55 protein-coding genes and 1 other annotated feature (2 of these 56 running past the window's edge) are annotated in these 57,671 nt (G+C 37.7%); of the genes, 19 read left to right on the forward strand and 36 right to left on the reverse strand.

Annotation, left to right across the window (positions count from 1 at the left end; genetic code table 11):
* The 3 genes in view from ACFSY7_RS01630 to ACFSY7_RS01640 are tightly spaced (at most 21 nt apart) and all read right to left on the reverse strand, a layout consistent with a single transcriptional unit that may run on beyond the window.
* Positions 1–399, reverse strand: partial view of a sensor histidine kinase gene (locus ACFSY7_RS01630; protein ID WP_380146576.1) — the start only. 591 nt of this gene lie to the left of the window's left edge; only the first 399 of its 990 coding nucleotides appear in the window; the start codon lies at positions 397–399; its stop codon lies off the left edge, out of view.
* 2 nt (positions 400–401) lie between these two features.
* On the reverse strand, positions 402–1,106 hold the full coding sequence (locus ACFSY7_RS01635; RefSeq protein WP_380146577.1) for a response regulator transcription factor: 705 nt from the start codon (positions 1,104–1,106) through the stop codon (positions 402–404).
* A gap of 21 nt (positions 1,107–1,127) precedes the next feature.
* Positions 1,128–2,120, reverse strand: coding sequence for a lipoate--protein ligase (locus tag ACFSY7_RS01640; RefSeq protein WP_126991237.1), 993 nt, complete (start codon positions 2,118–2,120; stop codon positions 1,128–1,130).
* Positions 2,121–2,257: 137 nt separating this feature from the next.
* On the opposite strand from ACFSY7_RS01640, the gene yhfH reads away from it, so the two are divergent.
* Positions 2,258–2,383, forward strand: coding sequence for a protein YhfH (gene yhfH, locus ACFSY7_RS01645; protein ID WP_081715080.1), 126 nt, complete (start codon positions 2,258–2,260; stop codon positions 2,381–2,383).
* A gap of 246 nt (positions 2,384–2,629) precedes the next feature.
* Here the strand turns inward: yhfH and ACFSY7_RS01650 are convergent, their stop codons facing one another.
* The 6 genes from ACFSY7_RS01650 to hemE all read right to left on the reverse strand — a co-directional run bounded on the left by ACFSY7_RS01650 (position 2,630) and on the right by hemE (position 9,183).
* A complete protein-coding gene (locus ACFSY7_RS01650) occupies positions 2,630–4,024 on the reverse strand; it encodes a sensor histidine kinase (protein WP_380146578.1) in 1,395 nt (464 codons plus the stop codon).
* Positions 4,024–4,701 carry a response regulator transcription factor gene (locus tag ACFSY7_RS01655; protein ID WP_380146579.1) on the reverse strand — a complete coding sequence of 226 codons (678 nt, stop codon included), beginning with the start codon at positions 4,699–4,701 and terminating at the stop codon, positions 4,024–4,026. Before ACFSY7_RS01655 ends, ACFSY7_RS01650 begins: the two co-directional genes overlap by 1 nt.
* Positions 4,702–5,646, reverse strand: a complete 945-nt coding sequence (locus ACFSY7_RS01660; RefSeq protein WP_380146580.1) for a YncE family protein — start codon at positions 5,644–5,646, stop codon at positions 4,702–4,704.
* A gap of 104 nt (positions 5,647–5,750) precedes the next feature.
* Positions 5,751–7,172, reverse strand: coding sequence for a protoporphyrinogen oxidase (gene hemG / locus ACFSY7_RS01665; protein WP_380146581.1), 1,422 nt, complete (start codon positions 7,170–7,172; stop codon positions 5,751–5,753).
* A gap of 11 nt (positions 7,173–7,183) precedes the next feature.
* Entirely contained in the window at positions 7,184–8,116 is a 933-nt protein-coding gene (gene hemH / locus ACFSY7_RS01670) for a ferrochelatase (RefSeq protein WP_139995471.1), read from the reverse strand.
* Positions 8,117–8,136: 20 nt separating this feature from the next.
* On the reverse strand, positions 8,137–9,183 hold the full coding sequence (hemE, locus tag ACFSY7_RS01675; RefSeq protein ID WP_380146582.1) for a uroporphyrinogen decarboxylase: 1,047 nt from the start codon (positions 9,181–9,183) through the stop codon (positions 8,137–8,139).
* Between the two features lie 217 nt (positions 9,184–9,400).
* On the opposite strand from hemE, the gene ACFSY7_RS01680 reads away from it, so the two are divergent.
* Together ACFSY7_RS01680 and ACFSY7_RS01685 are read left to right on the forward strand one after the other, a co-directional pair.
* The gene (locus tag ACFSY7_RS01680; protein WP_126991231.1) at positions 9,401–9,946 is read left to right on the forward strand and encodes an antibiotic biosynthesis monooxygenase family protein; all 546 of its coding nucleotides are present in this window, start codon (positions 9,401–9,403) and stop codon (positions 9,944–9,946) included.
* A 59-nt stretch (positions 9,947–10,005) separates the two neighbouring features.
* Positions 10,006–11,175: a M20 metallopeptidase family protein gene (locus ACFSY7_RS01685; RefSeq protein ID WP_126991230.1), complete on the forward strand. Its 1,170-nt coding sequence runs from the start codon at positions 10,006–10,008 to the stop codon at positions 11,173–11,175.
* A 122-nt stretch (positions 11,176–11,297) separates the two neighbouring features.
* Here the strand turns inward: ACFSY7_RS01685 and ACFSY7_RS01690 are convergent, their stop codons facing one another.
* A complete protein-coding gene (locus ACFSY7_RS01690; protein WP_380146583.1) occupies positions 11,298–12,485 on the reverse strand; it encodes an ABC transporter permease in 1,188 nt (395 codons plus the stop codon).
* Positions 12,478–13,218 carry an ABC transporter ATP-binding protein gene (locus ACFSY7_RS01695; RefSeq protein WP_126991228.1) on the reverse strand — a complete coding sequence of 247 codons (741 nt, stop codon included), beginning with the start codon at positions 13,216–13,218 and terminating at the stop codon, positions 12,478–12,480. Before ACFSY7_RS01695 ends, ACFSY7_RS01690 begins: the two co-directional genes overlap by 8 nt.
* A 125-nt stretch (positions 13,219–13,343) precedes the next feature.
* Between ACFSY7_RS01695 and ACFSY7_RS01700 the strand changes: the two genes are divergently transcribed.
* The 7 genes from ACFSY7_RS01700 (at position 13,344) to ACFSY7_RS01730 (ending at position 17,814) form a co-directional block, all read left to right on the forward strand.
* Positions 13,344–13,763, forward strand: coding sequence for an HIT family protein (locus tag ACFSY7_RS01700; RefSeq protein ID WP_126991227.1), 420 nt, complete (start codon positions 13,344–13,346; stop codon positions 13,761–13,763).
* A gap of 186 nt (positions 13,764–13,949) precedes the next feature.
* Complete coding sequence (locus ACFSY7_RS01705) at positions 13,950–14,477, forward strand: tryptophan transporter (RefSeq protein WP_380146584.1); 528 nt, start codon at positions 13,950–13,952, stop codon at positions 14,475–14,477.
* 201 nt (positions 14,478–14,678) lie between these two features.
* Positions 14,679–15,083 (forward strand): YtxH domain-containing protein, encoded by a 405-nt coding sequence (locus tag ACFSY7_RS01710; protein WP_380146585.1) that lies wholly within the window; start codon positions 14,679–14,681, stop codon positions 15,081–15,083.
* A 157-nt stretch (positions 15,084–15,240) separates the two neighbouring features.
* Entirely contained in the window at positions 15,241–15,759 is a 519-nt protein-coding gene (locus ACFSY7_RS01715; RefSeq protein ID WP_186439678.1) for an HTH-type transcriptional regulator Hpr, read from the forward strand.
* 162 nt (positions 15,760–15,921) lie between these two features.
* On the forward strand, positions 15,922–16,461 hold the full coding sequence (locus tag ACFSY7_RS01720) for a DUF3267 domain-containing protein (protein ID WP_380146586.1): 540 nt from the start codon (positions 15,922–15,924) through the stop codon (positions 16,459–16,461).
* Positions 16,462–16,524: 63 nt separating this feature from the next.
* Positions 16,525–16,710, forward strand: a complete 186-nt coding sequence (locus tag ACFSY7_RS01725) for a hypothetical protein (protein WP_029500876.1) — start codon at positions 16,525–16,527, stop codon at positions 16,708–16,710.
* A 189-nt stretch (positions 16,711–16,899) separates the two neighbouring features.
* Positions 16,900–17,814 (forward strand): peptidylprolyl isomerase, encoded by a 915-nt coding sequence (locus tag ACFSY7_RS01730; protein ID WP_380146587.1) that lies wholly within the window; start codon positions 16,900–16,902, stop codon positions 17,812–17,814.
* An 87-nt stretch (positions 17,815–17,901) separates the two neighbouring features.
* On the opposite strand, the gene yhaM is transcribed toward ACFSY7_RS01730, so the two are convergent.
* Positions 17,902–18,837 (reverse strand): 3'-5' exoribonuclease YhaM, encoded by a 936-nt coding sequence (gene yhaM / locus ACFSY7_RS01735; protein ID WP_380146588.1) that lies wholly within the window; start codon positions 18,835–18,837, stop codon positions 17,902–17,904.
* Positions 18,838–19,038: 201 nt separating this feature from the next.
* Between yhaM and ACFSY7_RS01740 the strand changes: the two genes are divergently transcribed.
* The gene (locus ACFSY7_RS01740; RefSeq protein WP_380146589.1) at positions 19,039–19,224 is read left to right on the forward strand and encodes a YhzD family protein; all 186 of its coding nucleotides are present in this window, start codon (positions 19,039–19,041) and stop codon (positions 19,222–19,224) included.
* 51 nt (positions 19,225–19,275) lie between these two features.
* Here the strand turns inward: ACFSY7_RS01740 and ACFSY7_RS01745 are convergent, their stop codons facing one another.
* A complete protein-coding gene (locus tag ACFSY7_RS01745; RefSeq protein WP_139995455.1) occupies positions 19,276–20,058 on the reverse strand; it encodes an enoyl-CoA hydratase in 783 nt (260 codons plus the stop codon).
* Positions 20,059–20,427: 369 nt separating this feature from the next.
* Positions 20,428–20,668 (forward strand) — a binding site (T-box leader).
* A gap of 72 nt (positions 20,669–20,740) precedes the next feature.
* On the opposite strand from ACFSY7_RS01745, the gene ACFSY7_RS01750 reads away from it, so the two are divergent.
* Complete coding sequence (locus tag ACFSY7_RS01750; RefSeq protein WP_380146590.1) at positions 20,741–21,913, forward strand: pyridoxal-phosphate-dependent aminotransferase family protein; 1,173 nt, start codon at positions 20,741–20,743, stop codon at positions 21,911–21,913.
* Positions 21,914–21,927: 14 nt separating this feature from the next.
* Positions 21,928–23,514 (forward strand): phosphoglycerate dehydrogenase, encoded by a 1,587-nt coding sequence (gene serA, locus ACFSY7_RS01755; RefSeq protein WP_126991218.1) that lies wholly within the window; start codon positions 21,928–21,930, stop codon positions 23,512–23,514.
* A 243-nt stretch (positions 23,515–23,757) separates the two neighbouring features.
* Here serA and ACFSY7_RS01760 read toward each other — a convergent pair whose 3' ends face one another.
* From ACFSY7_RS01760 to ACFSY7_RS01825, 14 genes are all read right to left on the reverse strand, one after another.
* Positions 23,758–24,549 (reverse strand): HAD family hydrolase, encoded by a 792-nt coding sequence (locus ACFSY7_RS01760; RefSeq protein WP_380146591.1) that lies wholly within the window; start codon positions 24,547–24,549, stop codon positions 23,758–23,760.
* A gap of 170 nt (positions 24,550–24,719) precedes the next feature.
* Positions 24,720–26,351 (reverse strand): peptide ABC transporter substrate-binding protein, encoded by a 1,632-nt coding sequence (locus ACFSY7_RS01765; protein WP_126991216.1) that lies wholly within the window; start codon positions 26,349–26,351, stop codon positions 24,720–24,722.
* A 200-nt stretch (positions 26,352–26,551) separates the two neighbouring features.
* Positions 26,552–27,469 (reverse strand): ABC transporter ATP-binding protein, encoded by a 918-nt coding sequence (locus ACFSY7_RS01770; protein ID WP_380146593.1) that lies wholly within the window; start codon positions 27,467–27,469, stop codon positions 26,552–26,554.
* A gap of 1 nt (position 27,470) precedes the next feature.
* The gene (locus ACFSY7_RS01775; protein ID WP_380146594.1) at positions 27,471–28,550 is read right to left on the reverse strand and encodes an ABC transporter ATP-binding protein; all 1,080 of its coding nucleotides are present in this window, start codon (positions 28,548–28,550) and stop codon (positions 27,471–27,473) included.
* 11 nt (positions 28,551–28,561) lie between these two features.
* Positions 28,562–29,479, reverse strand: coding sequence for an ABC transporter permease (locus ACFSY7_RS01780; protein ID WP_380146595.1), 918 nt, complete (start codon positions 29,477–29,479; stop codon positions 28,562–28,564).
* Positions 29,476–30,408, reverse strand: coding sequence for an ABC transporter permease (locus ACFSY7_RS01785; protein ID WP_126991212.1), 933 nt, complete (start codon positions 30,406–30,408; stop codon positions 29,476–29,478). The genes ACFSY7_RS01780 and ACFSY7_RS01785 overlap by 4 nt, the downstream gene beginning before the upstream one ends.
* A gap of 192 nt (positions 30,409–30,600) precedes the next feature.
* Positions 30,601–32,244 (reverse strand): peptide ABC transporter substrate-binding protein, encoded by a 1,644-nt coding sequence (locus ACFSY7_RS01790; protein ID WP_380146596.1) that lies wholly within the window; start codon positions 32,242–32,244, stop codon positions 30,601–30,603.
* Positions 32,245–32,528: 284 nt separating this feature from the next.
* Positions 32,529–33,428 (reverse strand): ABC transporter ATP-binding protein, encoded by a 900-nt coding sequence (locus ACFSY7_RS01795; protein WP_380146597.1) that lies wholly within the window; start codon positions 33,426–33,428, stop codon positions 32,529–32,531.
* Between the two features lies 1 nt (position 33,429).
* Entirely contained in the window at positions 33,430–34,509 is a 1,080-nt protein-coding gene (locus ACFSY7_RS01800; protein WP_139995447.1) for an ABC transporter ATP-binding protein, read from the reverse strand.
* Between the two features lie 20 nt (positions 34,510–34,529).
* Positions 34,530–35,465 carry an ABC transporter permease gene (locus ACFSY7_RS01805; protein ID WP_126991208.1) on the reverse strand — a complete coding sequence of 312 codons (936 nt, stop codon included), beginning with the start codon at positions 35,463–35,465 and terminating at the stop codon, positions 34,530–34,532.
* A complete protein-coding gene (locus ACFSY7_RS01810) occupies positions 35,465–36,394 on the reverse strand; it encodes an ABC transporter permease (RefSeq protein WP_126991207.1) in 930 nt (309 codons plus the stop codon). Before ACFSY7_RS01810 ends, ACFSY7_RS01805 begins: the two co-directional genes overlap by 1 nt.
* 86 nt (positions 36,395–36,480) lie before the next feature.
* Positions 36,481–38,109, reverse strand: coding sequence for a peptide ABC transporter substrate-binding protein (locus ACFSY7_RS01815; protein WP_380146598.1), 1,629 nt, complete (start codon positions 38,107–38,109; stop codon positions 36,481–36,483).
* Positions 38,110–38,663: 554 nt separating this feature from the next.
* Complete coding sequence (locus tag ACFSY7_RS01820) at positions 38,664–39,494, reverse strand: DUF2785 domain-containing protein (RefSeq protein WP_380146599.1); 831 nt, start codon at positions 39,492–39,494, stop codon at positions 38,664–38,666.
* Positions 39,495–39,637: 143 nt separating this feature from the next.
* The gene (locus ACFSY7_RS01825) at positions 39,638–41,161 is read right to left on the reverse strand and encodes a coproporphyrinogen III oxidase (RefSeq protein ID WP_139995439.1); all 1,524 of its coding nucleotides are present in this window, start codon (positions 41,159–41,161) and stop codon (positions 39,638–39,640) included.
* A 90-nt stretch (positions 41,162–41,251) separates the two neighbouring features.
* Between ACFSY7_RS01825 and ACFSY7_RS01830 the strand changes: the two genes are divergently transcribed.
* Positions 41,252–42,553 carry a protoglobin domain-containing protein gene (locus ACFSY7_RS01830; protein ID WP_380146600.1) on the forward strand — a complete coding sequence of 434 codons (1,302 nt, stop codon included), beginning with the start codon at positions 41,252–41,254 and terminating at the stop codon, positions 42,551–42,553.
* A 54-nt stretch (positions 42,554–42,607) separates the two neighbouring features.
* On the opposite strand, the gene ACFSY7_RS01835 is transcribed toward ACFSY7_RS01830, so the two are convergent.
* Complete coding sequence (locus ACFSY7_RS01835; RefSeq protein ID WP_380146601.1) at positions 42,608–42,955, reverse strand: YlbF family regulator; 348 nt, start codon at positions 42,953–42,955, stop codon at positions 42,608–42,610.
* 12 nt (positions 42,956–42,967) lie between these two features.
* Entirely contained in the window at positions 42,968–44,110 is a 1,143-nt protein-coding gene (locus ACFSY7_RS01840) for a DUF445 domain-containing protein (RefSeq protein ID WP_380146602.1), read from the reverse strand.
* A gap of 142 nt (positions 44,111–44,252) precedes the next feature.
* Here ACFSY7_RS01840 and ACFSY7_RS01845 point away from each other — a divergent pair, with 142 nt between their 5' ends.
* Positions 44,253–44,456, forward strand: coding sequence for a DUF5342 family protein (locus ACFSY7_RS01845; protein ID WP_126991201.1), 204 nt, complete (start codon positions 44,253–44,255; stop codon positions 44,454–44,456).
* Here the strand turns inward: ACFSY7_RS01845 and ACFSY7_RS01850 are convergent.
* From ACFSY7_RS01850 to ACFSY7_RS01860, 3 genes are all read right to left on the reverse strand, one after another.
* Complete coding sequence (locus ACFSY7_RS01850; protein WP_380146617.1) at positions 44,447–45,715, reverse strand: MFS transporter; 1,269 nt, start codon at positions 45,713–45,715, stop codon at positions 44,447–44,449. The two genes, ACFSY7_RS01845 and ACFSY7_RS01850, sit on opposite strands and share 10 nt — an antisense overlap.
* A gap of 62 nt (positions 45,716–45,777) precedes the next feature.
* Positions 45,778–47,505 (reverse strand): ABC transporter ATP-binding protein, encoded by a 1,728-nt coding sequence (locus ACFSY7_RS01855; protein WP_380146603.1) that lies wholly within the window; start codon positions 47,503–47,505, stop codon positions 45,778–45,780.
* On the reverse strand, positions 47,498–49,243 hold the full coding sequence (locus ACFSY7_RS01860) for an ABC transporter ATP-binding protein (protein ID WP_380146604.1): 1,746 nt from the start codon (positions 49,241–49,243) through the stop codon (positions 47,498–47,500). Before ACFSY7_RS01860 ends, ACFSY7_RS01855 begins: the two co-directional genes overlap by 8 nt.
* 456 nt (positions 49,244–49,699) lie before the next feature.
* On the opposite strand from ACFSY7_RS01860, the gene ACFSY7_RS01865 reads away from it, so the two are divergent.
* Positions 49,700–51,025: a hemolysin family protein gene (locus ACFSY7_RS01865; RefSeq protein WP_139995620.1), complete on the forward strand. Its 1,326-nt coding sequence runs from the start codon at positions 49,700–49,702 to the stop codon at positions 51,023–51,025.
* 36 nt (positions 51,026–51,061) lie between these two features.
* On the opposite strand, the gene ACFSY7_RS01870 is transcribed toward ACFSY7_RS01865, so the two are convergent.
* The 3 genes from ACFSY7_RS01870 to ACFSY7_RS01880 all read right to left on the reverse strand — a co-directional run bounded on the left by ACFSY7_RS01870 (position 51,062) and on the right by ACFSY7_RS01880 (position 54,517).
* Positions 51,062–51,712 (reverse strand): response regulator transcription factor, encoded by a 651-nt coding sequence (locus ACFSY7_RS01870; RefSeq protein WP_126991197.1) that lies wholly within the window; start codon positions 51,710–51,712, stop codon positions 51,062–51,064.
* A gap of 14 nt (positions 51,713–51,726) precedes the next feature.
* On the reverse strand, positions 51,727–52,842 hold the full coding sequence (locus ACFSY7_RS01875) for a GAF domain-containing sensor histidine kinase (RefSeq protein WP_126991196.1): 1,116 nt from the start codon (positions 52,840–52,842) through the stop codon (positions 51,727–51,729).
* Positions 52,843–52,969: 127 nt separating this feature from the next.
* Entirely contained in the window at positions 52,970–54,517 is a 1,548-nt protein-coding gene (locus tag ACFSY7_RS01880) for a GNAT family N-acetyltransferase (RefSeq protein ID WP_380146606.1), read from the reverse strand.
* 132 nt (positions 54,518–54,649) lie between these two features.
* Between ACFSY7_RS01880 and ACFSY7_RS01885 the strand changes: the two genes are divergently transcribed.
* The 3 genes from ACFSY7_RS01885 (at position 54,650) to ACFSY7_RS01895 (ending at position 56,992) form a co-directional block, all read left to right on the forward strand.
* Positions 54,650–55,078, forward strand: coding sequence for a disulfide oxidoreductase (locus tag ACFSY7_RS01885; protein WP_139995424.1), 429 nt, complete (start codon positions 54,650–54,652; stop codon positions 55,076–55,078).
* Positions 55,079–55,081: 3 nt separating this feature from the next.
* Positions 55,082–55,654, forward strand: coding sequence for a thioredoxin family protein (locus ACFSY7_RS01890; RefSeq protein WP_380146607.1), 573 nt, complete (start codon positions 55,082–55,084; stop codon positions 55,652–55,654).
* A gap of 660 nt (positions 55,655–56,314) precedes the next feature.
* Positions 56,315–56,992, forward strand: coding sequence for a DUF554 domain-containing protein (locus ACFSY7_RS01895; protein ID WP_380146608.1), 678 nt, complete (start codon positions 56,315–56,317; stop codon positions 56,990–56,992).
* 46 nt (positions 56,993–57,038) lie between these two features.
* Here ACFSY7_RS01895 and ACFSY7_RS01900 read toward each other — a convergent pair whose 3' ends face one another.
* Positions 57,039–57,671, reverse strand: partial view of an aldo/keto reductase gene (locus ACFSY7_RS01900; protein WP_139995418.1) — the 3' portion only. The gene runs 216 nt beyond the window's last position; 633 of the gene's 849 nt are visible here — the last part of the coding sequence; its start codon lies beyond the right edge, outside the window; the stop codon is at positions 57,039–57,041.

Genomic DNA, 57,671 nt, shown 5'->3' on the forward strand with positions numbered 1-57,671 from the left:
GGCAAGCGGTGTCTTCATTTGATGCACCCATTGATTCATAAACTGAAGATGACGATTTTGCGCTGCATACAATTCCTGCGCTTCAAGCTGATAAATACGATACAATTCATGCACATATTCTTCACTCTGAATTTGCTCAGCCGTTTTCCCAGTTGATTGGAGTGCATCCTCCATCGTTTTTGGTACTTGTAAAATTTTTTCATAATAGCGTTTACGAATAATATAACGAGTCACCAAAAATGTTCCTGTTAGCATCAATGTAATTAAAATCGAATAAATTGCTGTATTCATATCACGGAAACCATCTAGCCAATATAAAACTAAAATAAAACCTACTAGAAAGATTTCAAATATAATAATCGATACATGTTCGCGTAAGAACAGCCACACTAATTGCATCGCTACACTTCCTGACTATTCAGTACGAAACGATAGCCTGCACCTCGTACCGTTTCAATGGTTGATAGTACATTGTAATCTGCTAGCTTTTTACGCACGCGTGTCATGTTCACATTTAATGTGTTTTCATCTACAAAAGCTTGGTCATCCCAGAGTTCTTCAAGTAAGCGTTCACGTGAGACTACCTTTGGCGATTCCCCCATCAATAGCTCCAAAATAACACTTTCTTTCTTTTGTAATGCTAGTTGATCTGTTTTTGTATGCAGTTCCATGCGTTCTAAATAAAGTGTTAACTGTCCTAACTTAATCGTACGTTCTTCTTGCTTTGCCGCATACTCGCCATATGTACGGCGTAATTGGCTTTTAATTTTTGCTAGAACAATTTCGTAATGGAATGGTTTTGTAATGAAATCATCGCCACCATTTTCGAGCGCAAAAATTTGATCCATCTCGCCTGAACGAGCTGAAATATAAATAATTGGTACCGTCGTAAACTGACGTAGTTGACGACACCAATAAAACCCATCATAAGATGGCAAGTTTATATCAAGCAGTACGAGATGAGGGTCGAACGCTTTAAATTCTTCAATAATCTGATCGAACATTTCCACTGTTTTCACTTCGTAGTGGTACTTGCGAAGTGTGTCCGCAAGCATATTTGCGATTTTCGTATCGTCTTCTACGATTAAAATCCGGTGGGTATTCATCGATTCTCCCCTCCATTTCTGTTAATACATTAATTCAACAAAATCTTCTAATGATGTACCACCAAAATAGCGCGGTACATCGATTTCTTTTAACGCCTCAATAATCGATTCTTTTTCATAGCGTTTTCCTACTAAGGCCTCTTCAATGTCCTTCATATCGCCAATCCCGAAAAAGTCCCCAAAGATATGGACGTCTTGCATGATACCTTTGTTCACAGTTAAGCGTAAATCGATAAAGCCCGATGCAAATTTTTTCGAACGTTGAATGTTGAATTTTGGTGATTTACCGTAATTCCATTCCCATTTTTGATAACGTTCTTCCGAAATTTTATGGATTGCAGCCCAGTCTTCATCTGTTAAATCATAGTATTTTACATTATCTAAGCCACCGAAAATTGATTTTAAAATTTCTAATCGGAAATCTTCAACTGTCATCGATTTATCTTCTAACATTTCTATCACATTCGTTACACGTGAACGTACAGATTTAATCCCTTTTGACTCGATCTTTTCTTTTTTCGGACGTAGCGCATTTACGACTTCGTCAATATTTGCATCAAACATTAATGTGCCATGGCTAAACATACGACCGTTTTTTGAAAACATTGCATTACCTGAAATTTTACGACCATTTGCTAAAATATCATTACGACCAGAAAGCTCTGAATCAATGCCCATATTTTTAAGTGCATCTACTACAGGTTGCGTGAATTTTTTAAAGTTTTGGAAGTTGTCACCGTCGTCAACTGTTAAAAAGCTAAAGTTTAAATTTCCTAAATCGTGATAAACTGCACCGCCGCCTGATAAGCGACGCACAACAATAATTTCTTTTTCATCTACATAGTCTGTATTGATTTCCTCAACTGTATTTTGATTACGACCAATGATGATTGATGGCTGGTTAATATAGAAAAGTAATAATCCCTCATCAACATTTAAATTATTTAATGCATACTCCTCAATTGCTAAGTTAATACGTGGGTCATGAATGCCCTTATTATCAATGAATAACATGGAATAAATCCTCCCTTTTTCGTTCTATAAATATTTTAACTTAAATTTGATTTTTTGTATTGACTTTTAATCTTCTGTTATAATACAATAAGTAACAACAAATCAGTAATATAACAGATTGAAGGAGGAGAATGAATATGTTAGAAAACGTAGTAGAATTTTTCAAAAACTTACCAGCTAAGAATTGTGCAGAATGTGGTGAAAAAATTGAGGAACAAAGTGAGTGCTACTCTAACACTTGCGAAAAATGCAATTCTCTATAAACCTTAATCACTGACTATTACTGTATTAATCGCTACCCCAATGGCTATTAATACTCTCATTCATAATTTGTCGTTTAAATACTTTATGAATCTATAATTAAATCGCTTAACGAAAAGAGGACACGCCCCCAACGTGTCCTCTTTTTTTTCGTAGTAATACAGTTTTATGCTTTTTTCACTGCTAACTCTACTGTTCTTTACTATTAATTAAGACGTATAAAAAAAGAACTGTAGTAGCACAGTTCTTTACATGTCTTCAAACGCATATAGTGGCAAATATAATGTCACTGTTGTCCCTTTGCCAACTATACTGTCGATTTTCCATGATCCATGATGCACTTTTATTAATTGATCAACAATCGAAAGGCCAAGACCACTGCCGCCATCACTACGACTTCGCGCCTTATTCACACGATAAAATCGCTCTGAAACATATGGTAAATCTTTTGCTGGTATCCCTATTCCATAATCTTTTACTTGTAACTTCGCCGTCTTTCCTTCTCTACAAGCAGAAACAAATACAGTTGTTCCAGCATCTGAGTAGCGAATCGCATTTTCAATCAAATTAACAACGATTTGTTTCAACTTTTCTTCATCCGCTTCAACAATTAGTTCTTCATCAGCCTCTACAACGATCCTCATTTGCTTAACCTGCGCTCGCTGCTCTGCTAACGCTGTCGCCTCGCGTAACGACTCGGCCAATACAAGTGGCATCAGTTCGATTTTTTCGATTTGCTCTGCACGAGACAATTGTAATAATTCTGTTGTTAGTTTTTCCATACGTTCCGCTTCTCTCGCTATTAACCCCAGTTTTTCATCACAATCTTCTTTCGGAATAAGTCCGTTCGCTAGTGCTTCACTATAGCCTTTAATATAGCTAATTGGTGTCCTAAGCTCATGTGAGACATTTGCCAAAAATTCTTTTTGTTGCTCATCACTTTTTTGAATAGAGGTAGCCATTTCATTAAACGTCTGTGATAACTGACCAATCTCATCCTTCGATGTCACTTTTACACGTGTTGTGTAATCACCATGAGCCATATCATGTGACGCCTTTTGCAAGCGTTTAAGCGGCTTCATAATAACTCCAATACCTTTTATTGTAATAAAGGTCATAAAGGCTAAGAAAAGCAATGCTGCAATTATAATGAGTGTAATATCTTTCGAGGCTAGTTCTGTAATCTTTTCGAGCGGAAAATATAAATATAAAATTCCTTCTAGTCGTTCATTATCAACAAGTGGCACAACAACTGAAATTAATTGTCGATCAAAGCGTTTCTCATAACCTTGCTTCGTCACTGTATTCCCTTGCAATAATTGCTGCCTTTCTTCCGGTCCAATGAGTGTATCGTATTCTATATCAAACGGCACACAAGCACTTAGCTCACGTGGATTTCGTACTGCAAAAACATTTATATTTGAATACATATTATAACGGTCAACTGCTTCTACAAAATCATCTGCTACTTTACCGCCGTCATACATCCCAGTGAGTTTGGTTCCAACTTCAATCATAGATTGCTTTGTATCTTGCACGTATAAACGCTCATATAAAAAATTAGTTAAGGCGTACATAAAAAATACTGTAAATACTAAAAAAGAAACGACTAACAGCCAAATTTTTGTCGATAGCTTTTTCATTATTGGTCACATCCAAAGCGATAGCCTATTCCCCAAACAGTTTGAATATATCTACTTGCAATCTTTCCTAATTTTAAGCGTAATGTTTTGATATGTGTATCAACTGTACGTGTACCACCTTCATAATCATGCGACCATATTTGTGTTAATAATTGTTCACGTGTATAAACGATATTCGGATGTTTCATAAATAAATGTAGCAAATCAAACTCTTTCATCGTAAGCGACACGCGCTTCCCATCATAGGTTACTTTACGCGCAATTTCATCAAGTATAAGTTTTTCATAATGTATATTCGATGAGGTCTGGTGTATAGCGCCTGCACGACGTAATACCGCTTCGATACGTGCTACTAATTCTTCTCCGCTAAACGGTTTGACAATATAGTCATCTCCACCAAGACGCAAGCCATGAACTTTATCCTCATTTGCATCTTTTGCTGTTAAAAAAATAATGGGTACATTCGATATCTCCCGAATCTCTGCACACACCTCAAAACCATCTTTTCCAGGCATCATCACATCAAGTAGCACAAGATCGATATCTAATTGTGCCAATAAATCAAGCGCTTCTTGACCATTTGATGCCTCGTATGTTTTTAGGCGATCTTTCTGTAGCATAATGCGTACAAGCTCTCGCATTGGTTGTTCATCGTCTACAATTAAAATCGTCGTCATCTACTTTTCCCTCACTAACAATTGAAATGGTCCAGTACCAACTGTTTGGCTACGCTCTACTTCTGTCCCGTTTGTCCAATAAATTTTATGATCATCATACCCTGCCACAATAATATGTCCTGAAAAGCTTGCAAGTGTAAATGGATTTGCGCCAACTTCCTTACTTGAAATCTCTTTACCGTCTGTATCTAGCTTATGCAGCACATTCTCGCCATGACTCAATACATAAATCGCATTATTATCCTTTAAGAAAGCAATCGGCATCATTGGTAGTTTCACTTTTTTTAGCATATCACCTGTTTTAATATTAAGTCTTACTACATTGTCATTTGGTGTACTGCCTGAACCATGTCCACCAATCCATAATTCATTATTAACAACTACTAGACCATTAGATGACGCTGGAATTTTCCATTCATGCTGTTTTTGAAGTGTTTTTGCGTCTAATACACTCAACATTGTATCTTTAAAATTCACGACAAATAATTGATGGTTATACCGTATCATCGACATCGGATACTTTCCTACCTTTTGCGTTGAACGCTCTTGACCGTTTTCATCATATGCGGATACTGTATTAGTCCAGCTATTCGCTAAATAAACAAGCTTCGTCTGCTCATCATAAAGCGCATTTGTAGTCCCTTCACCTGTTTCTATTTCAGTTACTCTTTTCCCTGTACTTAATTGAAAAATATCAGCATGTTCTAGGTCATGACCATATAATAAAATGCGGTCATCGCCAATCAATGTCGCGCCACTATAAGCTTCTGCAAGTGGCCATACCGCAAGCTGCTTCCCCTTTGAATCAATAAAATCAATCGAGGGCTCTTGAATATTCACTGATGCAATAAAATCTGTTTGTGTATCAATCTCTGAATATGCAGAATGATTGCACGCCACAAGCAAACTGCTAAGAAACATTATTCCAAGTAATTTAAACCGCACAATCATTCCTCCCTTTCCTTTATTGTAACGAATCGTTGTGAAATGTCTGTGAACTATTAGAGAAAAATAAAAGAGGCTCGCCTAAGCTTGCCTCTTTCTATCATTTATTTAAATAACTCATCTAATAATTCTTCTGCACTCTTCATTCCTTGCTCAATGCACTTTGGCAAGGAAATGCCTTCATAAGAATTACCCGCAAGGCGAACAGTTGGAAACGCCTCATAGAGTTCTTTTTTCGCATGCTTAATTCGGTCAATGTGGCCGATTGTATATTGTGGCATAGAATCTTTCCATCTCGATACAACCGTTTCAACTGGCTGCTCTGTTACACCAGACAATTGCTTCAAATCCTCAATAACTGTTTTTTCAATTTCGCTATCCGATAATTCAACAATGGCAGCATCACCCGTGCGACCGATATAACAATTCAGTAATGTATATCCTTTTGGCGCAATATGCGGGAATTTCATCGTTTCATTTGTAACGGATGTTAACGAATAATCGCTATTACGTGACATATAAACATCAGTACCATCAAACTCTGGTAACGTCTCGTCTTTAAAAATCATCGAAACAGAAGCTACTGTATTGGATGGAATACTTTTTAAATCTTGTAATAATTGTTGCTCGCTAAAAAGTTTTTGTGCTGCCTGGTGAGGCGTCGCAATAACGACCCCATCTACTAACAGCTTTGATTTATTATTGAGCGCTAAACAAACACGGTCGTTTGATTTCTTAATTGATTGCACACGTACACCCTTCATTAGCTGACCATTAAATGCATCTGCAAGAGCATCAACGATAATATCCATTCCATTTGTAAATGTTTGCACAGAAAAAGCATTATGCTCCTCTGTAAATGTACGTGGATCCATTGATGTTAACTCACGGCGCATTCCTCGCATGACACTTCCCGTTTCCTGCTCATATTGTAGCAAGGTTGGTAATGTCGCTTGAAGGCTTAGCTCGTCGATGTCGCCAGAAAACACACCCGATAGAAAAGGCTCTATTAAGTTTTGTACAAATTCTTCGCCAAAACGTCGGCGCATAAATTTCCCGAGAGATTGATCCCCATCAATTCTGCTCGGTGGTAGAATCCAATCTGCTGTAGCTCGTACTTTTCCGCTCCACGACACCAAGTTCGATGCCATAAATGGTTTGATTTGTGTTGGAATCCCTAGAATAGTGTTCTTTGGGACTGGCTGCAGTTCTTTGTTGTTCACCGCAATATATGTTTTTGCATTCGCTGTTTGTACTAGGTCATGATCAATCCCTAATTTTGTCGCTAAATCTAAAACAGTATGGTTGCGGTCAATAAAAGAATCTGGCCCGCGTTCAATTATAAAACCATCCTTGCGTAGCGTTTGAAGTTTCCCACCTAAACGATGAGAACCTTCTAATAATACGATTTCTAATGGATAGTGATGTAATTTCGCCTGTTCCTGCAAATAGAACGCTGCCGATAAACCGGTGATTCCGCCACCGATTATGGCTACCCTTCGCGTATTGTCAGTCACATGTATCATCACTTTCTATCCTATTTCGCGAACGCTTTCTGAACGGCATCTGCCATAGCATCAATGAATAAAGCATTGTCATTTGGCATTGCTGGACGGTGATAGTTCGCACCTAATTCTTCACATACTGTCTTACATTCATAGTCATTGTCATAAAGTACTTCTAAATGTTCTGCAACAAAACCAACTGGTACATAGGTGAATGAACGGTACCCTTTATCATTGTATAAGTCACGTGTTAAATCTTGTACATCTGGGCCTAACCAAGGATCTTTTGTTTGTCCAGCTGATTGCCATCCAAATGCAACATTTTTCAAACCTGTACGTTGTTGTAGTAAATCTTTTGTTTCGAATAGTTGATCTGCATATGGGTCACCCATTGCGATAATTTTTTCTGGAAGAGAATGCGCACAAACAACTAAACAAGCTGTTTCACGTTCTTCATCTGACATTCCATCAAATTCAGCATTAATTTTTTCAGTCCAGTATTGTAAGAATTTTTCTTCCTTATACCAGCTATCGATGCCTTTAAATTTGAAGTTTGCATCTAATGTTTGAGCTTTTTCGATTGCACGTGTGTGATACGCTTTAGTTGAGAATGATGAAAAGTGTGGTGCTAATACGATACCAACAGCTTCGGTTATACCATCATTAATCATTTGTTCAACTGCATCTTCAATAAATGGTGCAATATGTTTTAAACCGATATACACTTTATATTCCACTTCATCTTGTACTTCATTTAAACGAGCACCTAATGCAGCTGCTTGTTTTTCTGTCGTTGCTGCAAGTGGTGAAATACCACCGATTGCCTGGTAGCGACTACGTAAGTCTTCGATTTGTGCGTCTGTTGGACGGTGTCCGTGACGAATATGTGTGTAGTATGGAATTAAATCTTCGTCTTTTTGTGGTGTGCCGTATGCCATCACTAATAAACCAATTTGCTTTTTCATTATTGTTGTCACCTCAAAAATTATTTTTTCGCGATTTGTTCGCGGCTATAGTCATGGATTAATGTTGTTAAACGTTTTAATACATCTGGATCAACAGATGGGAATACACCGTGACCTAAGTTGAAAATATGCCCAGGCGTTTCTAATCCTTGGTCGATAATTACTTTGGTACGCGCTTCAAGAACATTCCAATCTGCTAATAGAAGCGTTGGATCTAAGTTTCCTTGCACTGGCTTTGTGATTCCCATTTGACGTGCTTGCTTAATTGGTAAACGCCAATCTAATCCAACCACATCAAGCGGTAGCTCCTGCCAATCAAGTACGAGGTGGCTTGTGCCAACCCCGAACATAATCATTGGTACGCCTTCATCTTTTAATTTATTAAAGATTCGTGTCATAACAGGCTTAATAAAAATTACATAATCTTCATGGCTTAATGCGCCTGCCCATGAATCAAAAATTTGGAATGCTTTTGCACCAGCTTTAATTTGTGCTTTCAAGTCTGTAACAATCATATCTCCTAATTTATCCATTAGTTTAAACCATGCTTGTGGCTCAGATACCATAAATGATTTTGTTTTCGCATAGTTCTTTGATGGACCGCCTTCAATCATATAACTAGCAAGCGTAAATGGTGCACCTGCGAAACCGATTAACGGTACATTTAATTGTTCTTCTGTTAAAAGTTTAATCGTATCTAATACGAAGGGCACATGCTCTTCTGGATGAAACTCACGTAAATTATCAATATCCTTCGCTGAGCGAATTGGATTTGAAATAACAGGACCCACACCAGCTTGAATTTTCACATCAACGCCCATTCCAGGAAGAGGCGTTACGATGTCTTTGTATAAAATTGCCGCATCAACATTGTAGTTTTGTACGGGTAAATGTGTGACATACGCACAAAGTTCAGGTTGATGTGTAATTTCCTCAAGTGAGTATTTCTCTTTAATTTTGCGGTATTCTGGTTGTGAACGACCGGCTTGGCGCATATACCAAACAGGGGTATGCTCCGTGCTCTCACCACGAGATGCACGTAATAAAGTATCATTAAAAACTGTCATATCTGTATTTCTTCCCTTCTCTCATTTCTAATTTTACATAAAAAATCCGACGTTTGTATCCATTGTTCACTATAATCTTTCAATGCCGCGATGTATAGTTTTCGGCTCAATTTGTCATATAAATTTCTTAAAACGTGACAGAATTTTGTCGGTTTCGTTTCACCTCTCTGTTATAAGGTAATATAATAAATACACTATTAAATAAAGGGGTATAACCATGACAAATTTATATATTGCAATTGGTACAGCCGATTTCATGCAAACGCTTAAAGAAAAGTATAAAAAAGAACAAATGATTTTAGCACATAATGAAATCAATTCAATTTTGCTTCATGAAACCGATAAAAAAACAAAGTTCGCAGCACCAAAAAAATATGAGGTTGTCGCGTCAGAAGGTCAGCTTGAAGAACACGGCTTTTTTGCAGTAATCTACGTATCTATTATGCAAGAACAACATCAAGTATTTGAAGATCGTTTTAAACAGCGCCAACATGGCATCGGTAAAGAACCTGGCTTCGTTGCATTCCGTTTATTACGTCCTTTAAATGATACAGATTACGCTGTTTTAACAGAATGGACAGGTGCCGGGTCATTTGAAGCATGGAAGTTAACAGATGATTATAAGGATGCCATCGCTAGTTATCAGGAAATTGGCACAATTAATATGAACAGTCAGGCATTTGAACCAACACTCTTTACAAAAACGTATACAACAAATCTTGACGATGTTGACTTCCCCGATGAGGATGACGAACGCCGTTAATAAATAAGCTGGCCAATATGGTCGGCTTTTTCAATATACAAAAAGAAAGTGGGGATTTTATGGATTTTTATCGAGAAATTTCAGATGCTTTTGAAGAAATGCGCCAAACACGACGTTTTTTACATATGCACCCCGAACTGTCGTTTAAAGAAACAAAGACCGCTGCTTTTATTACCGCACAATATGATGCCATGGGTGTCCACTACGAATCAAACTTTGGTGGAGGCTATGGTATCGTTGCACGAATTAATGGCGCAAACCCAGGTAAAACAATTGCGCTTCGTGCAGATTTTGATGCACTACCTATTCATGACCAAAAAGAGGTTCCATACCGTTCCCAAACAGACAATGTTAGCCATTCTTGTGGCCATGATGGGCACACTGCAATGCTTCTTACGATTGCACGTATTTTAAAGCGTCATGAAAAAACGATTAGTGGTAACTATGTTCTAATTCACCAGCCCGCAGAAGAACATCCGCCAGGTGGTGCTATCGACATGATTAAAGCAGGTTGTTTAAATGGTGTGGATGCTATATTTGGAACACATCTCTGGTCACTTTTTGAAAGCGGTCATATTTATACAACACAAGGTCCACTTATGGCAGCCGCCTCCAACTTTAAAATTACATTAATCGGTAAGGGCGGCCATGGTGGTGCACCACAAACTTCAGTTGATGCTATTGCGTTGACCGCTACGGTTATTCAACAGCTTCAGCAAATCGTTTCTAGACGACTTAATCCATTATCTCCAGCAGTTCTTTCAGTCGGTGCAATAGAAGCTGGCGAGACCTATAATATCATTGCAGAAAAAGCCATTTTAAAAGGCACTGTACGCGTATTTGATGATGAAACCAAAAAAGAAGTTTACGACGAAATGACGCGTATTTTGCAAGGTATTTGTCTGAGTGCCGGTGCTTCCTATGAACTTAATATTATTGATGGGTATCCACCGGTTATTAATGATGATCGCTGCGCACAATTCTTACATGATTTTGCTTACTCAGTGCCTGCTGTTATCGATAGCCATTTTATTCAGCCGTTGATGGTCGGCGAAGACTTTGCATATTATCTAGAGCAAGTTCCTGGCGTCTTTTTCTTGACTGGTGCAAAGCCAAAAAGTGGTATTGCTTACCCACATCATCACGGTAAATTTGATTTTGATGAAGAAGCAATGATTGTAGGCGCACAAACAATGCTTGGCGCTGTATTGAAATATCAAGAAACATAATAAAAGAAAACCTCGATTTCAATAGGTTCACAATAAAAAGAAGGAACCACGTCAAATTGACGCGATTCCTTCTTTTCTTATGCATATCTTTTTCGGCTAGGAATTTCTTTAACCTAGCTTCTTTATTTTGATAAACGCAATGTCACTTCACCAACAACTAAAACAATAAGAGCATAGACATAAAAATAGGGTTGCATAATGCTTGCTAGTAAGACAATAACTGCCTGCGCAATAATAAAGTATCGCACGATTTTAACCGCTGCTTTTTGGCGTGAATCTTGTGGTAATGGATACAACATACTCATCGTAAATTCATGCGTTGATGCAATCGCCTGCTTCAGTTGAATAGCAACCGCAAATGCAAGTGCTGCTGAAATAATCGCTCCTGCAATCGTAATGTCTACAAAAGCAACAATAAGCGCATTAATAACCACTAAACGCAGCCATAAGTAAAAGTGATCATCCGTACGAATAACACTACGGAATAAATAATATTCAAATGTTGTTTTATGCTTTTTAGGTACCATATTATATAGGAAGTCAAAATATGGGCGACGTTTAATACTGCCATGCACTTGTGGTACATCCGTAAAATAATTCGCAAAACGATAAATACCCATCATACGATTATCTTCAAGTGCTACAAAATGTTCGTAAGGAAATGGTTGCTTCACGATATTCTTTTTATCTACAAGCCATAGTGCAATAAATAATACAACTGCAATAACCAGCACTAAATAAAGTCCTGTCAAAACACCCCATAATGCGGCTCCATTTAATACATAGCGTACAAGACGGTTCAACCAAACATGCTCACCCGCTTTATTCCAGCGATAAGCAAATTCAGCTTGAATATTAAGCCATTTTAAGACAATCGTCACAATAAGACCTGCGACAATTTGTGACACTTCTAACTCTGTTACTTGTCGCAGCATCGGCCACATCACAATATAGACAATTACTGCGATAACAGCTTGTGTTGTAAATGTAAACCTTAGTGCATGTTTGAAATAGACACCGAGCTTTGTTTCAAGCGGTAATAAATACACTTCATCAGGTTTTTTTAATAAGGTAACAGGTCGACTAAGCATTAAGAAAAATGCCACGATAAGTGTTGCAATTTCAAGAGATGGTGTATTTGTATTGCCATGGTTAGCGTCTAACCAATGACTATACTGATACCCGCCTGCGCCCATTAAAAAGACAATGACAATGGCCATATGTCCTGTAAAAATATAGCGCATATACTTTTGAAGTTCTTCCGTATAATGTGCTGACCGTTTACGCCAAACATCTTCTAAATTACGCATCTAGCTGTTCCTTCGTCATTTGAATATATAAATCGTCGAGTGACGCATTTGGCATATGGAATGATTGGCGTAAATCATCCATTGTCCCAAATGCACGTACACGACCTTCATGAATTAATAAAATCTTATCACAGTGCTGTTCAGCTGTTGCAAGAACGTGCGTCGACATTAAAATAGCTGCCCCGTCCTTTTTCTTTTCATCCATTTGTTCTAGCAATAAACTAATCGCAAGCGGATCAAGTCCTAAGAAAGGTTCATCAATAATGTAAAGTGATGGGTTGACTAAAAATGCACACATAATCATTACTTTCTGGCGCATTCCTTTTGAAAAATGTGATGGAAACCAATTCAAACGTTTTTCCATACGAAATTCTTTTAATAAAGGTGCAACGCGTTCTTCCATAATATTAAGTGGGATATTATAAGCCATTGCTGTCATTTCTAAATGCTCACGTAATGTTAATTCGTCATATAGTACTGGTGTTTCTGGAATGTATGAAAACGATGTACGATAAACATCCATATTTTCTTGCATCGTTTTCCCGTTAATACGAATTTCACCTTTTTGCGGCTGCATCATTCCAATAATATGTTTAATCGTTGTACTTTTCCCCGCACCATTTAAACCAATTAAACCAACAAGCTCACCAGGTTCTAGCGAAAAATCCAAATCGTGAATGACCGGCTTACGCGTATAGCCCCCTGTTAAATCTTTTACTTCTAAAACTGTCATTAATATCGTCACTCCATTTCGAGTCGTACTTTTCAAACTCCTGCCATTAGTTTAGCAAAAATCATCCTATCACGCAGTTGTCATATGGTAAAATAGAAACAAATCATTGAAAGGTGTGAATTTACATGTCAGATTGTCTATTTTGTAAAATCATTGCTGGAGATATTCCAAGCACGAAAATTTATGAGGATGAGCATGTATTTGCCTTTATGGATATCGGTCCATTAACAAAAGGCCATACATTACTTATTCCAAAAGAACATGCAGCAAATGTTTTTGAAATGTCAGAAGAAGTTGCAAGTCATCTATTCTCTGTCGCTCCCAAAATTGCAAATGCTATTAATAAAACGTTCAATCCAGTCGGCATGAACTTATTAAATAATAATGGTGAAGCTGCTGGACAAAGTGTTTTCCATTTTCACCTACATTTCATTCCTCGCTATGATGAAACAGATGGCTTCAAAGCTACATGGAATACAAAACAAGATGAATTTACACCAGCGATTTTAGCTGAGCTTTCTGAAAAAATCAAAGCAAATCTATAAACTGTACATAACCTCGCATAATGCGGGGGTTTTATTGTGACAAATTATTTTTCAAAATGTTCACGCTTTTAAGATTTGGAACCTTGCTTTTACATGCTTCGAAATGTAGAATCATAGTAAGTTTCGCTAATGCTCATAGGAGACATTAGGAGACAAACACAAGCATAGCTTAGGAGAGATGAGATTATGAAAACGAAAAATTTAGTGTTAATGGCTTTACTGGTTGGGGTTGGATGCGCATTGTATCTAGTAATTCCTGGCATTATGGGTGGAATGAAACCAGACTTTATGTTAACGATGATGTTTGTCGGCATTCTATTATTCCCAAATACGCGTGATGTCTTTTTACTAGCTTTAACAACGGGTATTTTATCTGGTCTATTTTCTACATTCCCTGCAGGTTTTGTACCAAATATTATCGATAAATTCGTCACAGCATTTATTTTCTTTGCATTAATTGTCGTACTGAAAAAAGTATCACAAAAAGTTGCAGTATCTGCTGTTCTTGTCGGTATTGGTACATTTATTTCAGGCAGTGTCTTTTTAGGATCAGCCATCTTAGTCGTTGGTGCAGATATTCCATTCACAGCATTGCTCGTTTCTGTTGTATTACCAGCAATCGTCATTAATATTGTAGCTTTTGTGATTATCTATCCGATTATCACAGGCTTAGTCAAACGTTCAAACTTTGACACGGCTGCCTCTCACGCGTAGGTACTCTAAAAGAACCTTTATCTTAAAAGATGAGGTTCTTTTTTATGCTCCGATAATGAAACCCAGCTTTTTCAAATCTTTTTTTTGCGTTGAAATCGCGCTACGACGCTTATTTCATGGCCAAGCATAGCTTTATATTGTAATAATATGTTTTAATAGAGTAAATCAAGGCAATAATATGTTTGAAAGGGGTCGTAACATATGAATATGAAATCATCACTTTTAGGTCTAGCAGTCGGAATCGTTGGAGGAGCTACAGCTATGCTACTATCAACGCCCCAATCAGGTAAAGACGTCCGCCAATCATTTAAATCGACAAAAGAAGCTAGTCAGGAAGTCGGTAGTGAACTACAACAACGTTTTTCTAGTATAAAGGATGCAGTAGATATGATTAAGTCTGAAGTACAGACAACTCTGCCAAATGTTGTCACTGATGTCAAAACTTCTGTGCAGAAATTCCAAGAAGACACTGCACCAATTCAAAATCGTTTAAAAGGTAATATTGATGCAGCAAGCCAATCTGCTAACGAATTAGGTCAGGCAGCGAGCGAAATGTCGATGGAAGTAGAAAAATTAGTCAATCGATTAACATTTAAAAAACAATAAAACGTGCAATAAAAAACATTCATGACATGTAGTGGATTACAATACATGTCATGAACCATAAATTTTTAGAATTATTCGTATTTTTATTAAAACCAACTTGTATACTTTTGGGAAATAATGTTATAATATAAAGAAAATTGCGAAAGTGGTGATAGCTATGTCTGAAGAAATAAACTCGGCACAAGAAGCCATGTTATATACTCAACGCATCGCTCATCTTTCAAAGGCGCTTTGGAAAGCTGTCGAAAAAGATTGGCAAGCGTGGATTAAACCATTCGATTTGAATATTAACGAACATCATGTCTTAAGCATCGCAGCAAATTTACAAGGTGCTTCTATTTCGGATATTGCAAAGTTTGGCGTAATGCATGTTTCGACTGCGTTCAATTTTTCTAAAAATTTAGAAGAACGTGGCTTGCTATCATTCTCAAAACGTGATGATGACAAACGAAATACATATGTGGAGATTACAGAGAAGGGTCAAGCGTTATTGAAAGAAATCGATGACAGCTTCAATTCTACTAACCACGCTGTATTAGAGGGGTCTCTTCCTTTAAAAGAAATGTACGGCAAGTTCCCGCAATATCTAGAATTAATGGCTGTTATTCGTAATATTTATGGCGACGATTTTATGGATATTTTCGAAAAATCATTCAAAGACTCTGAGAATGGCTAAATAAATTGTTCCAAGTAATCCCTCTATTGTAGCAACTACAATAGAGGGATTATTTTGTCTTTAAATCATTTTTTATCTGATAGTAGTTAAAAAGCTTGCTTTTCCCTATGAAAAAGATTAATGTTATGTATCGAGAATTTTAAATGAATGGAGATGCGTAACTTGCATTGCTGGAAAACCATTAATGTACAAAAACACTATGGCCACGATCGTATTTTATTGATGTCAATCATAAGTATGCTCGCTGTATTTTCTGTTTTTTATATCGCATTAAATGTATTTCGCCATGAACCAGTTTCAGATAAACTGTTTTCATTGTTCATCATTGTATTATTGATGATCTATCCCGTGCATAAATTATTACATTTCTTGCCGCTAATTAAAGAAAAAAAACATATTCGTTTTCATATAAAATATTATTTAAAAATCGTACCAATATTAAAGTTACACGTAACAGAACCTGTCCTTAAATCTCGTTATATCACATCATTAATCGTACCATTTATCGTAATCAATATAATTTTGATTATAGGTGCACTAGTGTACCCATCATTCCGTCATTATTTCACACTTTTACTCGCTTTTCATAGCGGATTATGTTTAATTGACTTGTTATATGTGAAACATTTACTAAAGGCACCTAAAAAAGCATTAATCGAAGAAAATGATAAAGGTTTTCAAATCTTAATTCCCTTGCGTTAATGTTGTGTTTTTGCCCTGGCATTTGATATGCTTAGTAAATAGTATGAGAGAGGAGGAATGGACATGATCGTATTATTCGTTATTTTATTTTCTGTCTTTTATTTATTCCAAATTAATAAAATGACAGCGACTTTATGTGCAAGACGTGAAATCCCTGAGGAGAAGCAACCTAAAGTCTACAAAACGATTAATATTTTAATCACGATCCTGCTCGTTTCTTTCTATATTGAAGTGACGATGGCTGTATAAGAAAAAGAAGCAATTATGTAGATATACATAGTCGCTTCTTTTTTTATGCTATTTTATACCAACTTTTGTCATAGTAAAATCAGTTTATAATTATAATATAGGCAACCTTTTCCTTTTTTAAAACGTTTATGTTATAGTTACAAAAGTAGATATATTCTGAAGCAAAAGTTGGGAGAGAAAACGATTATTATGAACATCAAAAAAGGTATTTTAGCAGCAACATTAGCTACATCTGTACTTACTCTTGCAGCATGTGGTAATGGTGGCATGGATGAAAAAGTAGCAACATCTAAAGTGGGCGACGTTACAGTCGAACAATTATACAAAGAAATGAAAACATCAGCTGGTAGCCAAGCACTTCAATTAATTATGCTTGAAAATGTATTAGCTGATAAATATAAAGTTACTGATAAAGAGGTCGACAAAAAAATTGAAGACCAAAAGAAACAAGTGGAAGCACAAGGAACTGACTTCAAAACCTACTTAAGTTCTCAAGGTATGACTGAGGATACGTTTAAACGTTATGCCAAACTTTCTTTATTACAAGAAGCGGCTCAACGTGATGGCGTAAAAGTTTCGGATGAAGAAATCAAAACATATTACGATCGTCTAGGTAAAGAAGTAAAAGCAAGTCATATTTTAGTAGCTGATGAAAAAACAGCGAAAAAACTTAAAAAACAATTAGATGATGGTGCTGATTTTGCTAAATTAGCGAAGAAAAACTCAACAGATACAGGTACTGGTGCTAATGGCGGCGAACTAGGTTGGTTCGGTCCTGATCAAATGGTTGGCGCATTCACTGATGCTGCTTACTCAATGAAAAAAGGTGAAATTTCTGACCCAGTAAAATCTGACTATGGTTACCACATCATCAAACTTGAAGGTACAAAAGACAAAAAAGTCGATGGTACTTTAGACGAGAAAAAAGATGAAATCAAAAAGACTCTTCAATTAACAAAAGCAAAAGCAGAAGATCCTAACCAAACAAAACTACAAGAAAAAGTTTCAAAACTGATGAAAGATGCAGATGTTAAAATCGAAGATAAAGATTTAAAAGACGCATTAGCTAGTTTCTTAGGCTCATCAACTACTGAAAGTAAATAATTTTATAACGAAAGAGTCGGTTCTCTATTGAGAGCCGACTTTTTTGCATACAAAAAAAGAACTGCCAAAGCAGTTCTTTTCGTAGTATTAAATAGTTGGGTTATAGAATGAACGGTTATCTAACGCAAATAGGCGCTCTGTAAATTCACCAGGCTCTGTTTTGCTTAATGCTCGTTTTAGCATATTCATCTTCGCATCGATATTATCGATGTAGAATAACATCTCTGCCTCTTGTAGCATTGGTTTTTTCGGGCTGCCATATTCTTCTTTACCATGATGAGACAGTACCATATGTTCTAATAACATGACTTCTTCTCCATCGATTTCAAGCTCTGCGGCTGCCTTTTCGATTTCAGATACCATAATGTTAATATGCCCAAGTAAGTTCCCTTTTGCCGTGTAAACTGTCGAAATCGGACCTGATAATTCAATTACTTTACCGATATCATGTAAAATAACTCCTGCATACAATAAATCGCGATTTAATGTTGGATATAGATCACAAATCGACTTTGCAAGACGTAGCATTGATGTTTCATGCTCTAAAAGTCCAGAAGCATACTCATGGTGATTTTTTGTAGCTGCAGGGAATGTCATTAGTTGCTCTTGGAATTTGCGTACGATATGACGTGTGATACGTGAAATATTTGGATTTTTAATTTCAAAGAAATATTGACTAAATTCTTCGTATAATTGTTCTTTTGGTGTTTCAGATGATTGAATTAAATCTTCTACGCCAATTGTTTCGTCTGGGCGTAATGGGCGAATTTGTTTAATACGCAGTTGCAATTTACCACGGTAATCTTGAATTTCCCCACCAATGTGTACAACAATTCCTGCTGGATAAAGACGTACTTGTTCTTCGCCTGCATCCCAAAGTTTGGCCTCAATACTACCACTTTTATCTTGTAAAATCAGTGTCATAAATGGTTTCCCCATTGTTGTGACACCTTTTGTTGATTGTTTAATCAATAGATATTGATCGACTGAATCTCCTACTTTTAACGTTGCAATACCGCTCATGTGGAGTTCGTCCCCCTTCATTTTCAGCTTGCCAAATAATTCGGCTTCACTTCATTTATTTACATTATTTATTGTACCATTTTGCCCGATTGAGTAACATAAAAATGCCGAAACCAATTGTTTTTTGATGAATTATTTTCCATTTTTTTGTATAATGAATACAAGTTCATTTACAATTTTAAACAATTAGGGGTGGAGAAAATGACAGCATATCGTTTTACAGCATTTGAGAAGACAGGCGAATCATTATTCGATGAGGATTGGGAATTCGAATCAGACGATATCGCAAAAGAACAAGGTGCACAAAAGATTGAAGAACTAGGACTGACAGATAAAACACATCGTCTAGTGAATAATAAAGGAAAATTAATTGTTTTTCATGTGTAACGCGAAATAAAAGGAGAATGCGCACGAATCAGTTGCGCATCCTCCTTTTTTCTATTCTCCATTAAATACTGGCTGGCGTTTTTCTACAAAGGCTTGAATTCCTTCTAAATGGTCTTTCGTTGCACGCATACGCGGTTGCATTTCCGCTTCCTGTGCTAAATATTTGTCTAGTTTATTTTCTTGCGAACCGTTTAATAAAAGCTTTGTTTCAATCTTCGCTACTAATGGTGTTTGAAGTTGTTGCGCAACAAACTGCTGCGCTACTTCTTTTGCCATACCATTTTCTACTACAATATCTGCCAAATCCCATTCAACGGCCTCTTCACCGTCCATAACGCGACCTTCCCAAATCATTTGCTTCGCCTTCACAGCGCCTACACGTTCTTTCATAAAGAAATGGCCGCCACCATCTGGAATAAGTCCAATGCCGATAAAATTCATCGCTAACTTTGCATCTTGCTCAACAATCACATAATCACAAGCAAGCGCCAAACTTAAACCAAAACCTGCTGCTGCACCGTGTACGACCGCTACCGTCACCGCTGGAAGCATATACAACGCCTTAATCGCACGCGTTAAATACGTCATGACCTGTTCGGTATCCGCTCCTACTGAAGCACCTTTTAACATTTCTTTAATATCACCACCTGCTGAAAAAACTTTTTCAGCTCCTTGTAGCATGAGAATCTGAACATTCTCTTTGTATAGTGCTTCAAAACATTCAGCTAAATCTACGGCCATTTGTTCATTTAATGTATTCATCGCCTGTGGACGGTTTAAGGTAACAACTGCTACCTTATCATTCACTTCACATAAGATTGTTTCGTATGTCATTGTTAACACTCCTTTATGAATAGTCATTCACTTCTTTTGCTATATTCGCTACATAACCGAGAAATTCCTTTAATATTCGTAGAATTTTCTAATTATTTAAACTTTTATTGCTTTAGGAAAATGAAGTTTTCTTAACCAGTCTCTATTGTAAAAGATTCGATAGTTGTATAGGTTGATTTTTTTGTTTTCAATAAAAATGCTTAATTTATGTCCTCTCATAAAGGACGAACATTAATTACAATAAAAACGTTATTTGTTCGTTTTTTATCTTTTTAGTTACCTTTTTCTAGTTATTTTAAAATTAATAATGAAATAAATATTGACATTACTGAATAATCGCTTTAATATTGTGTTAAATTCAAATCACGCAAAAATACGTTGAAAGAGACATACTTATATTTTTGAAAGCCTCACAGCGAGCTGGTGGTCGGTGCAAATCAGCGGTTTCAATTATAAGTTCCACTCCCGAGTAGATCTTCTGAAAATTCCAAAGTAGGAAGATTCGTCACATGCACGTTACGCATAAAGCAAAGCCTCGTTCTTATTTTGAACAGGAAAATTAGGGTGGTACCGCGTTACTAGATTGTTAATTTAGCCTTTCGCCCCTACAGTCATAGACATAAGTCTGCGATTGTATGGGATGAAAGGCTTTTATTTTTAACTTTGAGAGGAGCTTTTGTTTATGTTACAAGATTATCAAGTGTTACGTATTCCAGGTCCAACTCCAGTTCCACCACGTGTGAACCGCGCAATGACACAGTCAATGGCTGGGCATCATGCGCCGCAAACTTATCAAATTATTCAAAATATTAAACCTAGACTGAAAAAATTTTTTGGGACATCGCAAGATATTTTAATGATTGCAGGTAGCGGTACATCCAGTCTTGAAGCTGCTGTCGTCAATGTAACGACGAAGGGCGATAAAGTACTTGTTCTTTCAACAGGTATTTTTGGCCATCGTTTTACAGAGATTTGCGAAAGCTATGAATTAGATGTAGACGAATTTACTACCGAGTGGGGCCAACCGTTCCCACTTGATGAAGTAATTGAACACATCAAACAACATTCTGATATTAAAGCAGTGTTCTCAACATTTTGTGAAACGTCAACAGGTGTTCTAAACCCTGTTGGTGAACTTGCTAAAGCCGTCCATGCCATTAATGATGACATCATCGTTATTGCTGATGGTGTGTCAGCCGTTGCTTGTGCTGAAACAAAAATGGACGAATGGGGTCTCGACATTGTCGTTACTGGTTCACAAAAAGGCTTTATGCTCCCTACTGGTTTAGCATTTATTGCCGTAAGTGACCGCGCTTGGAAAGTTATTGAACAAAATGATACAAAGGGCTACTATTTAGACTTAACAAAACATCGCGATGCCCTCGAAAAAGGTAACACCCCTTTTACACCTGCTCTTGGCCTTTTCCATGGTCTTGATGCAGTCCTGGATCAATTAGAAGAAGAAGGCGTTGAAGAAGTATATGCTCGTCACACGTTAATGCGTGACATGACACGTGCAGCTTTAAAGGCGCTCGACGTGAACTTACTTGTTGAAGATGCTTATGCATCCCCTTCTGTGACGGCTGTTGCCCCTACAGATTTTGATGCACAGGCCTTCCGCAAAGTGCTGAAAGAAGATTTCAATATCGATGTCGCAAGCGGGCTTGATAAAATGACCGATACCATTTTCCGCATTGGTCATATGGGCTATTGCTCACCTGCTGACGTACTTCAATATATTAGTGCATTTGAAATTGCCTTAACGAAAGTTGGAAAAACAATCGAGCTTGGCGCCGGTACTCGCGCCGCTCAAGAAATTTACTTACAAAAAACTACAACAACTGTGACACAATAAGGAGAGAATTAACGATGGCTATTAACATTTTAATCAGTGACCCACTAAGCGAAGATGGTATTTACCCACTACGTCAAGAGAAAGAATTAGATTTAAATATTGACATTAAAACTGGCCTTCAACCAGAAGAATTAAAAGCGATTATTGCTAACTATGATGTATTATTAGTACGTTCTCAAACAAAAGTAACGCGTGACATTATCGAAGCTGCTGACAACTTAAAACTTATCGGACGCGCTGGCGTTGGTGTGGACAACATCGACCTTGAAGCTGCAACTGAAAAAGGGATTATCGTTGTTAACGCTCCAGATGGTAACACAAACTCTGCTGCTGAGCATACAACAGCGATGATTTTCGCTCTTGCTCGCCACATTCCACAAGCGTTCATTACACTAAAAGAAGGCCGTTGGGATCGTAAAAAATTCGTCGGCGTTGAGCTTAAAAACAAAACGCTTGGTGTTATCGGCTTCGGTCGTATTGGTCAAGAAGTGGCACACCGTGCAAAAGGTAACCGCATGAACGTTATCGCATACGATCCATTCTTAACTGCTGAAAAAGCTGAAAAAGCGGGCGTAGATTACGGTTCAGTAGAAGATGTTGCGAAGGTAGCAGATTTCATTACTGTTCACACACCATTACTTGATTCTACTCGTCATATGATTAACGAAGATATCTTTAACGTCATGAAAGATGGCGTTCGTATCATCAACTGTGCACGTGGTGGTATTATCGATGAGGAAGCACTATATAATGCAATCGAATCTGGTAAAGTAGCGGGCGCTGCATTAGATGTTATGGAGGAAGAACCATTCGTAGGTAACCGCCTATTAGATCTTCCACAAGTTATCGCAACACCTCACTTAGGTGCATCTACAGTAGAAGCACAAGAATCTGTAGCAGTAGACGTAAGTAATGATATTCTATCTTACTTCAACGTTGGTACAGTTCAAAACCCTGTAAACATGCCTTCAGTTCCTAAAGATGTTGTAGCAAAAGTTGAACCATTCTTTGAATTAGGTGAAAAAATCGGTGCATTCGCAATGAACTTAACAGAAGAAGCTGTAAATGAAATCAACATCTACTACTCTGGTGACGTCGCAAACTATGATGTGCGTCCATTAACGAATAATACAGTAAAAGGTGTACTTACTCGTAACTTAGGTAACCATGTAAACAACGTAAACGCTCGCTACCTTGCTGATCGTAACGGCATCAAAATTAGCGAACAAAAATCTACACAAGCTCGTGCATTCTTAAGCTCAATTACAGTTGAAGTTATCACTGAAAACGAAAAACATTCTGTAAAAGGAACATTACTAAACGGCCTTGGTGCTCGTATCGTACAAGTTGACCAATATGTAGTAGACGTTGTTCCTGAAGGTAACTTACTATTCATCAAGCACACAGATAAACCTGGTGTAATTGGTCGTGTAGGTACTTCATTAGCTGAGCAGAACGTCAACATTGCAACAATGCAAGTTGGTCGTGCTGATGAAGGTGGCGATGCAATTATGATGTTAGCAATTGACAACACAGTTGAAAGCTTAGACTTCGTTATCGCAACAGAAGGCGTATTCGACGCAAAAGAAATCAAACTATAAAGTATACGTAAAAGAGGCTTAGGAAAATTCCTAAGTCTTTTTTTATGCGCTAAAAAAGCATGTCTTGCGAAATAATTCCGTAAGACATGCTCAGTAGCACTAACTATATAATCGATACAAAACAATCGCAATTGTTAAAATCATCGCAATAACTGCCATAGACATTTTTTTATTTGATTTGTTAGGCATCGCTCCCACTCCTTTTCTATTCGTTTAGAACGTTTAAAAAAGGTGATAAGTTCATTATAATGAGTCGATTAATGGTTTTAATTTTGTTAAGGTATCAATTTCATATGTAGGTACGACAACATCGTTAGGTGCCTTATCCTCACGATTTATCCATACATTACGCATATTGACGCGAGATGAGCCTAGAATATCTGTCATTAAATTATCTCCTACCATAATGCACTCTTCCGCATTACCTTCTGAAAATGTTAAGACATATTCAAAAATAGAAGCATCTGGCTTTCCAATACCAAAATCTCCAGAAATAATAATTTTATCGAAATAAGGAACAAGCTCTGGTGTAATTTCTAATTTTTTATTTTGAAGACTCGGTGCCCCATTTGTTAAAAGAATTAATTGATAGTCTTCTTTTAAACTATCTAACACCGCATATGTTTCATCATATACACATGGGCTTGCAATACGATTCTCGACAAATTTTTCACCTAACTCATGTCCAAAAGCCGTATCATCAATACCATATTCTTTTAAGCCTGCTGTCCATGCATCCCTACGATATGTTGGCACGATGGCTTTCATCTTTTGAAAATCCTCTGTCGGCTCATCGAAATGGCCCCATAAACCTTCAAATGGATTAATTCCGATTTGTACCGTATAATCGTATGTTTCATAGCCTTCATAAAGTGTACGTGCTGCACTGCGCACATAGTCTTCTAATTTCGCTCCATCAATTTGAGGATATTTTTGCGCTGCTTGTACACAAGTCTTCGCAAAGGCATCTGCAATACTTTTTTTATCCCATAAAAGCGTATCATCTAAATCAAAAATTACTGTTTTAATTGCCACTAAAGCCAGCTCCTTTAAGCATTATGTATGTTTGTATCGTATCATAATTCTCCGCTTAAAAGTCTGAAATTTCAAAGAATAATAGAATCTCTGCATAACAAAGGAATAGATCATTATTGTTCGTAACAAAAAAACAAGAGCTGCATTATGCAACTCTTGTTTCATCTTCATTATTTTTCTACTGAAACCCATTTTAAATCGATGAAGCCCATTAAGTTTGGTTCCATATTTTTCACATAATCTTTTTGTACATAGGTTGTTGTGTAGTAGTAAACAGGAATGACTGGGAATTGCTTCATCGCAATATCCTCTGCTTGTTGTAAATACTCTAAGCGTTTGTCTGTATCTGTTTCTTTTACAATTTTACCCATTAACTCTTTATATTCTGCATCTTCCCAGCCTGTATCGTTATTGCCGTTATTTGCAGATGTAAACATTTCTAAGAATGTGTATGGGTCGTTAAAGTCAGCAATCCAACCTTGGCGACCAAGATCGTATTCTTTTGCACTTAATTTATCTAAGTACACTTGCCATTCTGAGTTATCGATTGATACATCGATACCTAGATTTTTGTGCCAGCCTTCTTGGATATATTGTGCAATCGCTGAATGTGCTTCAGATGTGTTGATTGAAATACCAATTTTAATATCTTTTGCATCTTTAATACCTAATTCTTTCATTCCTTCAGCTAAAGCTTTTTTCGCACCTTCAATATCATTATCTTTGAAGTATTCTTTTTCTTCATAGTTTTGAATTGCTGGTGGTACCATGCCTAGCGCTGGTTTTTGGTCTGCTTTTAATACGTTATCAATTAATCCTTGACGGTTGATTGATAATGCTAAGGCTTTACGGATATTCACATTTTCCATGTATTTCGCTGTTGTGTTCACTTTGTACCAGTATTCTGCTGCAAAGTCTTGTACTTGTAATGATTTATCTTTTTTGTAGCCTTCAATTGCATCAAGTGGAATCGCTTGGAAGTCACCACCAATGAAATCGATGTCACCACTTGTGAACATACGATTTGCTGTTGCTTGTGATTCGATCATTTGGATATTTACGTTGTCTAATGATACGTTGTCTTTATCCCAGTAGCTATCGCTTTTAGCTAGAACAATTTTGTCATTATGCTTCCACTCTGAAAGCTCAAATGCACCATTTGTTACGAAGTCTTTACCTGCATCAGAGAACCATTTGTCATTCCCTTCAGCAACTTTATGATTGATTGGCATATATGTGTAGAATGCTGTTAATTCTAAGAAATAAGGTGTTGGGTTTGTTAATGTTACTTTTAATGTTTTATCATCAACTACTTCGATGCCAACATCTTCAACTTTCCCTTTACCTTCATTGTAGTCTTGTGCACCTTTAATCGCATATAAGATTGAAGCGTACTCTGAAGCGTTTTTTGGATCTAATGCCCATTTCCACGCATAAGCAAAGTCTTCAGCAACAACTGCGTCACCATTTGACCATTTTGTATCACGTAATGTAAATGTATATGTAAGTTTATCGTCACTTACTTGTACATCTTCTGCTGCTGCATTTTCTGGCTTTCCGTCTTTACCAACGCGTGTTAAGCCTTCAAATACGTTTTTAATAACTGTTCCTGATGTTGCATCTGTTGCCATCTGTGGATTTAATGATGGTGGCTCAGACATAATGGATACATTTAATTCTTGTGCTTTTTCTCCATTTTCTTTTGTACCAGAATCTTCTTTTGAATCGCCGCCGAAATTACATGCTGCTAAAATACTCATAACAAGTACTAACAATAATAAAGGTAATAAGCGTTTCTTCATGTTGTCATCCCCTTTGTTGTTAGAAAATAATTAATTTTCTAAAAAATTATAACTCTAAAAGTATTTTACCATAAATATCTATAATTTGAATATGCTGATTTTCGATTCATTTATTCTCAGAACGAGAAGTGTCTATAGACTTATTTGTGCTACATAAAAAAATCAGCACGTGATAGGCACATGCTGACTTCATTAAAAAATTATTGTAGTTTAACTTTCTTGCCAGTATACCAACGACCAATTTGCTCATCTGTGGCATATACAAAATGTCCCTCGAACACTTCATGCACAGACAATTCTCCTTCAGGCTCTTCATCCTTATAAGGAATACGCTTACGCGTCGCCTCTGATAATGGATCAGGTAACGGAATTGCTGATAATAACGATTTCGTATAAGGATGCACTGGATAATTATAAATATCTTCAGATGTTCCAATTTCAACAAGCTTACCACGATGCATTACTGCGATACGGTCTGAAATATATTTAACCATCGATAAATCATGTGCAATAAATAAATACGTTAAATCACGCTCTTTTTGAAGTTGCTTTAATAAATTGACGACTTGTGCCTGAATCGATACATCCAGCGCAGAAATCGGTTCATCCGCAATAATAAACGATGGTTCAAGACTAAGCGCGCGTGCAATGCCAATACGTTGACGCTGACCACCTGAAAATTCATGCGCATAACGATTGGCATGCTCTCGGTTTAAGCCAACCGCCTCTAGTAGCATCCCTACACGCTCACGACGTTCTTTTTTATTTTTATACATCCCATGAATTTCAAAGCCTTCTGAAATGATTTCACCGGCAGTCATACGTGGATTAAGTGATGCGTATGGATCTTGGAAAATCATTTGCATTTCTTTATTAAAACTACGTAGCTCTTTTGACGACATTTTATCCTGTACATTGCGTCCATTAAATTTGATTTCACCGCCTGTAATATCATACAAACGAATGATTGAGCGTCCTGTTGTAGATTTACCAGAGCCTGATTCTCCTACAAGGCCAAGTGTTTCACCTTTATATACATCAAAACTAATACCATCAACTGCTTTAATGGTGCCAAAGTGCTGCTTCAAATCTTTTACTTCTAAAATCTTCTCCGCCATACTATTCACCGCCCTTTCCAAGTTCAATACTAGTTTCATCATTTTTTTCTAAATACCCTTCAATACGCTTACGCACCGCTTCTGGTACTGGTACATGAGGTGCGTCTGGATGAAGTAACCATGTTTTCGCAAAATGCGTCTCACTTACTTGGAACATTGGTGGCTGCTGCTCATAGTCAATCTGAAGAGCAAATTCATTTCGTGCCGCAAAAGCATCACCTGCTGGTGGATGAATTAGATCGGGTGGAGATCCCGGAATCGTACGTAATAATTCATCTGCATCATTATCAAGGTCTGGCATAGAGCCAAGCAATCCCCAAGTATATGGATGCTTTGGATTGTAGAAAATTTCATTTGCGGTACCATATTCAACAATTTGTCCAGCATACATAACTGCTACAGTATCGGCTACATTAGCAACAACACCAAGGTCATGGGTAATGAAAATAATCGACGTATCACTCGTACGTTGAATTTGCTTCATCAGTTCTAAAATTTGGGCTTGAATCGTTACATCAAGTGCCGTTGTTGGTTCATCTGCAATTAGAATTTTGGGTTCTGCTGCAAGCGCTATCGCGATTACTACACGCTGACGCATCCCACCTGAAAATTCATGTGGATATTGTTTAAAACGTTGTTCTGGAAATGGAATACCTACCTCATCTAATAATTCAATCGCACGTTTTTTTGCTTCTTCTTTTGTAGCTGCTTTTTTATGCTTCAAAATTACTTCCATGATTTGTTTTCCGACACGCATTGTTGGATTTAATGCTGTCATCGGATCTTGGAAAATCATTGCAATATCATTCCCACGAATTTTCGTCATTTCCTTCTCTGTTGCCTTCACTAAATCCTTACCCTCAAATAAAATTTCACCTTCTGCATAGATTGCTGGTGGCTGTGGTATTAACTTCATAATCGCATTACTCGTCACTGATTTTCCTGAGCCCGATTCTCCTACGATTGCAAGAGTCTTCCCTTTTTCAAGTGAAAAATCAACTCCGCGTACGGCTTGGACAAGGCCCGCATACGTTTTAAAATTAATCTTTAAATTCTTTACTTCTAAAATCGTTTCACCCATTGTCGTCACCTCTATTTTCGTAGTTTAGGATCGAGCGCATCACGAAGACCATCGCCGACTGCATTAAATGCAAAGATTGTTATTGAAATTAAAATAGCTGGGAAAATTAAACGCCAAGGCGCTGTATCAATGGCATTATTACCATCTGATGCCATCGTCCCCCAAGAAGCCATTGGTTGTGGTACACCTAAGCCTAAAAAGCTTAAAAATGCTTCCGTAAAAATCGCACTTGGAATTGTTAATGTCATCGTTACCAAAATGGCCCCTAATGCATTCGGAATTAAATGTTTCGAAATAATATGCCCTGTCGAAGCTCCGAGTGTACGTGCCGCTAAAACATACTCTTGATTTTTTATTGATAATACTTCCCCACGCACAATACGAGCCATATTTACCCAACCTGTAATTGATAGCGCGATAATGATTGGCACTAAACCTGGCTTTAACACAACTAATAAAATAATCACGACTAATAAATATGGAACCGCTGTTAATACATCGGCAATACGCATCATGATATCATCGACACGACCGCCAATAAGTCCTGAAATAGAGCCCCATAAAACACCGATAATTAAATCAATGACAGCTGCTGTAATTCCGATAAATAATGAGATACGCGCGCCAAACCACACACGTGTAAAAACATCCCGCCCAAGGTCATCTGTACCGAACCAGTTTTTTGCAGATGGTGGTCCATTATAGACACCTAGTTGCTGACTATATGTGTACGGTGAAAATATTGGCACAAAAATTGCCATTAATGCAACAATCGCTAAAATAATAATGCCAATGATTGCAAGCTTATTATGACCAAAGCGCAGTCGCACTTCCTTCCAAAATGATACGGATTTTTCAGCAAGTTGGTCAGTTGCTGCATGGTTTCCGCCTACAACGGTGAATTTTTCTCTTGGAATTTGTTGTGTCATGCTTTTTTGCCTCCTTTGAGCTTGATACGTGGGTCAATAAAGCCGTATAAAATATCAACTAATAATACTGCTAAGAGTAAAATAATCGAATAGAATACGGTCGTCCCCATAATAACGGTATAATCACGGTTTGTAATACTCGTTACGAAATACTTACCAAGCCCTGGGATAGCAAAAATTTGTTCAACGATGAAACTACCTGTAATAACCCCCGCGAATAATGGCGCTAAATACGTGACAACGGGTAGTAATGCATTACGTAATGAGTGCTTAAATAATACGCCCCATTTTGACAAACCTTTTGAACGTGCCATCTTCACATACTCACTATTGTTTTGCTCAAGCATCGATGAACGAACAAGTTTCGCGATAAAGCCCATATGTGTAACGGCTATCGCTGTTGCAGGTAAAATACTGTAAATAAACCCGTTCCAACCACTGATCGGGAAGAGCTGTAATTTGAGGCCGAGGAAATATTGCAAGAGTCCAGCCAAGATAAAGGATGGTACAGATATGCCGAGCACAGCAATGGTGGTGACAACATAGTCTACACCCCGATTATGATAGAGCGCCGCAACGGATCCAAAAAGCACACCGAGCCCGACAGCAAGTATCATTGCTTCAATCCCAAGTGTTAATGAAATTGGGAAACTTTCCGCAATCATATCGTTTGTTGAGCGCCCTTTATATTTCATTGATTCACCAAAATCTAATTGTGCTGTTGATACTAAATAATCCTTATATTGAATATACCAGGGATTATCGAGACCATACTCAGCATTTAATTGCGCTTCAATTTCTGGTGGGAAGCTTTTCTCGGATGCAAATGGACTACCAGGAGCTAAACGCATGAGGAAGAATGTAATTGTAATAATGAGAAACAGCGCGATAAATATATACACAAACCGTTTCATAATATACTTAAGCATAAAAACCCTCCATTCTGTTTTACGTCAGTCATTTTATTTAAATGACTGGTTCCCGTTGACTGATACGACACTACTTCGACAATCTATACCACAAACCCATAAATTTCATGTCTAATTTCACAATAACAAAAGCTGTTCATAATCAATGATTATAAACAGCTTTGTCAGTGTGATTATGTGTTACTCATAATCTTATTTTTCGATATCTACATCTTTCAAGTTTACGTTACCAAGTTTATCTGGTCCCATGTTCTTCACATAGTCTTGAGCTACGTATTCATTAGAATAGAAGTAAATTGGAATAACGGGCATTTCATCCATTAGGATTTTTTGACCGTCTTTTAAGAATTCTGTACGTTTTGCTTCATCTGTTTCTTTCACAGCTTTAGCCATTAACTCTTTGTATTCTTTATTTTCCCAGCCAGTATCATTGTTACCATTCTTAGCTGTATCATAACGCTCTAAGAATGTGTAAGCATCGTTGTAGTCAGCAATCCAACCCATACGAGCTACTTGGTAATCAAGAGCAGATACTTTATCTAAGAATACTTGCCACTCAGCATTATCGATTGTTGTTTCGATACCTAGGTTTTTCTTCCAACCTTCTTGAATAAACTGTGCTACTGCAGCATGTGCTTCAGAAGTGTTGATTGAAATACCAATTTTTAAATCGGACGCATCTTTAAGACCTAGCTCTTTAAGACCTTTTTCAAGGTATTTTTTCGCTTCGTCTGTATTGTTACCTTCAAATAAGTTGTTGTCATTTTCGTAGCCTTCGATTGCTACAGGGACATCAGCTAACGCTGGTGTTTGACCACCTTTTAATACATTTTTTATTAAGCCTTCACGATCGATTGACATCGCTAATGCTTTACGGATGTTAACATTTTTCGTTGGACCTTCTTTAGTGTTTAATTTGTATTCATAAACAGCCGCATAAGGTTCAGATTTTAAGATACCTTTGTCTTTGTATGTGTTCATTTTGTCTAAAGATACCACATTATATGGAGCACCTAAATAATCTAAGTTACCGCTATCGAATTCACGGTTAGCAGTTGCTTCAGATTCAATCATTTTTACGTTTACTGTAGATAGAGCTACATTGTCTTTATCCCAGTAATCTTTGTTTTTCTTCATTGTGATTGAATCATTGTGTTTCCATTCGTCTAATGTGAATGGACCATTTGTTACATACGTATCGCCTGCTTCAGCAAACCAGTTATCATTTTCAGAAACTACTTTTTCATTTACTGGCATATACGTATAGAACGCTGTTAATTCTAAGAAGTATGGTGTTGGATTTTCTAGTGTTACTTCTAATGTTTTATCATCTACAACTTTAATACCTAAATCTTCAACTTTCCCTTTACCTTCATTGTAAGCTTGAGCGCCTTTAATTGGGTATAGGATTGAAGCATACTCCGATGCATTTTTTGCATCTAATGCCCATTTCCAAGCATAAGCGAAGTCGCCTGCTACTACTGGGTCGCCATTTGTCCATTTTGCATCACGAAGTGTGAATGTATACGTTAATTTATCATCGCTAACTTTCACATCTTCCGCTGCTGCGTTTTGAACCTTTCCATCGCTATCCACACGCGTTAAACCTTCAAAAACATTTTTTACGATGGCACCAGAAGTGCTATCTGTTGCTTTTTGTGGATTTAATGACGGTGGTTCTGAAGTAATTGATAAGTTCAATGTTTTGTCAGCTGATTTGTCGCCGCCAGATGATTTATCGCCATCTGACTTATCATCGCTGCCGCCAAAGCCACAAGCTGCTAGGACAAGCATTAATGCTGCTAATAAAGCAAGTAATGAGAACTTTTTCTTCATTGTTATCCCCCTTGTCTATTCGACACATTTTTTCCGTTACCACCCGAATCAGTAACTACTTATACTATACCAAAATCTTTTTCAGAAAAAAACAAATATATTAATTTTTCCGAAAATTATCTTATTTAAACTTACTTATGCTCTTCTGACCATTTTAAAGTTATTTAAGAATATTATAACTTTCGTAATAATTATGCAAAAAAGCGTATTAAAAAAGCGCTTCAACAACTGTTGAAACGCTTCTTTTGACTATTAAATGAATACATTATTTTCTAGTAAAAAAATTAATGTTTATACCATTGTTTTACTTGATCATCTGTACCGTATACAAAGTGTCCTGGGAATACTTCATGACTTTTCGCATCGTCTCCTACTTCTTCGTGTTCATATGGAATACGTGTACGAGTTGCTTCTGAAATTGGATCTGGTAATGGGATTGCTGATAGTAACGATTTCGTATAAGGATGAACCGGATAATTGTAAATATCATCCGCAGTTCCTAATTCGACAATTTGACCGCGACGCATTACCGCAATACGATCCGAAATATATTTAACCATTGATAAATCATGAGCAATAAATAAATATGTTAAGCCACGCTCTTTTTGCAGTTGACGTAGTAAGTTTACTACTTGTGCCTGAATCGATACATCAAGCGCCGAGATTGGTTCATCCGCAATAATAAATGATGGGTCTAAGCTTAGTGCACGTGCAATACCGATACGTTGACGTTGACCACCTGAAAATTCATGTGCATAACGATTCGCATGCTCTCGGTTTAAACCTACTGATTCGAGTAATGTACCGATCTTTTCTTTACGTTCTTTTTTATTCTTATACATACCATGAATATCAAAGCCTTCAGAAATGATTTCACCAGCTGTCATACGAGGGTTAAGTGATGCATATGGATCTTGGAAAATCATTTGCATATCTTTATTAAATTGTTTTAATTCTTTTGCTGATTTTTTTCCGTGAATATCTTTCCCTTGGAATATAATCTCCCCGTCTGTAATATCGTACAGACGAATAATTGAACGACCCGTTGTTGATTTACCACAGCCAGACTCACCTACAAGTCCAAGTGTTTCACCTTCATAAACATCGAAACTGATACCATCTACGGCCTTGATTGAACCAAAATGCTGTTTTAAATTTTTTACTTCTAAAATTTTTTCAGGCATTTTATTCACCAACCTTTCCTAAATCAATACCTGCTTCTTTATTCTTTTGAATATACCCTTCGATACGTTTACGCACCGCTTCTGGTACTGGTACATGAGGTGCATCCGGGTGAAGTAACCATGTTTTTGCAAAATGCGAATCACTAACTTGGAACATTGGTGGATCTTGTTCGTAATCGATTTGCATCGCAAATTCATTACGTGCTGCAAAAGCATCCCCTACTGGTGGATGGATTAAATCTGGTGGTGAACCTGGAATCGTACGCAATAATTCATCCGCATTATTATCAAGGTCTGGCATTGAGCCAAGTAAACCCCAAGTGTATGGATGTTTTGGATTATAGAAGATTTCGTTCGCTGTACCATATTCAACAATTTGACCCGCATACATAACAGCCACACGATCCGCAATATTTGCTACAACACCAAGGTCATGAGTAATGAAAATAATCGCTGTATTACTTGTACGTTGAATTTCTTTCATTAACTCAATGATTTGTGCTTGAATCGTTACATCAAGTGCCGTTGTTGGTTCATCCGCAATTAGTAATTTTGGTTCCGCTGCAAGCGCAATCGCGATAACAATACGTTGACGCATACCACCCGAAAATTCATGTGGGTATTGTTTAAAACGTTGCTCTGGGAATGGAATACCGACTTGATCAATTAATTCAATTGCACGTTTTTTCGCTTCTGCTTTTGATGTATTTTTTTTATGTTTTAAAATAACTTCCATGATTTGCTTACCAATACGCATTGTTGGATTCAACGCTGTCATTGGATCTTGGAAAATCATCGCAATTTCATTACCACGGATTTTCGTCATTTCTTTTTCAGTCATTGGTACAAGGTCACGACCATCAAATAAAATCTGGCCTTCTGCATAGATACCAGGTGGCTGAGGAATGAGTTTCATTAACGCATTACTTGTTACAGATTTACCTGAACCTGATTCACCTACGATACAAAGAGTTTCACCTTGTTTGACTTCGAAGTTTACGCCACGTACGGCTTGTACGATACCTGCATATGTTTTGAAGTTGATTTTTAAATTTTTTACTTCTAATAAATTTTCACTCATTTTCTCACCTACTTTATTATTTACTTACGAAGTTTTGGATCTAGCGCATCGCGTAAGCCATCGCCTACTGCATTAAATGCAAAGATTGTGACAGAGATTAAAATAGCTGGGAAGATTAAACGCCACGGCGCTGTATCTAACGCGTTGTTACCGTCAGATGCCATCGTACCCCAAGAAGCCATTGGTTGTGGTACACCTAAACCTAAATAACTTAAGAATGATTCTGTGAAAATCGCGCTTGGAATCGTTAATGTCATTGTTACTAAAATAGCACCTAATGCATTGGGTACTAAGTGTTTCATAATAATATGTGTTGTATTAGCACCTAATGTACGGGCTGCTAATACATATTCTCGACTCTTAATAGAAAGAACTTCGCCACGAACAATACGAGCCATGTTTACCCAACCTGTGATTGAAAGTGCAATAATCATTGGTAATAAACCTGGTTGTAATACAACTAAAAGGATGATTACTACTAATAGGTAAGGTACTGCAGTTAATACATCGGCAATACGCATCATGATATCATCCACACGACCACCTACAAGACCTGCAATAGAACCCCATGCAACACCGATAATTAAATCGATAACTGCAGCTGTAATACCAATGAATAGAGAAATACGGGCACCCATCCAAGCACGTACAAAGATGTCACGACCAAGGTCATCTGTACCGAACCAATGTGAAGCTGAAGGTGGTGCATTGTAGACACCTAATTGTTCGCGATAGCTATAAGGAGATAACCATGGTACGAAAATAGCCATTAACGCAACGATGATTAAAATAAAGAACCCAACAATCGCTAGTTTATTATGCATGAAGCGTAAACGCACTTCTTTCCAGAACGATACTGATTTTGCGGCTAGCTGATCTGTTTGATCATGCTTACCACCAACAACCGTAAATTTATCTTTTGAAATTTTCGGTAAATTCTCATTTGATTGAGTCATTATTTTTTTCCTCCTTTCAGATTAATTCGTGGATCGATTAATCCATAAATAATATCGACGATTAATACTGCTAATAATAAGATAATTGAGTAGAACACTGTCGTACCCATGATAACCGTGTAATCACGGTTTGTAATACTTGTTACGAAGTATTTACCTAGACCAGGAATCGCGAAGATTTGTTCGACGATGAAACTACCTGTGATAACCCCTGCAAATAGTGGTCCTAAGTAAGTAACTACTGGTAGAAGTGCATTTCGAAGGGTATGTTTGAAGACGGTCGTCCATTTACCGAGCCCTTTTGCACGCGCCATCTTCACATATTCACTACTGTTTTGTTCAAGCATAGATGAACGCACAAGTTTAGCGATAAAGCCCATATGTGTAACGGCGATTGCAAAGGCCGGCATAATACTGTAGATGAAGCCGTTCCATCCACTAATTGGAAGGAGCTGCATTTTCAAACCTACGAAGTACTGTAGAAGACCCGCTAATATAAAGGAAGGGACGGATATTCCTAGCACGGCAATTGTCGTACCGAGATAATCCGGGAATCTATTATGATACAGCGATGTAATAACTCCGACTAAAACGCCGAGTCCGACCGCTAAAATCATCGCTTCAACACCTAGTGTTAACGAAATTGGGAAACTTTCCGCAATCATATCGTTTGTTGAGCGACCTTTGTATTTCATTGATTCACCAAAATCAAATTGTGCTGTAGATACTAAATAGTCCTTATACTGGATGTACCAAGGATTGTTTAAACCATATTCTTCTTGTAGCGCTGCTTCAATTTCTGGCGGTAAGCTTTTTTCAGAAGCAAACGGGCTACCAGGGGCAATTCTCATTAGGAAGAATGTTAGTGTTACGATGACGAATAATGCGGCAACGATGTACAATAAACGCTTGAAAATATATTTAATCATTCTTTCAGCCTCCTTAACCTCTTAATAATAGAATAAGAGGACTGCTAGGCTTAGCCTGCAGTCCATTGGTAAATCTAGTGTGCGAATTATTTCGCAATTTTTACATCTTTAAGGTTGATGTTACCTAATACATCTGGCTCCATACCTGTGATTCCGTCTTTCACTACGAATAGAGAAGTGTAATCATAGATTGGTGCAGCTGGATAATCAGCCATAAACACAGCTTCTGCTTTTTGTAAGAATGCTAGACGTTTTTCAACATCTGTTTCTTTTTGTGCTTTCGCCATTAATGATTGGTATTCTTTGCTTTCCCAACCAGTTTGGTTATTGCCGTTATCAGCTGTTGTGTAAAGATCTAAGAATGAAGTTGAATCATTGTAGTCAGCTGTCCAACCCATACGAGCTACTTCGAAGTCACCGCTGTCCACTTTGTCTAAGTAAACTTGCCATTCAGAGTTGTCAATTGTTACATTCACACCTAAGTTTTTATGCCAGCCTTCTTGAACATATTGTGCAATTGCAGCATGTGCTTCATCTGTGTTGATTGAAAGTTTGATGTTGATGTCAGAAGCATTTTTGATGCCAAGTTCTTTCATCCCTTTAGCAAGTGCTTCTTTCGCACCTTTCATGTCGTTATCTTTAAAGAATGTTTGTTGAGAATCCCATCCATTGATTGACATTGGTACGATACCATTAGCAGGTTTTTGTTCACCTTTAATTACATTGTCAATTAATCCTTGACGGTTGATTGCTAATGTTAAAGCTTTACGAATGTTTTTGTTTTTCATTACGTCATCTTTTGTATTGAATTTGTATAGGTATACAGATGCAATATCCGAGATTTGTAGTGATTTGTCTTTTTTGTATGTATCAATTTTATCAAGAGATACTGATTGGAATGGAGAGCCTAGGAAATCTAAGTCGCCACTTTCAAACATACGACTAGCTGTTGCTGAAGATTCGATCATTGCAATGTTGATTGTATCAACATCTACACTGTCTTTATCCCAGTAGCTATCTGATTTAGCTAATGTTACTTTGTCGTTGTGTTTCCATTCTTTTAGTGTGTATGGTCCGTTTGTTACGTAGTCTTCACCAGCATCTGCGTACCATTTATCATTTTTCTCAGCCACTTTTTTATTGATTGGCATATAAGAATAGAATGCTGTTAATTCTAAGAAATAAGGTGTTGGGTTATTAAGTGTTACTTCTAATGTTTTATCATCAATCGCTTTCACACCAACAGCGTCTGCTTTACCTTTACCTGTGTTGTAAGCTTCTGCGCCTTTAATAGCGTAGAAAATGTAAGAGTATTGAGACGCATTTTTAGGTTCTAAAGCCCATTTCCAAGCGTACTCGAAATCTCCTGCTGTTACTTGGTCACCATTTGACCATTTTGCATCGTCACGTAATGTGAACGTATAAGTAAGTTTATCATCGCTAACTTTTACATCTTCTGCGATTGCGTTTTCAACTTCACCTTTTTCATCTACACGAGTTAAACCTTCGAATACCCCGTTTAAGATTGATCCAGATTGTGTATCTGTCGCTAATTGCGGATGTAAGCTAGGTGGTTCTGAAGCAATTGAAAGATTTAATGTTTTGCCATCAGATTTAGAATCTTCAGACTTTTCATCTCCGCCGCCAAAGCCACATGCACCGAGCACTAATGTAAGAGCTGCGAGGATTGCTACCCATAAAAAGTTTTTCTTCATGTTGTGTTCCCCTCTAATGCCTATAAAGATTTGCGTTATATTTATAACGTATTAATACTATATCAAACAAATAAATAGAAAGAAAGAAGTATTCCGAAAATTTTCAAATCAGAAACAATTTATTTAATTTAGAACAGTTTATTTTAATGAAACAATTTTTAAAGATTATGTATTTTTATAAAATAATTCTCTTTCAAACGGCTTTTTAATGCTATTTTTATTAATTTCACTGCATTTTTATAGTTTTCTGAATAGAATGAATATCGTCACAATTCAATAAAATAATTTACCATATTTTTTATAAAGTCACTTTTTTTATGTCTTTTCTATTTTTTATATCTTTTTTTCATCTCTATTACCTATAAATTTTTTGAATTATTGCTATTATAATAATATTTTTTCTGAATTTTACGATAATTTTGTCGTTATCAGATGTCATTTTTTAGTATTTAAAAATAAAATCATTTAATTATTATATAAATATATCTTTCTTATGAATATTCAAATAAAAAAGGCTACGTTTGACGTAGCCTTTTTGTTTATTTAATATCTTTTTATTTCATGGAAGGTACTAATTTCTCTAAGCAATGTTCAATGCTTTTGAGTAGCGAATTATGCATATTTCTACGATAAATGTACAAATGGAATACATATAAAAAATCCGTAACATTTTTATACAAATACAATTGCTCGTCTGAACGTAACTTTTCATTCTGTGAAGTCATAAATTTCGGAACACGTATAAAGAAATCCTCAATCACTTTTTCATCCAAATGAATTTTTAATAATTTCATAATCGTTTTTGATAATACCTCTTTTTCATCACCAATATAAAGAACAGATGAACATGCAATTTTATTAGCTACTACACGAAAAAGATTCGCGCTTTGTTCTTTTGGAAAGCGCTCATCATCCATTAATTTCTCAAGTGCATCCACTGCATAAGCTACAGGCTGCACAAGTCCTCCTTCTTTACCGTAACTACGTACATCTTCTTCTAATTGAAGGTACAACATCACTGCACGATATATAGCATCATATGTTGCATTGTCTATAAAAGGTACTTCGTTATGTGCATCAATAAAAAAGCCAAGTGCTTTCATACTGTAAGAACGTTTATATAGCTCGTTACTATTAAGCATTCCTTGATTATAGAATAAATAATCGTCACTAATCAGCTCCAATATAACGCGTTCTTTTCTCGATGCATTAATATTTTCGTTCGTTGCAAATCGCTCTAAAAAAGCTAATAATTGTGCTCGCAGTTGTTGATCGAGTGTTTCAAGTGATGGCAGTACTTGTTGAATCAGCTCGTCATCATTCATACGATGCAATGTAACATCTTGTTCAATTAGTTCTTGTAGTCTTTCTATTGTAATGGTCATTTTCTCAACCCCATTCTATACTCTATTCATCAAGCCTATTGTAGCAAGTTCCAAGTCGCTCGCTCAAAGAATTTTTCACTTTATATTGTGAAAAAGAAAAAGACAGTCGCAACGACTTTTTCGTTGTTACTATCTTTATTCCCTTATTTTTGTACTTTTTTACCATAAAGTTCATTTAAAATCTCAATTTTCTTTTCAATGGCCTCTTCATACGTCAAAATGTATGCGGCTGGCTCTTTTGGATTGTGGTGTTGGGTGATGCGCCCTGTTTGTGCATCAACGAATTTACTTGAAGCACCGCAGCCCAGTCCAATGATTGTTTGTACTTCTTCCATAATGACAATATTATAGATACTTTCCTCGCCAGGTTTTGAGTAACCGACGTTTTCTAAATTGCCTAAAATATTTTTTTGACGGTATAAATAGTACGGCGCGTAATCATGCTCATCTGTCCATTCATGTGCACGATGCATCATCGCTTCAGCCGTTTTACGGTCCGCGACTTGATATTTATCACGGTTATGCGTCATTTCTGAGGCACGCTTGAACGATAATGTATGCACTGTTAAAGATTCTGGCATCATTTTTTCAGATTCTGCTAATGAATGTTCAAACTCTTCAAGACCCTCATTCGGTAAGCCGATGATTAAATCCATATTGATATTATTCATGCCTTCTTCACGTGCAAGCCAGAATTTATCAATTGTTTCTTGTACGCTATGATGACGCCCAATGGCTTTTAATGTTTCATCTGTATACGACTGTGGATTAACACTAATACGATCAATGCCCCATTTACGTAATACGGCTAATTTTTCAGATGTAATCGTATCCGGACGTCCTGCCTCTACCGTTACTTCACGAATTGTTTCAGGATGTGGGAAATGTTTGTACATTGTTTCATATAAAGCGTCCATTTCATCTGCCTCGATCGAAGTAGGCGTACCCCCGCCCCAGTAAATCGATGTAATCTTCATATCATTTTCAGTAAGCCATTGCCCCATACGTTCAAGTTCAATATGCAATCCATCAAGGAATGTATTTACACGACCTTGTTTACGATTACTTTGAATCGCATAAGCTGGGAACGTACAATACGCACATTTTGTCGGACAGAATGGAATACCAATATAAATACTAACCTCATCGCCAATCGTGTCTAAATCAGGAATTGTTTTCAATTGTACGGCTACAATACGCTCTAATAAATCGATTTTTTCATGTGACAAACGGAATTCTGTCACCAGTTTTTCGCGAATAGCTTCCTTTGTATAGCCTTGCTTACGAAACTTATGATAAAGCTTCGTTGGACGAATCCCTGTAAGGATGCCCCATTTTTGATGCATATCCGTTAATTGCTCTAATGCCTCTAACAATACATATGACACGGCGCGTTTTAAACGAATATTCTGCTCACGGTCTGTTCCTAGTGTTTCGTATGGTTGGTCAAACGTTGTATAAAACTTCGCACCACTTGCTTGCTCTTGTAATTCACAGGTAGCATGCACGGTATAATCTTCGTCTACTTGCGATGTGAAATGAACTTTCAAGTCAACTTCTTGCTCTTTTTTCGCTACTTTCGAATCCTCAAAAAATAGATTGGCGATATGCGTAATTTGACGTATCCAATCTTGAGGATACGTTTTATTTAATGAAATTAATTTCATTTGATTGGTTCAACTTCTTTCGAATTTAGTTTAAATAAAAATTTTTATAGGTATAAGTAAATAAAATTAATAAAAAATGGGGGTTTTATCATGATCTTTAACACATGGAAGAAAGTATCTTATGAATTATCTATTGAAAATAGTATAGAGTCTGAATTACCTAATGTGTGTATTGAAAATAATTTAAGTAACGATATCTATACACAGCTCGAAATGATTTCCTTAACCTTACGTGATTTAGCGATTTTGCGTTTGATGCGGCCCATTTTAAAAGAAAATTTAACGTCCCTTGTTGAAAATTTTTATTTAAATCTTCAAAAGGAGCCATCTTTACAACAAATCATTCAAGATAATAGTACATTTGAACGCCTCAAAAAAACATTATCTCATCATCTCGGAGAATTATTTGATGGGGTCATTGATGAACAATTTGTAGCAAAAAGACAGTGTATTGCATCTGTTCACGCACGTATTGGTTTGGCGCCTAAATGGTATATGTGTGCATTTCAAGATTTGTTAAACGGCTTTTTTATTATTGTCGAAAATACAGCTTATAACACAAAAGAACGTTTTGAAATTTTAAAAGCGATTTCAAAAATTTTAAATGTGGAACAGCAAATCGTTCTAGAATTATATGCATCTGATTATGAACAAGCCTTGATGAAAAAAAATGAAGTGAATTTAGCGATTGTAGAATCCGTACGCTCAAACTCTTCTGCGCTTAGTACAGTTGCTGCAGAAACAAATGATTCGATTTCATCGATTGTTACGGTATTAAATGACCTAAAAAAAATGTCTGCACATAATCATACATTATCCGATGAAGTTGTTCGCTCTGCAACGAAAGAGCAACAACGCTTATTTGCCACTGAAGAAAATAGTACCGAACTTCAGGAAACGATGCAACTAGTTAAACATGACATCGATGAACTTCATGACTTAAATAATCAAATCAACGATATTGCGAGTCTAATTGCTGATATCGCGAGTGAAACCAATTTACTATCATTAAATGCATCCATTGAAGCCGCGCGTGCTGGTGAACATGGCAAAGGCTTTGCTGTTGTAGCTAGTGAAGTACGTACACTAGCTGAAAATACAGCAAAAGCGGTGAAGACTGTTAATCGTATTGTTTCTAAAAGTTTGATAAAAACGAAAGAAATTGCCGAAACCTCACTAGCGCTAGAAACACTTGTTGTGACATCTAATGCAGATATCCATGAAACTGGTCTATCTTTCACAGAAATTTCAACGCGTATGCAAGCGCTACGTCAAAGCAGTGATGCACTCATGCATAATGTCGAATACCTTAATACAGCGGTCTCAACTATTCAAGAAAATGCGAATCGTATTCATATGGCATCAGTTGATTTAGTAGCAAAATCCAAATAAATAGAAAAAGAGCACTTTCGACAATGAAAGTGCTCTTTTTTTATGAAGAAGGTATTATTGAATACCATCATACATTGCTTGGATTGGTTTTGTTAGTACACGATTAATTTCCTGTACTAATTCGCTAAGGGCCATTTCAGCCATTAGCATTTTTGAAATCGCTTGGTTTTGTTGAGCAAGTTGCGCTGTTTTTTGTGCGTATTGTAGCTCGTCCTCGCCGATTTCTTCACCCTTCATTTGCTTTTCTTGAAGTGTCATTTGTAGTTCACGGAATTTCGCAAATAATGCCACCGCTGCTTCATCTTTTTTCACTTCTTCAATCGCTGTTTTTAATGTGTTGAATTGTTCCGTTTGGCGGAATGTGCTTTCTAGTTTGTTTAAATCATCGTAAATATTAATCATGTGTAAATCCCCCTACATAAAGTATGAAATAATCCCTTGGAAAATCCCGATAAAGCCACCAAGCACAAAGCCAAGAACTGTAATCATTTTTAGTTCACGACCTGTGATACCTAGTACAAGCTTTTCAAGAACTTCTAGCGGGAATGTATCGACTTGCTCACGCACAAGCTCCTCAATATCAAGACGAGCGATAGCTGTCTCTAAGTTTGCTTCTGCTTTTTCAAAACCAACTGCTACAACTTGTGGCACAACCTTGTCAGCTAAATGCTGCGCGCCTGTTGGCCAGTAATGTACAAGTGGTTTGTCTAAATGTGTTTCAATGGCTAATTTTTTTTTCGCGTATGACTGGATGTTGCGTGTGACACTTGTGAAATCAAGATCACCTAAAATTTGTGGCACGGTTTGAACGCGTAGCTTACCCCATTCAGTTATTAAAATATTATTGACCATATTAAAGGTGCCAGGTGCTACAAGGAAATTATGAATTTCCTTTTGAACTTTTAACACAATCGAATCACTGTCACCTAAAAACATTTGAACCATACCGCCAAGTGTTCCTTTTGATTCAAGGAAGTTGTCGATAAGCCCTTTAATTGTTAAGTAACCTTCACTTGATGCAAAATAATCGTCGCCACGCATTAAAATATAACTTGAGACTTCTGGAATTTTCGCATCGACTTTTTCAGTCCAGCTTGGCGGCAGTAATGCTTCAATCGCATCCTTTGAAAGAACGTTTTTGAAATGCATGACTTGTTGGTCGATAACCGTATCAATTTTCTGTTCAATCAATTGCGGTGCATCAGCTACACCAGCTTGCTTTAGCCAATCATTTAACGTTTTATCTTCTGCAAAAACATATTGTTGAATAAGTTCATTTGCTTTCGCTTCAATCTTTTGTTGATTATCAGCATTAAAGAATTTTTTGCGGAACATTTCTGGTGTTAATAAATAATTGACGACTGTTTTTCCGAGTTGCTCTGCAATCGCGCCACGTCGTTTTGGAATAATCCCTGGTGTGAATGGCAAACGCCAGCCGAAAAGATATTTTGCCTCTAACGGACGGAATAACATTTTAATAGCGATATGATTTGTAAAGCCACCAATAACGGAGCCAATCACAGCCATGACGACAATTTTCCATAATAAATCTAGCATATAGCTGTCACCCTTCTTTACGAATATCATTGCCTGTTCACATTATAGCAGAGGCAAAAAAAATCGCATATCAAAATCCTTTGTTCGCAAAAAGTTAGAAAAATAGGTAAACTATTACAAATAGGAAATGGAGTGATATACGATGATTCAACATTTTAAATTTAAGCCTCTATACAATTCGAAGCTGCCAGGTTGGCAACTGAACTTCTATAATAAGAGCATCTATTACGAAGTCATCTACAATTCAGATGGCTCGCTTACATGCGTATCGCCGAAAGATATGGTGCTTGATGAACAGTTAGAAAAAGAAATTCAAGCACTTATGGCGTTTCACGTTTACGATTGAGTTTTTAAACGTTCAAATCGTTTACCAAACGTGAAGTAGAAATAAGTAGACGCTGTTAAATAAAGCGCCGACGTTAAAATAAATGTATATACATAGCCATAGTAACTACCAAAGGCGGTTACTAAATATGTCGCTGGAATCCCCATTGAGGCCCAGCCGACTTGGAATACCATTTGGTTGACCGAGTTGGCGAGGCCTTTATATTTGTCATGGACAATATCCATCGCGACAGCACTCTGAATTGGTGATGCAGCATTCATGAGTGCCTGACGGAATAAAAAGCCAATTGATGCGACCCATAGATTCGTTGTAAAGGCCGTTAATAATAGGAAAGGAATCGACGCATATTGGAAAATAATAATGGCCTTTACCTCACCTACTTTTTTAACAACAATTGGTCCGATTAGTTGTGCGACAGCTGTCATCGCTGAGCCAATTGCTAAAATAAAGCCAATATACGAATTCGACGCATCAAAACGATTGGCAAAATAAAGATTTAAATACGGAATAACTAGCCCTGAGCCTGTCCCAATAACTAGCTGTGCAATCCCAAATAATACGATGATTTTTAAATTACTTTTAAAATCGACCGCATGATGGTCTTGTACAAGTCGCGGTGCCTTCGGTTTATTGTCCGCAACAGGCACAGCTTTTTTCATCATAAGCATTGGTAGTAAGCCAATAAGGAAAAAGACAACCCCGATTAACAGCGCAACACGAATCCCTGCCGCTGCACTAATATCGAAAAGATCACTCGCGCCATCAGCAATGACACCGCCGAATAAATTCCCGGCAACGCCTGCAATGGTCACAAGCGAAAAATGTACACTAAACAACTGCATACGTTCTTTTGGTTTTGAATTTTCTGCTAAAAACGGTACACTGGCCACTTGTGGAAACGCCCAAACAAGCCCAGTTAAAAATGCACCAATGAGCATCGTTTGCTCGGTTACCGTCACACTCCGTACAACTAGTGTGATGGCGGTAAGACCTGCACCAATGATGATCATCCATTTGCGTCCAACACGGTCGCTAAGTAACCCTGCTGGCACAAGTATAATGGCCGTAGCAAGCGCCGTCATCGCAATGACGTGTCCGCTTACTTCGCCAGCGAGACCTAGCTCGCGAATATATAAATTGTACATAACGCCAAAAATCCCCATACCCATCTGGATTAAGACGTTCCCAAACATAAACAACTTCACATTGCGATTGAATGAGTTCAGTTGATGAACCCAATCTCTCCACCAATTCGTAATGCCCACCCGCTTTCTTCCATTTCACGAGTATACATGCTACGCTCGTTCACATAAAAATTCAATTAGTTTGTTTGCATCCCTGACTGTAAGCGATACATTTGATAATATTTTCCTTGTTTTGCGAGGAGTTCCTCATGAGTCCCTCGTTCGACAATGCGCCCCGCATCTAGGACTAAAATCAAATTAGCATTTTTAATAGTAGAAAGTCGGTGTGCAATGATAAATGTTGTACGGCCCCGCTTTAAAACATCCATTGCGCGTTGAATCATTTCTTCGGTCTCAGAGTCAATATTCGACGTCGCTTCATCTAATATTAAAATTGCTGGATCGAAGGCAAGTGCACGTGCGAATGAAATCAACTGGCGCTGACCAGAAGATAATGTCGTACCACGCTCTACCACCTTATCATCAAGTTCAATGCCTTTTAATCCACCAACTGCTTCAACGGCTGCTTTCACCTTGGCATCTGAAATTCTTGGATCATTTAAGCTAATATTCGATGCGACGGTTCCTGTAAATAAATACGGGTCTTGTAGCACAATGCCCATATGCTCACGCGTCGTTTGCACTGGCTTGTCATTCACATTTTGCCCATCAATGGTAATCGAACCTTTTGAGACATCATAAAAACGGAAGAGTAAATTCATAATCGAGCTTTTACCTGAGCCTGTATGACCCACTAATGCCACTGTCTCTCCTGGTTGCGCCTCAAAATCAATATTTTTCAGCACATACTCCTCGTCCTTATAAGCAAAGCTCACATCATTAAATGCGACATGTCCGTTATAACGTGGCATATGCTCATTGCTTACTTCTGTTCCGTCATACTCTAATAGCTCGAGTACACGCTGTGCCGATACACGCGCACGTTCAAGACGATTTAACTGTCCGACAATTTGCATGAATGGATTAAATAGTCGTGTAATATAATCAATGAACACATAAAGTAGACCAACTGAAAATGCTTCTGAGCCTGACAATGCTTGTGAACCAAAATACCAAATAAATGCAAGGAACACCACAGAACGTAATAAGCCGATTAAGTTATGCGTTGTCGCTGCATCAAGGACGAGCATCTTATTTTGATAATCATAATGGTCCTTATTAATCTCTTCAAATTCTTGTTCCATTTTCTTTTCTTGCCCAAATGCTTGAATAATTGTCATCCCATTAATCGACTCATTTAACATACCGTTCATATCCGATAATCGCGTACGAATAATATGATTAAATTTTGTCGCAAATTTATGGTAGAACCACACGAAGGCAATTAAAACTGGTAGTAAGCATAATACGATTAATCCCATGCGCCAATCTAAAATAAACAGCATGATGTAGACGCCAAAGATTGTTAAAATACTTGATGCAAACTGTGATAATACCGTCACGAATAAATCACGAACAGCTTCGGTATCATTTGTAATACGTGATACGACCTTCCCAGCTGGGAGACTATCAAAGTAACGAATCGTTAGGCGATTAATATGCTCATATACATCGTTACGCATCGTTTTAATAATATTATTCGCACCTGATTGTAATATAATGTACTGCGCATAACGGAAAATCGCGGATACTACGGATAGTCCAAAGAAAATCGCTAGCAGCACAGAAAAGGGTTGCCACGGAACGCCATCTGCTTTGGCATCCGTAATATAACGGTCAATCATTTCTTTTGCAATTAAAGGTCCTGCTAAATCTGCCGCAACAGCGATTAATAAAAAGCTGACACCAATAATTAGTTGTTTCTTATATAAGTTTGCGTAGTGCATGAGTCGCTTTTTAAACATCGCCATCACCTCCAATTTGTTGTAGTGCAAACTGCTCACTATACCAGCCACCTGCACGAACTAACTCGTCATGTGTGCCTTCTTCTATAACATGACCATCTTCTAATACAATGATGCGGTCTGCATGCATCACTGCAGATAGGCGGTGTGTAATAATTAATGTCGTTTTATCATTGCGTAGCGCCTGGATATTATGAATAATTGTACTTTCTGTTTTCGCATCAACGGCCGATAATGAATCATCGAGAATTAGAATTTCCGGATTTCGAATTAATGCGCGCGCAATAGAAATCCGTTGTTTTTGTCCACCTGATAGAGAGATCCCTTTTTCACCAACCATCGTTTCAAGTCCCTGTGGTAGACGTTTTAAATCTTCTTCAAAATTAGCCATGCGAATGGCAGCTCGGAGTTCTTCCTCTGTCGCATCTGGTTTTCCGAAAAGAATATTTTCGCGTACCGTACGTGAAAATAAAATATGCTCTTGTGGTACATAGCCAATCCATTTCCGGACTTGTTCTTTTGATTGCAACTGAATTTTTGTATCGGATAACGCCACGTTGCCTTCTCCAAGTGGATACTCACGTAGTAGTTGCTTTACAACGGTTGTTTTCCCACTGCCGGTTTTTCCGACAATACCAAGTGTTTCACCACGCTCTAGACGAATGTCCATATCCACTAAATTTGTCTGCTTAGCTGTTGGATATGTGAAACTAACGCCATCAAAGACAATATTACTTGGCTTCTCAATATCGATTGGCTTCTCTGGGTCTGGTACATCCTCATGCTCTGCCAATGTTTCGCGCACACGATCTGCTGACGCATTGCCACGCTGCATAACATTAATCATTTCACCAATTGCCATCATTGGCCAAACGACCATCCCCAAATAAACATTAAAGGTAATGAGCTCACCAACTGTAATAACGCCCTGCGATACGAGGTATGCACCATAGCCAAGGCCTAGCATATAGCTAAGCGCCGTCAAAATCTTACTAATCGGTGCAAATAAAGCATCGACTCGCTCTACACGCATATTTTTATCGTAAACGTCTTGCGTCATATCTTTGAACTGCGCTTCCATTGAACGTTCCTGCACATAAGCTCGTACAACACGCACACCTTCAACCCCTTCTAGCACGCGGTCATTCATATCCCCAAAGGCTGCCTGTGCTTCAACGAAACGCTCATGAATTTTTTTACCGATAATTTGCATCGCATAAGCTAAAAATGGTAGCGGTAAAATCGCCACAAGCGTTAGTTGCCACGATACACCAAAGCCCATCATTAAAATAATCGTTACTAAATAAAATGATGAATCAAGCATCGTCATAATACCGTAACCCGCTGTTTCAGAGACAGCATTTAAATCATTCGTTGAGCGCGCCATTAAATCGCCTGTACGATTGCGCTCATAAAATGGTGGTGCCATACGTAAGAATTTACGCATGAGATTTTGGCGCAGTTGATATTGTAAAATATTCGAGCCGCCAAATAATTGATACTGCCATATATAGTTTGTAATATAGCCAACAACTGTAATGCCTACGAGAATAAAAGTATATTGCCATAGCAAATCACTCGTAAGTTGCCCACGATGAATCGCATCGATTGTGTCCCCAATCAATTTTGGCGGTACAATTTCAAGCACACTTGAAATGATAAGTAGTAGAATTGCTACACTATACCGCTTCCATTGTTCTTTAAAAAACCAATCAAGCTTTTTAAATATGTCGAACATAGTGTCATGTTCTCCTTTCTCTCCGCTCCGCAAACACAAAAAGGCACGCACTCCTAGTTAGAGCGCGTGCCTAAACAATAGAAGTGTACAGAAAATCCCTGCACACTTAAAAAGTCGAGTTACATAATGTGTTGTGCGGAGATATGTTTTGTAGTTGTGTTGTCATGTGAATGCTTTTTGATGTGAATCATAGTACATACCTCCTTTTTATTAGTTGCCTTTCATGCTACGCCGTTTCCATTAAATTGTCAATATATTTTTAATTTTCCGTATAAATAAACTATTTTAATCATATAACAAACTTTTTGCTCATTTAGTTGAGAACATTTGAAAAATCATTCTAACTGGTCTATATTATTTCTATTAACTAATTTTTTATTATAGGAGGTGTACACTTTGTCCTTCCCCTCATTCGGGCTTTAAGGACAAAGGAAGTCTTTGGACATAGCCATACGGTTGACAGCAGTTGCTGTCTTAATCGCGATCTCCGCGTTCTTCGTAGCAACTGAATTTGCTATCGTACGAACGCGAGCTACTCGAGTAAATCAGCTGGTAGCTGAAGGAAATAAACGAGCGTTAAACGCTAAAAAAGTAGTCGATAATTTAGATGAATATTTATCCGCCTGCCAATTAGGTATTACGATTACATCATTAGGTATTGGTTGGTTAGGGGAAGAGGCCGTAGCAGCAGTTATCGAGCCTATCTTTCACTTAATCGGTTTAGAAAGCGGCGCTGTCTTAACATTAGTGTCATTCATCATCTCATTCTCAATCGTGACGTATATTCACGTTGTTATGGGTGAACTTGCACCGAAAACATTAGCCATTCAAAAAGCCGAATCTGTTGCACTTGCAACGGCCAAACCATTAATCATTTTCCATAATGTTATGTTCCCATTCATTAAATTATTAAATATTTCTGCACGAGGTGTCGCAGCAATGTTTGGTTTAAAAGGTATGGGCGAATCTGAAGGCGCAATGTCTGAGGAAGAGCTTCGTTTAACATTATCGGATAGTCTAAAGGGCGGCGAGATTAATCAAGCTGAATATCGCTATGTAAATAGCATTTTCGAATTCGATGATCGTCTTGCCAAAGAAGTCATGGTACCTCGTACAGAAATCGTCGGTATCGATAAAGACCTTACATTGAAAGAGGTCTTTGAAGTAATCGGTGTAGAACAATACACACGTTACCCCGTTATCGACGGCGATAAAGACCATGTGCTGGGTCTTGTTAATATGAAATCATTATTAACAGCCTACATTAAAAACCCAGAAGTCAACGGGCCAAAACCTGTGACAACGTATATGCGACCAATTATTCGTGTATTTGAAACAACACCAATTGGCGATTTATTACTTAAAATCCAACGTGAACGTATTCATATGGCCATCTTAATGGATGAGTACGGTGGTACGTCTGGTTTAGTAACAATCGAAGATATTATCGAAGAAATTGTCGGCGATATTCGCGATGAATTCGATACAGATGAGATTCCTGAAGTACGTAAAGTAAAAGAAGGTCATTACATCCTTGATGCGAAAATGCTACTAGAAAGTGTGAATGATTTTCTTGGCATTAACATCGAAGAAGATGATATCGATACAATTGGCGGTTGGGTCATGACGAAAAACTTTGATGCAGTAAAAGGTGAAAAGATTATCGAGCAAGGATATCAATTTGTTGTCAAAGAGCTAGAAGGACATCATATTTTATATCTTGAAGTGACAAAACTTGCCCCTGCACAACCACTTGAGTCGGACGTTGAAACAGCCGAATAATACGAAAGAGCTGGAGATATAATCTCCAGCTCTTTTTTATACTTTGCCACTTGGCTCTGTTAAATTATGTTTTACAGCATAGAGTGCTGCTTGTGTACGGTCTTGCACTTCTAACTTAGCAAAAATATTGGAAATATGCGTTTTAACCGTCTTCTCTGTCACAAATAATGAGGACGCAATTTCTCGATTGCTTTTCCCTTTTGTAAGCTCTGCTAATACATCACGTTCACGCGGTGTTAGTGGATGTTTCACATGGGGGCTATTTTCTTCTTCTTTTTCCGCTTCTTCTAGTTGCTCACTAGCATCTGGGTGCAAAATATTTTCGCCTGCAATGATTTTGCGGATTGTTTCTACAAGCTCATCTGGCTCAATATCTTTTAACTGATACCCTGCCGCACCTGCCTCAATCGCTGGCACGACATGGTCACGGTCTGAAAAGCTCGTTAGCATAAGCACATGCACTGCTGGAAACTGCGCTTTAATTTTTTTCGTTGCTTGAATACCATCCATCTCAGGCATCACTAAATCCATTAATACAATATCAGGCTGTAGCTCTGCTGTTAATGCAACGGCCTCTTTGCCATTTGCCGCTTCACCGACTACTTCAAAATCCTTTTGCGTTTTTAAAAAGAATAATAAGCCACGGCGTACAACATGATGGTCATCTGCTATTAATACACGAATCATGACAAATCCCCCCTCTAATATGGCATACGAATTAAAATTTCCGTACCCTTTCCTATATCACTTACCCAATCAATCGTGCCACCTAATGACGTTGTACGGTCACGCATGCTTTGAAGTCCTAATGATGGTAGCTGGACACGGTCTGGTAATTGGAAGCCACGTCCCTCATCTTTAATAACGAGTAAAACATCCGTTGACGTCAGCGTAATATAAAGCTCCGCCTCCTTCACACCCGAATGCTTACGGACATTATTCAGCGCTTCTTGTGCTAAACGGAATAATGCCTCTTCTACTTTAGATGGCAACTGCACAACACCTGTGACATTCACTTTCAATTGAATCCCTAGCATATCTGCATAGCCTTTAATAGCTTCCAAAATACCACTCTCTAAACCTTTTGGGCGTAGTTGCCAAATGAGTGCACGCATTTCTGTTAAGGCCTCTTGTGTTAAATCCTGAATTTCTTTAAATGTTTCTTTCACCATCGGCTCGTCACTCATCTCAACGCCTGCACGTGATGTCAGTGTCACCGAGAATAGTAGCTGATTGACCGAGTCATGTAAGTCACGCGCTAAACGGTTACGTTCTTGCACTAATGCCATTTCCTGCTCCTGCTTCGTCAGCATAATCCGTTTAATCGATGAACCAATTTGAAAGGCCACAGATTCAAGTAATGCTAAATCATCATCTGAGAAGCTTACCGTATTAGGCGATGCTACATTAAGTAAGCCAAAGCGTTCATGTCCTGACTGCAGTGGTACGGTTGCATGATGCGTAATGTCCGCATTATCGCCTACATCTGCTGCATTGGCACTTTCGATTCGTTGACATTCGATAATATTTGACGCTTTCTCCAGTTCATTATTACGAAATTTCGATAAGCACCAGCAGCCGCCCTTACATAAGTAACGACAATTATCATGCGCTAATGCTTCTGGTAAATTTTCATGTGCAATCATCTCATGTTTTCCGCGGCCATTAATAAAGAAAATCCATCCTGTTTCAAAGCGTGTACCTGCTAATAATTTACGCAGCGCGCCTTGTAGCATCGGCTGTAATTCGGTTTCTTCGTTTAATAGCTCTGCAATTTCTTTTAATAAGCTAATATTTGAATGATCTGTCGGCTGCATAAAATGCCCCCTAATCGTTTACTTACTTCTATTGTACCGTTTATTGCGAGTAGTTTGTATCACGAGTCCCTCATACTTTTGAATGAAAAAAGAACCGCACACGAGGTACGGTTCTTTTTAGTACAACTTAATCTTCTTTTGTATAGTGTAATGAATACACATCATGGCGACGGTCTTTTAAGTGCGCTACTGTACCATCTTGGCGTTTACGACGTAGAATTTCTAAATCGACATCGCCGATTAACACCATTTCTAAGTTTGGACTTGTTTCACCGACAATACCATCGCGAGCAAATTCAAAGTCAGAAGGTGCAAAAATCCCTGACTGCGCATATTGAATATCCATATTTTCTGTTTGTGGTAAGTTGCCGACTGTTCCGGCAATGACTGTATAAATTTGGTTTTCAATGGCGCGTGCCTGTGCGCAATAACGTACACGTAAATAGCCTTGGCGATCATCTGTACAGAATGGTGTGAAAATAATATTTGCACCTTTATCGGTTGCGATACGTGCCATTTCTGGAAACTCAATATCGTAACAAATTTGGATGGCGATTTTACCGCAGTCTGTATCAAAGACACGGACTTTATCGCCACTTGAAATCCCCCACCATTTACGTTCATTTGGTGTGATATGCACTTTATATTGCTTTTCAATTGTGCCATCACGGCGGAATAAGTAGGCGATATTGTAAATTTCATCGTCTTCCTCTTTAACGAAGTGAGAGCCGCCGATGATATTGACATTGTAGCGAATCGCTAAGTTTGTAAATAGCTCTAAATATTGCTCCGTATATTCCGTTAGGCGGCGCACGGCTAAGCTTGGCGATTTTTCGTTCATAAAGCTCATTAATTGGGTCGTGAAAATCTCTGGGAATACGACAAAGTCCGAGCTTGCATCACTGGCTACATCAACGAAATATTCACATTGGTGTGCAAATTCTTCAAAGCTTGAAATTTTACGCATCATATATTGGACAGCACAAATACGTACTGGGTAGCTCGTTTTATAGTGACGTTTTGTACGTGGTAAATAATCAACATTATTCCACTCCATCAATGTCGCGTATTTTGCAGAAGCCACATCATCTGGTAAATAGTTTGGATTTACACGCATTAGTGTAAATCCATTTTTAATTTGGAATGTTAATACTGGATCATATACTTTATGACGAGATACGGCATCCACATATTCGCGTGGTGTCATTTCATCGATATGCTTATGGTAGTTTGGAATACGGCCACCAATAATTATTGATTTCAAGTTATGCTCACGCGCTAAATCTTTTCGCGCGTCATATAAACGTTGACCAATTTTCATACGGCGGTAGGCTGGGTCTACCATTACCTCGATACCGTATAAATTATAGCCGTTTGGATTGTGGTTTGTAATATAGCCATCATTTGTTAAATCTGACCAGGTAGCGCGGTCATCATATTCATCAAAGTTAATAATTAAGCTTGAGCATGATGCAATGACTTTACCGTCTAATTCTGCGACGATTTGGCCTTCTGGGAAAATATCTAAATGGCTATTTAAATGTGATAGTTCCCACGGGTCCATTCCTGGAAAAGATTTGCGTTGGATTTCTAAAATTTCATCAAAGTCTGTACGCTGCATTTTGCGAATGACTAGGTTTTTTTCAAATTGTGATACGTCTAATTGTTCTGACATGGTTAGTCCCCTTTCATAATCAAGGCGTACCCTTATTCTACTACTCTAAAACAAAAGGGAAAAATTATTTTACTTATGACGCTAATCCCACTATAATCGAGTAAGAAATAGACTAAAATTAGGAGAATTTTCATGCAACGAAAACTCGAAAATGCACTACTATTTATGTGGACCGTTTCACTAGTTGCGACGCTCGGTTCACTGTACTTTTCTGAGGTGCAACTATATGAGCCTTGTAAATTTTGTTGGTTCCAACGAATTTTTATGTATCCACTTGTACTAATTTTGGGTATCGCATACATACAACGCAATGTAAAAATTGCGACCACAAGCGCAATTTTTTCCGTAATCGGTGTCTGTATTGCGCTCTATCACTATGGTATACAAAAGATTCCATACTTACAGGATAATGCCGCTTCTTGCGGACTTGTCCCTTGCACTGGTCAATATATTAACTGGCTTGGCTTCATTACGATTCCATTCCTATCGTTAACCGCTTTTATTTTAATTGCGGTTACAAGTTTTTACATGTTAAAACAACTGAAAAAAGGAGCACACTAACTCATGGCGAAAAAAACAACCGCACAGAAAAAAGACAATCGCCTAACGCTTTTATTAATCATCGCAATTGTTGTTGTACTTGGTTTTACAGCGATTTACTTCATTAACAAATCGCAAAACGAAGCAAAAATTGAAAATTCAACGAGTGCCGCTAACCAAACAACTGGCGAAAAAGCAACAGGTGATACCGATACACATGGCTTATATGGTGACTACAAACCGAAAACACAAGCAACAATCGATCAATTAGACGATAAAAATTATCAAAACATCATCTTGCCGGATGATTTAAAGAAACGAATCGATGCGGGGAAAGAAACATTCGCATACTTCTTCAGCCCAACTTGCTCTCACTGCGTGGCAACAACACCAATCCTAATGCCTGCAGCGGATAAAGCGGATGTGCATATTTATCAATACAATGTTTTAGAGTTTGAAGAAGGCTGGACAGACTACGCGATCAATGCCACACCAACACTTGTCTACTTTAAAGACGGCAAAGAAGTTGGACGTGTCATCGGCGAACAAACAGCTGAAGGTTTCACTGAATTTTTCAAAACAATGGAAAATTCATAAAAATAAACTGACCTAAAAAGAAAAGGACACTTTCAATGAGAAAAATCGTTGGAGGTGTTTTTTTGTTGAGCAAAAACACGCGTATTCACACGGAACAAAATTGAAAGCCATTAAGATAAAGCGGGCAACCATACCAGTGAACGAAATGATAGCTGTGTATCGAATTAAAGACTTATCAATGTATGAAGTGGGAAAGAGAAAGGCATCCTTTAAAGTAGTATCTTAGTGAACAGCCAAAGAACAAAGCGTTACCATGAACATGTCTAATAAAAGAACGTCAGTGAAAAAGGCTATCTTGATTATTTTTGAGAACAACAAATGATGTTGTCATTCAAATCGTTCAATAATAGCTCAACGACTATACTCGAATTTCGGTAAAATCAAATCCTAGTTGCATACAAAAAAAGATGGTGAAAAAAGAATTTGACGGCGACTCCTAGGAGAATAGCATGAGCGAAAGACCCCACAGTGAGCTTGCGAACGAGGAGGCTTCCGCCATGCTAAAGGAAAGCGTCCGTCAAATTCAATTGAAGGAACATGTCTTTTTCTTTATCTCATTTTCTAGCGTGATTTCTTCTTTTTCTGTTGCAAGCCGCTAATTGAATAGAGCTAGGAGTCCCTGTCTCTTTTTTGTTATACTAAACGAATTGGAGGGATTGGATGATTGGAACGATTTTTAACTGTTTGACGATTATTGTCGGAAGTTTAATAGGAAGTTTTCTGAAAAAAGGTATCAAGGAACGCTATCAGGAGATTTTGATGCAGGCAATGGGCTTTGCGGCAGTGGCACTCGGTATTAATGCGATTGTACAGTATATGCCAAAGAGCGATTTTCCTGTACTATTTATCGTAAGCCTCGCAATCGGTGGACTCATTGGCGAAATGATTGATATTGAAACACAGTTTAATAAGCTTGTCGGTAAATTTTCAAAAAGTGATTTAGCGAAGGGGTTATCAACCGCCATTTTACTGTTTTGCATTGGAACCTTATCGATTTTAGGACCGATTAATAGCGCACTTCATGGTGACTATACATATTTATTTACGAATGCTATTTTAGATTTTGTAACATCGATTGTTTTGGCCTCTACATTTGGTATTGGCATTGCCTTTGCGGCAGTTGTACTATTTGTATGGCAAGGCTCATTTTATTTATTAGCTATTTATTTAAACGATTTCATGTCAGCACATTTACTGACGGAGATTTCAATTATTGGCGGAATTTTGATTTTAGCTTCTGGCCTTAGTATTCTCGGCATTAAAAGTTTTAAATCGCTCAATATGCTTCCTGCCCTACTCGTACCGCCCTTATTTTTTATTATCACGCATTTTTTCTAATCTATACAAAAAACACTTCCGCCTAACTCATGGAAGTGTTTTTTCGTTAACGATTGTATTTTGGGTCATCGTATGGGAATAAATCTGGATGATTCCCTGTACGCTCATCTTTATTAAGTGAATCCATTAATGCCATATCTTCTTTAGTTAATTCAAAATCAAATACCTCCGCGTTGGCACGAATGCGACTTGGTGTCACCGATTTTGGAATGATCAGTGTGTCATTTTGTAGATGCCAGCGAATCACAATTTGCGCCGCTGATTTATTGTAGCGCGCTGCTATGTTTAAAATCGTTGGATCCTGTAGTGCCCGCCCGCGACCAAGTGGCGACCATGCTGTCACTGCAATTTGATGCTCGGCGCAAAATTGCTGTAATGCTTTTTGTGATAAGTATGGATGGCATTCGATTTGATTGACCATGGGCTGTACATTCGCTTGCGCAAATAATGCCTCCAAATTATGTGCCTCATGATTTGATACCCCTGTTGCACGAATAAGCTTTTCATCATATAAACGCTCAATCGCACGATATGTGTCCTTATACGTGTCCGGCTTTGGCCAATGGGTTAAATATAAATCCATATAATCCATATTTAAATTTTTCAACGATACTTCAAATGCACGCAGCGTTTCATCGTATCCCTGGTCATTGTTCCAAACCTTTGATGTAATAAAAAT

Origin of the sequence: Kurthia populi (assembly GCF_042686175.1) — a bacterium.
GTDB lineage: Bacteria > Bacillota > Bacilli > Bacillales_A > Planococcaceae > Kurthia > Kurthia populi.

Bases quoted from the DNA above. Each gene is read 5' to 3' on its own strand.
- ACFSY7_RS01870 (WP_126991197.1), bottom strand. From the start codon at position 51,712: ATGATTCGTGTATTAATAGCAGATGACCATCATGTTGTACGCCGTGGC.
- ACFSY7_RS01655 (WP_380146579.1), bottom strand. From the start codon at position 4,701: ATGACGACGATTTTAATTGTAGACGATGAACAACCAATGCGAGAGCTT.
- ACFSY7_RS01810 (WP_126991207.1), bottom strand. From the start codon at position 36,394: ATGATTAAATATATTTTCAAGCGTTTATTGTACATCGTTGCCGCATTA.
- ACFSY7_RS01840 (WP_380146602.1), bottom strand. From the start codon at position 44,110: ATGCTAGATTTATTATGGAAAATTGTCGTCATGGCTGTGATTGGCTCC.
- ACFSY7_RS01860 (WP_380146604.1), bottom strand. From the start codon at position 49,243: ATGTTCGACATATTTAAAAAGCTTGATTGGTTTTTTAAAGAACAATGG.
- ACFSY7_RS01825 (WP_139995439.1), bottom strand. From the start codon at position 41,161: ATGAAATTAATTTCATTAAATAAAACGTATCCTCAAGATTGGATACGT.
- yhaM (WP_380146588.1), bottom strand. From the start codon at position 18,837: ATGAGCGGTATTGCAACGTTAAAAGTAGGAGATTCAGTCGATCAATAT.
- ACFSY7_RS01895 (WP_380146608.1), top strand. From the start codon at position 56,315: ATGATTGGAACGATTTTTAACTGTTTGACGATTATTGTCGGAAGTTTA.
- ACFSY7_RS01780 (WP_380146595.1), bottom strand. From the start codon at position 29,479: ATGACACAACAAATTCCAAGAGAAAAATTCACCGTTGTAGGCGGAAAC.
- ACFSY7_RS01880 (WP_380146606.1), bottom strand. From the start codon at position 54,517: ATGTCAGAACAATTAGACGTATCACAATTTGAAAAAAACCTAGTCATT.
- ACFSY7_RS01700 (WP_126991227.1), top strand. From the start codon at position 13,344: ATGTCAGATTGTCTATTTTGTAAAATCATTGCTGGAGATATTCCAAGC.
- hemE (WP_380146582.1), bottom strand. From the start codon at position 9,183: ATGACAGTTTTTAATGATACTTTATTACGTGCATCTCGTGGTGAGAGC.
- ACFSY7_RS01680 (WP_126991231.1), top strand. From the start codon at position 9,401: ATGACAAATTTATATATTGCAATTGGTACAGCCGATTTCATGCAAACG.
- ACFSY7_RS01695 (WP_126991228.1), bottom strand. From the start codon at position 13,218: ATGACAGTTTTAGAAGTAAAAGATTTAACAGGGGGCTATACGCGTAAG.
- ACFSY7_RS01690 (WP_380146583.1), bottom strand. From the start codon at position 12,485: ATGCGTAATTTAGAAGATGTTTGGCGTAAACGGTCAGCACATTATACG.
- ACFSY7_RS01730 (WP_380146587.1), top strand. From the start codon at position 16,900: ATGAACATCAAAAAAGGTATTTTAGCAGCAACATTAGCTACATCTGTA.
- ACFSY7_RS01715 (WP_186439678.1), top strand. From the start codon at position 15,241: ATGTCTGAAGAAATAAACTCGGCACAAGAAGCCATGTTATATACTCAA.
- ACFSY7_RS01885 (WP_139995424.1), top strand. From the start codon at position 54,650: ATGCAACGAAAACTCGAAAATGCACTACTATTTATGTGGACCGTTTCA.
- ACFSY7_RS01770 (WP_380146593.1), bottom strand. From the start codon at position 27,469: ATGGCGGAGAAGATTTTAGAAGTAAAAGATTTGAAGCAGCACTTTGGC.
- ACFSY7_RS01805 (WP_126991208.1), bottom strand. From the start codon at position 35,465: ATGACTCAATCAAATGAGAATTTACCGAAAATTTCAAAAGATAAATTT.
- ACFSY7_RS01790 (WP_380146596.1), bottom strand. From the start codon at position 32,244: ATGAAGAAAAAGTTCTCATTACTTGCTTTATTAGCAGCATTAATGCTT.
- ACFSY7_RS01785 (WP_126991212.1), bottom strand. From the start codon at position 30,408: ATGCTTAAGTATATTATGAAACGGTTTGTGTATATATTTATCGCGCTG.
- ACFSY7_RS01855 (WP_380146603.1), bottom strand. From the start codon at position 47,505: ATGTTTAAAAAGCGACTCATGCACTACGCAAACTTATATAAGAAACAA.
- ACFSY7_RS01795 (WP_380146597.1), bottom strand. From the start codon at position 33,428: ATGCCTGAAAAAATTTTAGAAGTAAAAAATTTAAAACAGCATTTTGGT.
- ACFSY7_RS01745 (WP_139995455.1), bottom strand. From the start codon at position 20,058: ATGACATACGAAACAATCTTATGTGAAGTGAATGATAAGGTAGCAGTT.
- ACFSY7_RS01650 (WP_380146578.1), bottom strand. From the start codon at position 4,024: ATGAAAAAGCTATCGACAAAAATTTGGCTGTTAGTCGTTTCTTTTTTA.
- ACFSY7_RS01835 (WP_380146601.1), bottom strand. From the start codon at position 42,955: ATGATTAATATTTACGATGATTTAAACAAACTAGAAAGCACATTCCGC.
- ACFSY7_RS01635 (WP_380146577.1), bottom strand. From the start codon at position 1,106: ATGAATACCCACCGGATTTTAATCGTAGAAGACGATACGAAAATCGCA.
- hemG (WP_380146581.1), bottom strand. From the start codon at position 7,172: ATGATACATGTGACTGACAATACGCGAAGGGTAGCCATAATCGGTGGC.
- ACFSY7_RS01640 (WP_126991237.1), bottom strand. From the start codon at position 2,120: ATGTTATTCATTGATAATAAGGGCATTCATGACCCACGTATTAACTTA.
- hemH (WP_139995471.1), bottom strand. From the start codon at position 8,116: ATGAAAAAGCAAATTGGTTTATTAGTGATGGCATACGGCACACCACAA.
- ACFSY7_RS01750 (WP_380146590.1), top strand. From the start codon at position 20,741: ATGTTACAAGATTATCAAGTGTTACGTATTCCAGGTCCAACTCCAGTT.
- ACFSY7_RS01705 (WP_380146584.1), top strand. From the start codon at position 13,950: ATGAAAACGAAAAATTTAGTGTTAATGGCTTTACTGGTTGGGGTTGGA.
- yhfH (WP_081715080.1), top strand. From the start codon at position 2,258: ATGTTAGAAAACGTAGTAGAATTTTTCAAAAACTTACCAGCTAAGAAT.
- ACFSY7_RS01830 (WP_380146600.1), top strand. From the start codon at position 41,252: ATGATCTTTAACACATGGAAGAAAGTATCTTATGAATTATCTATTGAA.
- ACFSY7_RS01890 (WP_380146607.1), top strand. From the start codon at position 55,082: ATGGCGAAAAAAACAACCGCACAGAAAAAAGACAATCGCCTAACGCTT.
- ACFSY7_RS01800 (WP_139995447.1), bottom strand. From the start codon at position 34,509: ATGAGTGAAAATTTATTAGAAGTAAAAAATTTAAAAATCAACTTCAAA.
- ACFSY7_RS01725 (WP_029500876.1), top strand. From the start codon at position 16,525: ATGATCGTATTATTCGTTATTTTATTTTCTGTCTTTTATTTATTCCAA.
- ACFSY7_RS01710 (WP_380146585.1), top strand. From the start codon at position 14,679: ATGAATATGAAATCATCACTTTTAGGTCTAGCAGTCGGAATCGTTGGA.
- ACFSY7_RS01775 (WP_380146594.1), bottom strand. From the start codon at position 28,550: ATGGGTGAAACGATTTTAGAAGTAAAGAATTTAAAGATTAATTTTAAA.
- ACFSY7_RS01820 (WP_380146599.1), bottom strand. From the start codon at position 39,494: ATGACCATTACAATAGAAAGACTACAAGAACTAATTGAACAAGATGTT.
- ACFSY7_RS01765 (WP_126991216.1), bottom strand. From the start codon at position 26,351: ATGAAGAAACGCTTATTACCTTTATTATTGTTAGTACTTGTTATGAGT.
- serA (WP_126991218.1), top strand. From the start codon at position 21,928: ATGGCTATTAACATTTTAATCAGTGACCCACTAAGCGAAGATGGTATT.
- ACFSY7_RS01875 (WP_126991196.1), bottom strand. From the start codon at position 52,842: ATGCAGCCGACAGATCATTCAAATATTAGCTTATTAAAAGAAATTGCA.
- ACFSY7_RS01845 (WP_126991201.1), top strand. From the start codon at position 44,253: ATGATTCAACATTTTAAATTTAAGCCTCTATACAATTCGAAGCTGCCA.
- ACFSY7_RS01740 (WP_380146589.1), top strand. From the start codon at position 19,039: ATGACAGCATATCGTTTTACAGCATTTGAGAAGACAGGCGAATCATTA.
- ACFSY7_RS01815 (WP_380146598.1), bottom strand. From the start codon at position 38,109: ATGAAGAAAAACTTTTTATGGGTAGCAATCCTCGCAGCTCTTACATTA.
- ACFSY7_RS01685 (WP_126991230.1), top strand. From the start codon at position 10,006: ATGGATTTTTATCGAGAAATTTCAGATGCTTTTGAAGAAATGCGCCAA.